The 57671-nt window shown below is 60.9% G+C and carries 52 protein-coding genes (2 of these 52 cut by a window edge); 14 read left to right on the top strand and 38 right to left on the bottom strand.

The genetic code is table 11. From position 1 onward, the window contains the following. The 5 genes from I2C21_RS03165 to I2C21_RS03185 all read right to left on the bottom strand — a co-directional run. Nucleotides 1–599, bottom strand: the 5' end (the start) of a protein-coding gene (locus I2C21_RS03165; RefSeq protein ID WP_235964156.1) for a murein hydrolase activator EnvC family protein. Its footprint begins 670 nt before the window's first position; 599 of the gene's 1269 nt are visible here — the first part of the coding sequence; the start codon lies at nt 597–599; the stop codon falls past the left edge of the window. A 19-nt stretch (nt 600–618) separates the two neighbouring features. Then, on the bottom strand, nt 619–1506 hold the full coding sequence (gene ftsX / locus I2C21_RS03170) for a permease-like cell division protein FtsX (protein WP_193536212.1): 888 nt from the start codon (nt 1504–1506) through the stop codon (nt 619–621). After that, nucleotides 1493–2182, bottom strand: a complete 690-nt coding sequence (ftsE, locus tag I2C21_RS03175; protein ID WP_101693859.1) for a cell division ATP-binding protein FtsE — start codon at nt 2180–2182, stop codon at nt 1493–1495. The genes ftsX and ftsE overlap by 14 nt, the downstream gene beginning before the upstream one ends. A 157-nt stretch (nt 2183–2339) precedes the next feature. Continuing rightward, nucleotides 2340–3431: a PucR family transcriptional regulator gene (locus I2C21_RS03180; protein WP_101693860.1), complete on the bottom strand. Its 1092-nt coding sequence runs from the start codon at nt 3429–3431 to the stop codon at nt 2340–2342. A 152-nt stretch (nt 3432–3583) separates the two neighbouring features. Then, complete coding sequence (locus I2C21_RS03185; RefSeq protein WP_186962919.1) at nt 3584–4321, bottom strand: pseudouridine synthase; 738 nt, start codon at nt 4319–4321, stop codon at nt 3584–3586. 120 nt (nt 4322–4441) lie between these two features. Here I2C21_RS03185 and I2C21_RS03190 point away from each other — a divergent pair, with 120 nt between their 5' ends. After that, a complete protein-coding gene (locus tag I2C21_RS03190; RefSeq protein WP_195278462.1) occupies nt 4442–4918 on the top strand; it encodes a DUF4830 domain-containing protein in 477 nt (158 codons plus the stop codon). A 46-nt stretch (nt 4919–4964) separates the two neighbouring features. Here I2C21_RS03190 and I2C21_RS03195 read toward each other — a convergent pair whose 3' ends face one another. From I2C21_RS03195 to rpoB, 9 genes are all read right to left on the bottom strand, one after another. After that, the gene (locus tag I2C21_RS03195; protein WP_195278463.1) at nt 4965–5567 is read right to left on the bottom strand and encodes a hypothetical protein; all 603 of its coding nucleotides are present in this window, start codon (nt 5565–5567) and stop codon (nt 4965–4967) included. A gap of 4 nt (nt 5568–5571) precedes the next feature. Next, nucleotides 5572–6510 carry a mechanosensitive ion channel family protein gene (locus tag I2C21_RS03200; protein WP_195278464.1) on the bottom strand — a complete coding sequence of 313 codons (939 nt, stop codon included), beginning with the start codon at nt 6508–6510 and terminating at the stop codon, nt 5572–5574. A 162-nt stretch (nt 6511–6672) separates the two neighbouring features. After that, complete coding sequence (gene tuf, locus I2C21_RS03205) at nt 6673–7872, bottom strand: elongation factor Tu (protein WP_101693865.1); 1200 nt, start codon at nt 7870–7872, stop codon at nt 6673–6675. 106 nt (nt 7873–7978) lie between these two features. Next, on the bottom strand, nt 7979–10087 hold the full coding sequence (gene fusA / locus I2C21_RS03210; protein WP_101693866.1) for an elongation factor G: 2109 nt from the start codon (nt 10085–10087) through the stop codon (nt 7979–7981). A gap of 15 nt (nt 10088–10102) precedes the next feature. Beyond that, nucleotides 10103–10573: a 30S ribosomal protein S7 gene (rpsG, locus tag I2C21_RS03215; RefSeq protein WP_180956904.1), complete on the bottom strand. Its 471-nt coding sequence runs from the start codon at nt 10571–10573 to the stop codon at nt 10103–10105. Between the two features lie 209 nt (nt 10574–10782). Continuing rightward, nucleotides 10783–11217, bottom strand: coding sequence for a 30S ribosomal protein S12 (gene rpsL, locus I2C21_RS03220; protein ID WP_101693868.1), 435 nt, complete (start codon nt 11215–11217; stop codon nt 10783–10785). A gap of 66 nt (nt 11218–11283) precedes the next feature. After that, a complete protein-coding gene (locus tag I2C21_RS03225; protein ID WP_101694023.1) occupies nt 11284–11532 on the bottom strand; it encodes a ribosomal L7Ae/L30e/S12e/Gadd45 family protein in 249 nt (82 codons plus the stop codon). A 286-nt stretch (nt 11533–11818) separates the two neighbouring features. Continuing rightward, on the bottom strand, nt 11819–15640 hold the full coding sequence (rpoC, locus tag I2C21_RS03230; RefSeq protein WP_235964155.1) for a DNA-directed RNA polymerase subunit beta': 3822 nt from the start codon (nt 15638–15640) through the stop codon (nt 11819–11821). Between the two features lie 25 nt (nt 15641–15665). After that, complete coding sequence (gene rpoB, locus I2C21_RS03235; protein ID WP_101693869.1) at nt 15666–19376, bottom strand: DNA-directed RNA polymerase subunit beta; 3711 nt, start codon at nt 19374–19376, stop codon at nt 15666–15668. A gap of 388 nt (nt 19377–19764) precedes the next feature. Between rpoB and I2C21_RS03240 the strand changes: the two genes are divergently transcribed. From I2C21_RS03240 to I2C21_RS03250, 3 genes are all read left to right on the top strand, one after another. After that, nucleotides 19765–21120, top strand: a complete 1356-nt coding sequence (locus I2C21_RS03240; protein ID WP_286167187.1) for a putative hexosyltransferase — start codon at nt 19765–19767, stop codon at nt 21118–21120. Between the two features lie 224 nt (nt 21121–21344). Continuing rightward, on the top strand, nt 21345–21635 hold the full coding sequence (locus I2C21_RS03245; protein ID WP_101693870.1) for a hypothetical protein: 291 nt from the start codon (nt 21345–21347) through the stop codon (nt 21633–21635). 84 nt (nt 21636–21719) lie between these two features. Next, nucleotides 21720–22625: a C40 family peptidase gene (locus tag I2C21_RS03250; RefSeq protein ID WP_195278465.1), complete on the top strand. Its 906-nt coding sequence runs from the start codon at nt 21720–21722 to the stop codon at nt 22623–22625. A gap of 101 nt (nt 22626–22726) precedes the next feature. On the opposite strand, the gene I2C21_RS03255 is transcribed toward I2C21_RS03250, so the two are convergent. Beyond that, complete coding sequence (locus I2C21_RS03255; protein ID WP_101693872.1) at nt 22727–23101, bottom strand: serine proteinase; 375 nt, start codon at nt 23099–23101, stop codon at nt 22727–22729. Between the two features lie 292 nt (nt 23102–23393). Between I2C21_RS03255 and I2C21_RS03260 the strand changes: the two genes are divergently transcribed. After that, complete coding sequence (locus I2C21_RS03260) at nt 23394–23885, top strand: BclA C-terminal domain-containing protein (RefSeq protein WP_195278466.1); 492 nt, start codon at nt 23394–23396, stop codon at nt 23883–23885. Nucleotides 23886–23947: 62 nt separating this feature from the next. Here the strand turns inward: I2C21_RS03260 and I2C21_RS03265 are convergent, their stop codons facing one another. The 10 genes from I2C21_RS03265 to I2C21_RS03310 form a co-directional block, all read right to left on the bottom strand. Beyond that, a complete protein-coding gene (locus tag I2C21_RS03265; RefSeq protein WP_186962926.1) occupies nt 23948–25390 on the bottom strand; it encodes an aspartate ammonia-lyase in 1443 nt (480 codons plus the stop codon). 178 nt (nt 25391–25568) lie between these two features. Continuing rightward, nucleotides 25569–26747: an iron-containing alcohol dehydrogenase gene (locus tag I2C21_RS03270; protein WP_193536202.1), complete on the bottom strand. Its 1179-nt coding sequence runs from the start codon at nt 26745–26747 to the stop codon at nt 25569–25571. Nucleotides 26748–26835: 88 nt separating this feature from the next. Next, a complete protein-coding gene (locus I2C21_RS03275) occupies nt 26836–27858 on the bottom strand; it encodes a rod shape-determining protein (protein WP_101693875.1) in 1023 nt (340 codons plus the stop codon). A 158-nt stretch (nt 27859–28016) separates the two neighbouring features. Next, a complete protein-coding gene (locus I2C21_RS03280) occupies nt 28017–28670 on the bottom strand; it encodes a ComF family protein (RefSeq protein ID WP_195278467.1) in 654 nt (217 codons plus the stop codon). Further along, on the bottom strand, nt 28667–28849 hold the full coding sequence (locus tag I2C21_RS03285; RefSeq protein WP_193536198.1) for a type II toxin-antitoxin system antitoxin: 183 nt from the start codon (nt 28847–28849) through the stop codon (nt 28667–28669). The genes I2C21_RS03280 and I2C21_RS03285 overlap by 4 nt, the downstream gene beginning before the upstream one ends. 124 nt (nt 28850–28973) lie before the next feature. Then, complete coding sequence (recD2, locus tag I2C21_RS03290; RefSeq protein WP_195278468.1) at nt 28974–31190, bottom strand: SF1B family DNA helicase RecD2; 2217 nt, start codon at nt 31188–31190, stop codon at nt 28974–28976. A 35-nt stretch (nt 31191–31225) separates the two neighbouring features. Continuing rightward, a complete protein-coding gene (locus I2C21_RS03295) occupies nt 31226–31570 on the bottom strand; it encodes a hypothetical protein (RefSeq protein ID WP_195278469.1) in 345 nt (114 codons plus the stop codon). Between the two features lie 45 nt (nt 31571–31615). Then, a complete protein-coding gene (locus tag I2C21_RS03300; protein ID WP_101694026.1) occupies nt 31616–32095 on the bottom strand; it encodes a COG2426 family protein in 480 nt (159 codons plus the stop codon). Nucleotides 32096–32282: 187 nt separating this feature from the next. Continuing rightward, complete coding sequence (locus I2C21_RS03305; RefSeq protein ID WP_195278470.1) at nt 32283–33689, bottom strand: copper amine oxidase N-terminal domain-containing protein; 1407 nt, start codon at nt 33687–33689, stop codon at nt 32283–32285. Nucleotides 33690–33802: 113 nt separating this feature from the next. Continuing rightward, nucleotides 33803–34024, bottom strand: coding sequence for a hypothetical protein (locus tag I2C21_RS03310; RefSeq protein WP_186962931.1), 222 nt, complete (start codon nt 34022–34024; stop codon nt 33803–33805). 103 nt (nt 34025–34127) lie between these two features. Here I2C21_RS03310 and I2C21_RS03315 point away from each other — a divergent pair, with 103 nt between their 5' ends. Beyond that, complete coding sequence (locus I2C21_RS03315; RefSeq protein ID WP_101693881.1) at nt 34128–34358, top strand: hypothetical protein; 231 nt, start codon at nt 34128–34130, stop codon at nt 34356–34358. On the opposite strand, the gene uvrA is transcribed toward I2C21_RS03315, so the two are convergent. From uvrA to pyrE, 6 genes are all read right to left on the bottom strand, one after another. Next, the gene (uvrA, locus tag I2C21_RS03320; RefSeq protein ID WP_195278471.1) at nt 34355–37183 is read right to left on the bottom strand and encodes an excinuclease ABC subunit UvrA; all 2829 of its coding nucleotides are present in this window, start codon (nt 37181–37183) and stop codon (nt 34355–34357) included. The genes I2C21_RS03315 and uvrA overlap by 4 nt on opposite strands. Before the next feature lie 38 nt (nt 37184–37221). Further along, nucleotides 37222–37986 (bottom strand): hypothetical protein, encoded by a 765-nt coding sequence (locus I2C21_RS03325; protein WP_195278472.1) that lies wholly within the window; start codon nt 37984–37986, stop codon nt 37222–37224. A 15-nt stretch (nt 37987–38001) separates the two neighbouring features. Continuing rightward, nucleotides 38002–38274: a hypothetical protein gene (locus I2C21_RS03330; protein WP_101693884.1), complete on the bottom strand. Its 273-nt coding sequence runs from the start codon at nt 38272–38274 to the stop codon at nt 38002–38004. A 39-nt stretch (nt 38275–38313) separates the two neighbouring features. Next, nucleotides 38314–40281 (bottom strand): excinuclease ABC subunit UvrB, encoded by a 1968-nt coding sequence (gene uvrB / locus I2C21_RS03335; RefSeq protein ID WP_193536186.1) that lies wholly within the window; start codon nt 40279–40281, stop codon nt 38314–38316. A 132-nt stretch (nt 40282–40413) separates the two neighbouring features. Next, on the bottom strand, nt 40414–41091 hold the full coding sequence (locus tag I2C21_RS03340) for a JAB domain-containing protein (RefSeq protein WP_101693886.1): 678 nt from the start codon (nt 41089–41091) through the stop codon (nt 40414–40416). A gap of 3 nt (nt 41092–41094) precedes the next feature. Beyond that, on the bottom strand, nt 41095–41769 hold the full coding sequence (gene pyrE, locus I2C21_RS03345) for an orotate phosphoribosyltransferase (protein ID WP_101693887.1): 675 nt from the start codon (nt 41767–41769) through the stop codon (nt 41095–41097). Between the two features lie 169 nt (nt 41770–41938). Here pyrE and I2C21_RS03350 point away from each other — a divergent pair, with 169 nt between their 5' ends. Beyond that, nucleotides 41939–42244, top strand: a complete 306-nt coding sequence (locus I2C21_RS03350) for a hypothetical protein (protein ID WP_193536180.1) — start codon at nt 41939–41941, stop codon at nt 42242–42244. A gap of 73 nt (nt 42245–42317) precedes the next feature. On the opposite strand, the gene I2C21_RS03355 is transcribed toward I2C21_RS03350, so the two are convergent. Further along, nucleotides 42318–43574 carry a diaminopimelate decarboxylase gene (locus I2C21_RS03355; protein ID WP_195278473.1) on the bottom strand — a complete coding sequence of 419 codons (1257 nt, stop codon included), beginning with the start codon at nt 43572–43574 and terminating at the stop codon, nt 42318–42320. Nucleotides 43575–43800: 226 nt separating this feature from the next. On the opposite strand from I2C21_RS03355, the gene I2C21_RS03360 reads away from it, so the two are divergent. Continuing rightward, a complete protein-coding gene (locus I2C21_RS03360; RefSeq protein WP_101693890.1) occupies nt 43801–44373 on the top strand; it encodes an ECF transporter S component in 573 nt (190 codons plus the stop codon). A gap of 49 nt (nt 44374–44422) precedes the next feature. On the opposite strand, the gene I2C21_RS03365 is transcribed toward I2C21_RS03360, so the two are convergent. Further along, complete coding sequence (locus I2C21_RS03365; protein ID WP_101693891.1) at nt 44423–45799, bottom strand: MATE family efflux transporter; 1377 nt, start codon at nt 45797–45799, stop codon at nt 44423–44425. A gap of 298 nt (nt 45800–46097) precedes the next feature. On the opposite strand from I2C21_RS03365, the gene I2C21_RS03370 reads away from it, so the two are divergent. Continuing rightward, nucleotides 46098–47408: an MATE family efflux transporter gene (locus I2C21_RS03370; RefSeq protein WP_195278474.1), complete on the top strand. Its 1311-nt coding sequence runs from the start codon at nt 46098–46100 to the stop codon at nt 47406–47408. Between the two features lie 236 nt (nt 47409–47644). Next, nucleotides 47645–48073 carry an Hsp20/alpha crystallin family protein gene (locus I2C21_RS03375; protein ID WP_101693893.1) on the top strand — a complete coding sequence of 143 codons (429 nt, stop codon included), beginning with the start codon at nt 47645–47647 and terminating at the stop codon, nt 48071–48073. 21 nt (nt 48074–48094) lie between these two features. Here the strand turns inward: I2C21_RS03375 and I2C21_RS03380 are convergent, their stop codons facing one another. After that, nucleotides 48095–48310 (bottom strand): hypothetical protein, encoded by a 216-nt coding sequence (locus I2C21_RS03380; RefSeq protein ID WP_193536174.1) that lies wholly within the window; start codon nt 48308–48310, stop codon nt 48095–48097. Nucleotides 48311–48404: 94 nt separating this feature from the next. Here I2C21_RS03380 and I2C21_RS03385 point away from each other — a divergent pair, with 94 nt between their 5' ends. After that, nucleotides 48405–48599 carry a helix-turn-helix domain-containing protein gene (locus I2C21_RS03385; RefSeq protein ID WP_101693895.1) on the top strand — a complete coding sequence of 65 codons (195 nt, stop codon included), beginning with the start codon at nt 48405–48407 and terminating at the stop codon, nt 48597–48599. A gap of 44 nt (nt 48600–48643) precedes the next feature. Next, nucleotides 48644–51271, top strand: coding sequence for an ATP-dependent chaperone ClpB (gene clpB, locus I2C21_RS03390; protein WP_101693896.1), 2628 nt, complete (start codon nt 48644–48646; stop codon nt 51269–51271). 772 nt (nt 51272–52043) lie between these two features. On the opposite strand, the gene I2C21_RS03395 is transcribed toward clpB, so the two are convergent. Further along, a complete protein-coding gene (locus I2C21_RS03395; RefSeq protein ID WP_101693913.1) occupies nt 52044–52586 on the bottom strand; it encodes an NADH peroxidase in 543 nt (180 codons plus the stop codon). 237 nt (nt 52587–52823) lie between these two features. On the opposite strand from I2C21_RS03395, the gene I2C21_RS03400 reads away from it, so the two are divergent. After that, entirely contained in the window at nt 52824–53099 is a 276-nt protein-coding gene (locus I2C21_RS03400; protein WP_101693914.1) for a metal-sensing transcriptional repressor, read from the top strand. 142 nt (nt 53100–53241) lie between these two features. After that, complete coding sequence (locus I2C21_RS03405) at nt 53242–55116, top strand: heavy metal translocating P-type ATPase (protein ID WP_195278475.1); 1875 nt, start codon at nt 53242–53244, stop codon at nt 55114–55116. A gap of 52 nt (nt 55117–55168) precedes the next feature. Here I2C21_RS03405 and I2C21_RS03410 read toward each other — a convergent pair whose 3' ends face one another. The 3 genes in view from I2C21_RS03410 to I2C21_RS03420 are tightly spaced (at most 27 nt apart) and all read right to left on the bottom strand, a layout consistent with a single transcriptional unit that may run on beyond the window. Further along, nucleotides 55169–55798, bottom strand: a complete 630-nt coding sequence (locus I2C21_RS03410; RefSeq protein ID WP_101693916.1) for a ribonuclease M5 — start codon at nt 55796–55798, stop codon at nt 55169–55171. A 27-nt stretch (nt 55799–55825) separates the two neighbouring features. Then, the gene (gene holA / locus I2C21_RS03415; protein ID WP_186962941.1) at nt 55826–56869 is read right to left on the bottom strand and encodes a DNA polymerase III subunit delta; all 1044 of its coding nucleotides are present in this window, start codon (nt 56867–56869) and stop codon (nt 55826–55828) included. A gap of 18 nt (nt 56870–56887) precedes the next feature. Next, nucleotides 56888–57671, bottom strand: partial view of a DNA internalization-related competence protein ComEC/Rec2 gene (locus I2C21_RS03420; RefSeq protein ID WP_195278476.1) — the 3' end only. It continues 1502 nt past the right edge of the window; only the last 784 of its 2286 coding nucleotides appear in the window; its start codon lies beyond the right edge, outside the window; its stop codon occupies nt 56888–56890.

Here is a 57671-nt window from a genome sequence, read left to right on the forward strand (position 1 = left end):
AGATCGGCCTTGAGGATCTCGATCTGCTTACGGGTGGCCACCAGCTCGTCCATGACGGCCTGGTCATAGCTCATGATCTCATCGACCATGTTGATCCGGTCCAGCAGATCGGTAAAGTCCTCCGCCTGGAAGATGATGGACCAGTAGGAGACATTTCCGCCCTCCTCCATAGCCCGCACCCGCTGGCAGAAGAGCTCGTACTGGGCCTCTTCCCGGGCCACAGCCTCCACCCGCTCGGCTTCCTTCTGGGCGATCTCGCCGTCATAATAGGTGATCTGGTTCTGGATGTTGGTCAGCTCCGTGTTGATGGCCTCCAGCTGCTGCTGAAGGATGTTCCGCTTGGCCTGGGCATCCGCCTGATCGTTCTTAAGGTCGTTCAGCTCCTGCTTGAGCTCCTCCTGGCGGTCTTTGGAGGCCTGCTGCTCCTGCTTGAGCTTGTCGATCTCCGACTGGCTCACTGCGCCGGCCGTGCCGCTGACGATCATGCTGACCATGGGCAGGATCATCAGCGCCGCCATCAGCAGCGCAAGCCCTGCCACCACCACGCGGTGAACGCCCCACTTCTCCTTTTCCGGTTTCTTTCTTGTCTGCTTCGCCATAGACATATTACTCCTTGTATTAAACCTGAAGGAACTTACGGATCGCCATCAAGCTTCCTCCCACACCGATCACAAAACCGGTACCCAGGAAGACGCCCAGCACCATCATGGCCATCTGCTCAAAGGGCAGAATGGTGATGAGCTGCATGGTGTCCGACGCGTTGATGGCCTTTCCGATGAGGGTATACACGCCCCACTGGATGAGGTAGGCCAGCAGCGCGCCCACCAGTCCCAGGATCAATCCCTCAAACACAAAGGGCCAGCGTACAAATCCGTTGGTGGCGCCGCACATCTTCATGATGGCGATCTCCTCCCGGCGGTTGAAGGTGGCCAGCTTGATGGTGTTGGTGATGATGAAGAGAGAGACCAGCAGCAAAATGGCCACCAGAATCACCGCCACGCCGCTTGCCACGTTGCGCACCACGGTGAAGCCCTCCGCAACCTCATAGGCCGCGCTGGTCTCCGCCACGCCGGTGATCCCCTTCACCTGCTCCACCGTCTGTCGGAGCTGGTTGAGATCGTTCACATGGATCCGGAAGCGGTCCCGCAACACTGTATCAGGCAGGCTCTCAAAGAGTTCGGTCTCCTCCTGCTTGGCGGCAAATTCCTCTTTGGCCTGCCCCCGGCTCATAAATTCTGCCGACGCCACATTGGGTACCGCCAGAATCTGTTCCTCCAGGGCACGGGCCTGCTCCTCGGTGTAGGTCTCGTCGATGTAGGCCAGAAACTCATTCTGTTTCTCGAAGTCCCCCAGCATATTGTCCAGGTTGACCGCCACCAGAGAGAAGGAACCCATGATCAGCAGACAGCAGATGATCATACACACCGCCGCAAAGGACATCAGTCCATGGGTAAAGATGCTCTGAAAGCCCTCTACAAAAAAGTAACCAATATTAAATCGTCTCATTGTCGTAATACCCGCCCATTCCGTCGCTGATGATCCGTCCGTTTTCGATGGCGATCACCCGCTTGGCAAAGCGGTTGACCAGCTCCTTCTCATGGGTGACCACCAGCACGGTGGTGCCAAGCTCATTGATCTTCTCCAGCAGCATCATGATCTCCAGTGAGCGCTGGGGGTCCAGGTTTCCCGTGGGCTCGTCCGCGATGATCATGCTGGGATTGTTGACCAGCGCCCGGGCGATGGCCACGCGCTGCTGTTCGCCGCCCGAGAGCTCATCCGGCCGCCGGTCGGCTTTGGTGTCCAATCCCACCAGCTCCAGCACGTAGGCGATGCGCTTCTTGATCTCCCGGGGGGAGGCGCCCACGGCCCGCATGGCAAAGACCAGATTGTCGTAGATGCTCTTCTTCTCGATCAGGCGGAAGTCCTGAAAGATGACGCCCAGAGTCCGGCGCATATAGGGCACCTGTCTGGGCCGGATGGTGTTCAGGTTATAGCCGTTGACCATGAGACGTCCATCGGTGGGGGCCACCTCCGCCGTGATCAGCTTGATGATGGTGGACTTTCCCGAACCGGAGGGCCCGACCAGAAAGACAAATTCCCCGTCGTCAATGCGCATGGAAATGCCCTTCAATGCCTTGGTCCCATTGTCATAGGCCTTATAGATATCGATAAAACGAATCATAACTACCTCTTTTATGTAAAGGAACTGTATAAGAAGAATGCAGAATACAGAGTGCTCCTGTGTTTCTGTATTCTGCATCGTTCCATATCCGGCTCTGCCGGTATTGCCGCGGATCCCGGGCGCTGTCACGCCGCAGCGGTCCGCAGACTTCTCATGCTCAGTTGTCGATGCCGCGGGAGATGAGGTACTTCTTGACCATCAGGGCCACCTTGAAGGTGATGGCGTCGTCGAACTCCCGCAGGTCCAGACCGGTGAGCTTCTTGATCTTCTCCAGGCGGTAGACCAGGGTATTCCGGTGGACGAAGAGCTTCCGGGCGGTCTCGGACACGTTCAGGTTGTTCTCAAAGAACTTGTTGATGGTAAAGAGGGTCTCCTGATCCAGCGCGTCAATGGGATTCTTCTTAAAGACCTCCTGCAGGAACATCTCACACAGGGTGGTGGGCAGCTGATAAATCAGGCGGCCGATACCCAGGTTCTCGTAGTTGATGATGGACTTCTCAGTGTCAAAGACCTTGCCCACCTCGATGGCCACCTGGGCCTCCTTGTAGGCGCGGGCCAGATCCCGGATGTGCCCCACGATGGTGCCGATACCGATGACTACCTTGATGTTGAGCTCCTCGGTGATGGCCTCTTCCACCTGCTTGGCGATCTTGTAGAGGTCCTTGCCCTCGGTCCCCTCGTTGAGCTGCTTGATGAGAGCCACATCGGTCTCGCTGATGGAGAGCACAAAGTCGGTCTGCTTGTCGGGGAAGAGATTCTGCACCACGTCGATGGCGGCCACATCATTGCTCTCCACCTGACGGATCAGGAATACGGCCCGGGGCAGCTCGGAGACAAAATGAAGCTCCTTGGCCCGGACATAGATATCGCCCAGAAGAATGTTGTCCGAAATAATATTCTTGATAAAAGTCGCCTTGTCGTGCTTTTCCTCATAATAGGTCTTGGCGCCATTGAGGGCCACCACCGCCATGGAGCACACCAGCTTTGCCTCGGCGTCATCTCCACGGACAAAGGCGGCATAGTCAAACTGGGAGCCCCAGCCGGTCAGGGTCTTGAAGGTGCGGCCCTCATAGGCCACGGCGTTGCCCTCACCACTGTTGACCGCCTCTACCACACCAGGCCAACGCTCGCCAATGCAGGTAAGCTCGTTGCAGGCGACCACCGTTCCCTCGGAGTCGATCACGCCGATGGCCCGGTCCGTGCTGTCCTTCATTTGGAGAACGACGCTTTGAAAAATCCTGCTAGACATTTACAATGCCCCCCTAAACTTTGTACTTGCGTTGGGAACCCTTCTCAAAAATTCACACGCATTTCTACCATTTCACTCATATGGAACTATTATAGCGGCTTTTTTTTCTCTTTTCAATAGGTTGTGTAAAGTTTTTTGTGGAAAATGCCGAACTACAGCGTTTCCTTTCTGCCCGCGCGGGGCCCATGCTCCCGCAGTGCCTGTACTTCCTCCGCTGACAGAGGGCGCCATTGTCCCTTCTCCAGCGACGGGTCCAGCACCAGAGGACCCATGGTCAGACGCTTGAGATAGACCACCGGCTTCCCCCGATCCTCCAGCATCCGCTTGATCTGGTGGTACTTTCCCTCCCGCAGGGTGACGATCCCCTCATCCGGGCGCTCCAGGCGCTCCAGACCGGCGGGCAGGCATTCCAGTCCATCCTCCAGCTTCATCCCGGCGGCAAAGGCGGCGCAGTCCTCCTGATTCAGGACCCCGTCAACCCGCACAAAGTAGGTCTTGTCCACATGCTTGCGCGGGGAGAGCAGATCGTGGGCCAGCGCCCCGTCATTGGTCAGCAGCAGCAGTCCCTCCGTATCCCGGTCCAGCCGCCCGGCCGGAAAGAGCCCGATCCGCTTCAGGTGGGGCGGCAGCAGATCCAGCACGGTCTTCTGCCGTGGGTCCTCGGTGGCAGAGACCACCCCTCCCGGCTTGTGCAGCATGAGATAGGTGTACTTCTCCCCGGAGACCGGGAGGCCGTCCACCTCCAGCACCAGCCCCTCCCGGTCGTATTTTTCCTCCGCAGAGCGCGCCTTGCTTCCATTCACCGTCACCCGGCCGGCGCGCACCAGCTCTTTGACCTCCCGCCGGGACCAGCGTCCCGTGCCAGAGAGGATCTTATCCAGTCGTTCCATGTTCCTTGCTCCGTTTCTTCCATCGCCTTCCGGCGCGAGATCCAATCGGTGCTATTGTATCATATTTTTTTCCGGGTGCACATATCCATAGAGACAAAGAATGGAAAGGAGCGTTGCGCTGTGTTTATTTGGACGACTCGGCTCAGCCGGGGGCGCATCGTCGCCGGCGTTGCGGCCGCCGTGCTGATCTGCGGCTGTGTGCTGACAGGTGTGGCGGCTTTGCAGACACAGGATGCGGAGGCCTCCGCCACGGTCAGCAGCAAGGGGATCAAAACCAACGAGGATCGGATCGCCTATCTGGCCTCCTATGGCTGGGAGGTCTCACCCGAGCCCATCTCGGTGGAGGAACTGCAGATCCCGGACGAATTTGACGACACATACACCCAATATCTGGATCTTCAGGCACAACAGGGCTTTGACCTGACCAAATACCGCGGAAAGCGGGTCAAACGCTATACGTATGCCGTCACCAACTATCCAACGGGAGAGAGCGGTGTTCAGGCCGGTCTGCTCCTCTATCGAAACACCGTGATCGGCGGGGACGTATTGTCCAACGCACTGGGCGGCTTTATTCACGGCCTGACCATGCCTACCTGAAAATTCCATAAAAAATGTTCCAGGAACGAGTTCCTGGAACATTTTTCTATTCCACCGCAAGGGTCTTCATGCTCAAAAAGAGGAATTTGACGTACATTCCCATGGCCGTCAGCAGCAGCACATTGGCCAGGATGGTCACAAAGCGCATGACGCCGACCGGCGTGGGCAGCAGGCTCAGCACATAGCTGAAGACCGCCACAGCGGTTACGATGATATAGAGCAGCGCCGCCTGCTCTCCCTGCGCCGCCAGGCCGTCCGCTCTCCGCTCCATCAGCTGTCCGCACGTGGCCCGGCAGCAGAAGCGGACCACCAGACAGACCAGGATCTGTGCGATGCAGCTGAGGAGGAGCACCAGTACCGGAAGGATCTCAAGGGTGATCATCACTCCCAGAATGGAGGCCGCGATCGAACCGGCAAAGACCACAACCACATTGGCAATGGAAAAGTGGAAGGCCAGCTGATAGGATCCGTCAACACTGCGCAGGGTGTACAGCCCCGCCAGTGTCATCGCCATGCATCCCAGGCTCAAAAATCCGGAGAAGAACAGCTGGGTCAATCCCACCAGATTGGCCAGGCCCAGCAGGAGCTGAAGCCCTTCCGCCGCCAGCAGCAGCTGCAATCCCTGGTTCAGGGCGCGATTTTTTGTCATGTGATTATGAACTCCTTTCCGATCCGCTCTTCCCCTCCAGCACGTGGAGGTTGAGATGCGGATAGGTCAAATCAATCCCCGCGCGGTCAAAGGCCGCACGTACCTGCTCCAGCAGGTCAAAATAGAGAGACCAGTAATCCTCCGTCCGGCACCACACCCGCACCGTATATTCCACCGAGCTGTCCCGGAAGGCCGACAGGCGCACAAAGGGCTCCGGATCGGAGAGCGCCATCGGATGGGCGTCGATCACACCCCGAATGGCCCCGATCACCGCCTCCGTGGTGTCATCATAGGAGGTATTGAAGGTCAGATCCACCCGGCGGTTCTCCTGAGCGTTATAATTGACGATCTTGGCCGCCGAGATCTCACTGTTGGGCACAAAAATGATCTTGTTATCCACCGTCACCAGCTTGGTGTGGGACATGCTGATCTCCGCCACCGTTCCGCTGACGCTGTTGGTCTCGATGTAGTCCCCCACTTTAAAGGGCTTGGACAGCAGGACCTGGATCCCTCCCGCCAGATTGGACAAGCTCCCCTGTACGGCCAGGGAAATGGCAAGGCCGACCACGCTCAACACGGCCACCAGAGAGGTCACGTCGATGTTCAGGGCGCTGGCCACAATCAGCGCAAACAGGAACCAGAGCAGGATGTTCACACTGGTCCGCAAAAAGGTATGCAGGCTCTTTTCGATCTTCCCGCGCTCCAAAATCCGATTCAAAAAGTGCTGGATCACTTTGATCACGGCAAGACAGCATACGATCAGGAGTGCCAATGAGATCAGTCTTGCAGGGGTCAGTCCGGTAAAATCCTTCAGGATGGGGGCCAGTCCGGTGGAATCAACCACTTCATTGATCACATCGGTGACGGAACTTCCCGCGGTATCCAAAATCTCATCCACCGGTCCAGCGGTTGCACTGGGCGATGGAATGGGTGTAGCAGACATCTGATTCGACTCCTTTCCAAAGACTCATAATCTGATTTCCAGGAAACACAGTGTATCATAATTTGATGGAAAGGGCAAGTTTCTGTCAAAGTCTGTCCACCCAGCCATTCGGTAAAAAAAGAGCGGCGGTCCCTAAGGACCGCCGCTCTGAAAGAGCTTAAATTACTCCTCGATGTCGATGACGACGCCGGAACCAACGGTACGGCCGCCCTCGCGGATAGCGAAGCGCAGGCCCTTCTCGATGGCGATGGGGGTGATCAGCTCGACCTTCATGTCGACGTTATCGCCGGGCATGCACATCTCGGTGCCCTCGGGCAGGGTGATGACGCCGGTCACGTCGGTGGTACGGAAGTAGAACTGAGGACGATAGTTGTTGAAGAAGGGGGTGTGACGGCCGCCCTCGTCCTTGCTCAGGACGTACACCTGGCCCACGAACTTGGTGTGGGGGTGAATGGAGCCGGGCTTGCACAGAACCTGACCGCGCTCGATGTCGGTCTTGGCAATGCCGCGCAGCAGGGTGCCGATGTTGTCGCCAGCCTCAGCGTAGTCCAGCAGCTTGCGGAACATCTCGATGCCGGTAACGGTGGTCTTCTTCTTCTCGTCGGACAGACCCACGATCTCGACTTCCTCGCCCATCTTGATCTGGCCACGCTCAACACGGCCAGTGGCCACGGTGCCGCGGCCGGTGATGGTGAAGACGTCCTCGACGGGCATCAGGAAGGGCAGGTCAGCCTTGCGGTCAGGAGTGGGGATGTAGCTGTCGACAGCGTCCATCAGCTCCTTGATGCAGGCGTAGTCGGGATCGTCCACGCCGCCCTCGCAGGTCAGAGCGTTCAGAGCGGAACCCTTGATGACGGGGATGTCATCGCCGGGGAACTCATAGCTGGACAGGGTCTCGCGGACCTCCATCTCAACCAGCTCCAGCAGCTCCTCGTCGTCGACCTGGTCGCACTTGTTCAGGAACACGACCATGGCGGGCACGCCGACCTGACGGGCCAGCAGGATGTGCTCCTTGGTCTGAGCCATGGGGCCGTCGGTAGCAGCGATAACCAGGATAGCGCCGTCCATCTGGGCAGCACCGGTGATCATGTTCTTGATATAGTCGGCGTGGCCCGGGCAGTCAACGTGAGCATAGTGACGAGCGTCAGTCTCGTACTCAACGTGAGCGGTGTTGATGGTGATGCCGCGCTCGCGCTCCTCGGGAGCCTTATCGATGCTGGAGTAGTCCTCGTACTGAGCCTGACCCTTCAGAGCCAGGTACTTGGTGATGGCGGCGGTCAGGGTGGTCTTGCCGTGGTCAACGTGGCCGATGGTGCCGATGTTGACATGGGGCTTAGTGCGCTCAAACTTCTGCTTAGCCATGTTTGATATCCTCCTTAAATTCAAATCAAATACATTGAAAAAGATGGGATGATGATGCTATTTTATCCTAGGAATGGATAAAATGCAACCTCATTTTTAGACCTGCTTACTCAGCGTCCTTGCGGCCGCGCTCAGCAATGATCTTCTCAGCAATGCTCTTGGGAATCTCCACATAGCTGTGAGGCTCCATGGAGTACTGGCCGCGGCCCTGAGTGGAAGAACGCAGGTCCGTAGCGTAGCCGAACATGCTGGCCAGAGGCACCAGGGCATCCACCTGGGTGGCGCCGGGACGGCTCTCCTGACCCTGGATCATGCCGCGGCGGCTGGTCAGGTCGCCGATCACGTTGCCCAGATACTCGTCGGGCACGATGACGGAAACCTTCATCACAGGCTCCAGCAGCACGGCGTCAGCCTTGCGGCAGGCCTCCTTGAAGGCCATGGAACCGGCGATCTTAAACGCCATTTCAGAGGAGTCGACCTCGTGGTAGGAGCCGAAGGTCAGGTGGACCTTCACGTCCACGACGGGGTAACCGGCCAGGATACCCGCCTGCATGGCGCCCTGGATACCGGCGTCGACCGCGGGGATATACTCCTTGGGGATGACGCCGCCGGTGATCTCGTTGAGGAACTCGTAACCCTTGCCGGGCTCGTTGGGCTCGATCTTGATGCGGACGTGACCGTACTGGCCCTTACCGCCGGACTGACGGGCATACTTGGTATCCTGCTCGACAGACTTCTTGATGGTCTCCTTGTAGGCAACCTGGGGCGCGCCCACGTTGGCCTCGACCTTGAACTCGCGGAGCAGACGGTCGACGATGATCTCCAGGTGGAGCTCGCCCATGCCGGCGATGATGGTCTGACCGGTCTCCTCATCGGTGTAGGTCTTAAAGGTGGGGTCCTCTTCGGCCAGCTTCACCAGCGCCAGGCCCATCTTCTCCTGACCAGCCTTGGTCTTGGGCTCGATGGCGACGCGGATAACGGGCTCGGGGAACTCCATGGACTCCAGAATGATGGGAGCCTTCTCATCGCAGAGGGTATCACCGGTGGTGGTGTTCTTCAGACCCACGGCGGCGGCAATGTCGCCGGAGTACACAACCTCGATGTCCTCGCGGTGGTTGGCGTGCATCTGCAGGATGCGGCCGATGCGCTCCTTCTGCTTCTTGGTGGAGTTGAGCACGGAAGAACCGGTGCTCAGAGTACCGGAGTACACACGGAAGAAGGACAGACGGCCCACATAGGGGTCAGTCATGATCTTGAAGGCCAGCGCGGAGAAGGGGGCGGAGTCGTCGGCGGGACGCTCGTCCTCTTCCTCGGTGTCGGGATCCACGCCCTTGATGGCGGGGATGTCCAGGGGGGAGGGCATGAAGTCGACGATGGCGTCGAGCAGCTTCTGCACACCCTTGTTCTTGTAAGAAGTACCACAGGTCACGGGAACCAGCAGGTTCTCGATGGTGCCGTGGCGCAGGGCAGCGCGGATCTTCTCCACGGGGACGGGCTGCTCCTCCAGGGCCAGCTCCATGATCTCGTCGTCGATGTCAGCGACAGCGTCGATGAGCTTGGTGCGGTACTCCTGAGCCAGCTCCAGCATGTCAGCGGGGATCTCCTCCACGCGCATATCCTTGCCCAGATCATCGTAGTAGATGTCGGCGTTCATCTCCACCAGGTCGATGATGCCCTTGAAGGTATCCTCGGAGCCAATGGGGAGCTGAATGGGCACGGCGTTACACTTGAGGCGGTCGTGGATCATGTTCAGCACGTTGTAGAAGTCAGCGCCCATGATGTCCATCTTATTGACGTAGATCATGCGGGGGACCTTGTAGTGGTCGGCCTGACGCCACACAGTCTCAGACTGGGGCTCAACGCCGCCCTTGGCGCACATAACGGTCACAGAGCCGTCCAGCACGCGCAGGGAGCGCTCCACCTCGACGGTGAAGTCCACGTGACCCGGGGTATCAATGATGTTGATACGGGTCTGGGGGAACTGATCCTTGGAACCCTTCCAGTAGCAGGTGGTAGCAGCGGAGGTGATGGTGATGCCGCGCTCCTGCTCCTGAGCCATCCAGTCCATGGTGGCGGTACCATCATGGGTCTCACCGATCTTGTAGTTAACACCGGTGTAGAACAGGATGCGCTCGGTGGTAGTGGTCTTACCGGCATCGATGTGAGCCATGATGCCGATGTTGCGGGTATTTTCCAGGGTAACCTTTCTAGCCATATGCTGTTACCCTCCTTACCAGCGGTAGTGAGCGAAGGCCTTGTTGGACTCGGCCATCTTGTGGGTGTCCTCGCGCTTCTTGACAGCGGAACCCAGGTTGTTGGCGGCGTCCATGATCTCGCCAGCCAGACGCTCCTTCATGGTCTTCTCGCTGCGGGCGCGGGAGTAATTGGTCAGCCAGCGCAGACCAAGGGTCTGACGGCGCTCGGGACGAACCTCGATGGGCACCTGATAGGTGGCGCCGCCGACACGACGGGCCTTGACCTCCAGGGACGGCATGATGTTCTCCAGAGCGGCAGTGAAGACCTCCAGAGGATCCTTCTCGGTCTTCTCCTTGATGATATCGAAAGCGCTGTAGACCACCTTCTGGGCCACGCCCTTCTTGCCATCCAGCATGATGCTGTTGACGAGCTTGGTCACCAGGACGGAGTTATAAAGCGGATCAGGCAGAACCTCCCGCTTGGGTACATTACCTCTTCTGGGCACTTTGCTTCCCTCCTTCATAGTATGATTTCATAGGTACTCGAACCGCTCATGCGGCCCGTGTAAAGACAAGTGCCTGCTTGTCCAGTGCCTGTCCGAGGTCTACCCTATATGGTAAACGCTCGGCAAGGCGATTTGCCTTGCGCGTAAGCGCACAATGCAATTCAAATGTGGCGCATTCCGCGCCGGTGTGCATGCATCCCTGCGGAAGATTACTTCTTCGCGCCGCCCTTGCCGGCCTTGGGACGCTTGGCGCCGTACTTGGAACGGGCCTGCATACGACCATTGACGCCCTGGGTATCCAGAGTGCCGCGGATGATGTGGTAACGAACGCCGGGCAGGTCCTTAACACGGCCGCCGCGGATCATGACCACGGAGTGCTCCTGCAGGTTGTGGCCGACACCGGGAATGTAGGCGGTGACCTCGTAGCCGTTGGTCAGACGCACACGAGCGATCTTACGCAGAGCGGAGTTAGGCTTCTTAGGAGTAGCCGTACGGACCGCGGTGCAGACACCTCGCTTCTGGGGAGAGGGCAGATCGGTCTCACGATTCTTCAGGGTGTTCAGGCCGTACTGCATGGCGGGAGAGTTGGACTTGTAGGTCGCAGCCTGACGTCCCTTGCGCACGAGCTGATTAAAAGTAGGCATGAGTAGTTCCTCCTTTCTTAATGGGTTGATTGTATTATTTTAACCGAATCTCCGAAGATGATTCCGTTAAAACCCAGTTAATAGTGCGGCCACGGCGGAACCCACCGCAATGCCGCAGGCCGTGCCCAGTTCCTTCATATGGGGCACGCGCTCCACAGGTACACCGCGCTCCCGGCAGAGGGTCTCTACCGGTTCAATGACACGGGGATCGGCGTCTTCTGCCAGAAAAACTCTGGCCGCTCTGCCGTCGCCCAGCGCGCGTTTGGTCTGCTTCACACCCACGACCTTGGGGCCTGTTTTCAGTTGAGTCAGCACCATGCACGCCTCCTGTCGTTGCACTTGGAAACACCGCATAACGGGGTATTTCCTGTCTGCGGCAGGTACACCTGCGCGATTTTGAATTATAGCATAGGAAACCCCATCCGTCAAGCAAAAAAGCTCTGTTTTTTTCTCCTTTTTCCACGCTTTTCCCCGTCAAATCGCCGGATGGAGTGTTCTTTCTCTCTTTGGGCGACCCATGCGTCTTTTCAAGACGGACAAAAGGCCCCGGAGCATGGCTCCGGAGCCTTTTGATAAACAGTCAGATCAATGGGCTGTGCGATCAGTCCTCCGCGCCCTCATCCATGGTGATGGAGAGGATCTCCTCCTCCATGGGGGCGATGCCGACGATCTCATCGGCCTGCTCGGGGACGCTCTCCTCGTGGCTGTGCTCATGCTCGCAGCCGCAGGTGCACTCGTCCTCGATCTTGTCATACTTGCGGTAGACCGACAGACCGGAGCCGGCCGGGATGAGCTTACCGATGATGACGTTCTCCTTCAGGCCCAGCAGGTGGTCCACCTTGCCCTTGATGGCGGCCTCGGTGAGGACCTTGGTGGTCTCCTGGAAGGAGGCGGCGGACAGGAAGGACTCGGTGGCCAGAGAGGCCTTGGTGATACCCATCAGCAGGCGGGTGGCGGTGGGGAGACGCAGCTCCATGCCGTCGTTGGTCTCGCCGGCGTCGATGCGCTTCTGGACCGCCTCCTTGGCGTCCTCAAACTCGATGAGCTCCACGGTGGAGCCGGAGAGCAGGTTGGAATCGCCGGCGTCCTCGACCCGCACCTTGCGCATCATCTGACGGCAGATGACCTCGATGTGCTTGTCGTTGATGTCAACGCCCTGCTGACGGTAGGGCTTCTGGACCTCGCGGATCAGGTAGTCGTACACCGCGTGGACGCCCCGGATGCGGATGACGTCCTGGGGATAGAGGGCGCCCTCGGTGAGCGCGAAGCCCTTCTCCACGGTCTCGCCGTCCTTCACGCGGATGCCCGCACTGTAGGGCAGCGGATAGGTGACCACCTCGCCGTCGGGGGCGGTGATGCTCAGGTTGCACATGGAATTGCGCTTGGTCTCCTCGATGGATACCCGGCCGCCGATCTCGGCCAGCTGGGCCATCTTCTTGGGCCGACGGGACTCGAAGAGTTCCTCGACGCGGGGAAGACCCTGGGTGATATCGCCGCCGGCGACGCCGCCGGTGTGGAAAGTACGCATGGTCAGCTGGGTACCGGGCTCACCGATGGACTGAGCGGCGATGATACCGACGGCCTCGCCCTCGCCCACCGGCTCGCCGATGGCCAGGTTGATGCCGTAGCACTTGGAACATACTCCGCTGCGGGCGCGGCAGGTCAGCACGGAGCGGATCTTCACGGCGTGGATGCCGTGCTCCTCCAGCATGGCGGCGTCGTCGGGCACCATCATGCGGTCCTTGGAGATGAGGACTTCGCCGGTCTTGGGATCGCAGATGTCCTCCACGGGATAGCGGCCCTTGAGTCGCTCGCCGAAGGTCTCGATGACCTGGCCGTTCTCGCTGATCTCGGAGACCATGATGCCGTCGTCGGTACCACAGTCGTGCTCGCGGATGATCACTTCCTGGGACACGTCCACCAGACGGCGGGTCAGGTAACCCGAGTCGGCGGTACGCAGAGCGGTATCGGCCATACCCTTACGGGCGCCTCGAGCGGAGATGAAGTACTCCAGCACGGACAGACCTTCACGGAAGTTGGACTTGATGGGGATCTCGATGGTACGGCCGGAGGTATCGGCCATCAGGCCGCGCATACCGGCCAGCTGACGGATCTGAGCGGAGCTACCACGGGCGCCGGAGTCGGCCATCATCCAGATGGGGTTGTAGCGGTCCAGGCCCTCCATCAGGGCGTTAGACACGTCGGCAGTGGTCTTCTCCCAGGCGGACACCACCAGGCGGTAGCGCTCCTCGTTGGTCAGGAAGCCGCGCTTGTACTGGCGCTCGATCTTGACGATCTCCTTCTCGGTATCGGCGATCATGCCGTACTTCTTCTCGGGGATGGTCATGTCGTAGATGGAGACGGTCAGGGAGCCGCGGGTGGAGAACTTGTAGCCCTTGGCCTTGATGGTATCCAGCACGCCGGCGGAAACGGTGAAGCCGTGCTTGGTGATGCACTTGTCGATGATCTTGCCCAGCTGCTTCTTGCCGGTGATGAAGTTGATCTCGGGCTCGAACATGGTCTCGGGGTTGGTGCGGTCCACAAAGCCCAGATCCTGGGGGATGCCCTCGTTGAAGATCAGGCGGCCCACGGTGGTGCGCACCATCTTGTGCTGCTCCACGCCGTCGACCTCCATGCTGCGGCGGACCATGATGGGCACGTGCAGCTCCAGCTCGCCCTCGTCATAGGCCAGGCGGGCCTCATTGTCGCTGCCGTACACCGGCAGGCACTCCCGGGGGAGCTCCCCGTCGGGGGTGTTGGCGGCGATGTCGGCCACGGTGGGGATGTCGTCCAGAGAGCCGGGATTCTTCACCCACACCATATCGGCCACGGTGATCTTCCCCTCGGCCAGGGCAGCGCGGACAGCCGCGCAGTCCTCATAGACCTCCTCGCTGTCGTGGGCGGGATAGCGCTCAAAGGTCAGGTAGTAGGAACCCAGCACCATGTCCTGGGTGGGCACGGTGACGGGGCCGCCGTCCTGGGGCCGCAGCAGGTTGTTGGCCGAGAGCATGAGCACCCGGGCCTCGGTCTGGGCCTCGGCGGACAGGGGGACGTGAACGGCCATCTGGTCGCCGTCGAAGTCGGCGTTAAAGGCGGTACACACCAGGGGGTGGAGCTTGATGGCGCGGCCCTCGACCAGCACGGGCTCAAAGGCCTGGATGCCCAGGCGGTGCAGCGTGGGGGCGCGGTTGAGCATGACGGGATGCTCCTTGATGACAAACTCCAGGGCGTCCCACACCTCGGCCTTGCCCTTGTCCACCATCTTCTTGGCGGACTTGATGTTGTTGGCCACGCCGTCCTCCACCAGCTTCTTCATGACGAAGGGACGGAAGAGCTCAATGGCCATCTCCTTGGGCAGGCCGCACTGGTAGATCTTCATCTCGGGGCCGACCACGATAACGGAACGGCCGGAGTAGTCCACGCGCTTGCCCAGCAGGTTCTGGCGGAAGCGGCCCTGCTTACCCTTGAGCATGTCGCTCAGGGACTTGAGGGCGCGGTTGTTGGCGCCGGTGACGGCACGGCCGCGGCGGCCGTTGTCGATGAGGGCGTCCACCGCCTCCTGGAGCATCCGCTTCTCGTTGCGCACGATGATGTCGGGCGCGTTGAGCTGGATGAGGCGCTTGAGGCGGTTGTTGCGGTTGATGACCCGGCGATACAGGTCGTTCAGGTCAGAGGTGGCGAAGCGGCCGCCGTCCAGCTGCACCATGGGGCGCAGCTCCGGGGGAATGACGGGCAGCACGTCAATGATCATCCACTCGGGCTTGTTGCCGGAGATCCGGAAGGCATCCACCACTTCCAGGCGCTTGACAATGCGCATCTTCTTCTGGCCGGAGGCGTCCTTCAGCTCGGCCCGGAGCTGCTCGGAGAGCTGCTCCAGATCGATGTCCTGCAGGAGCTTCTTCACGGCCTCGGCGCCCATGCCGGCCTCGAAGTCGTCCTCGTACTTCTCCCGCATGTCGCGGTACTCCTTCTCGGAGAGGATCTGGTTCTTGGCCAGAGGAGAGAAGCCGGGATCGGTGACGATATAGCTGGCAAAGTAGAGCACCTTCTCCAGAATACGGGGGGAGATGTCCAGCAGCAGGCCCATCCGGGAGGGGATGCCCTTGAAGTACCAGATGTGGGACACAGGGGCGGCCAGCTCGATGTGGCCCATGCGCTCACGGCGGACCTTGGCGCGGGTCACCTCGACGCCGCAGCGGTCACAGATCTTGCCCTTATAGCGGATCTTCTTATATTTACCGCAGTGACACTCCCAGTCCTTGGTGGGGCCAAAGATGCGCTCGCAGAACAGGCCGTCGCGCTCGGGCTTGAGGGTGCGGTAGTTGATGGTCTCCGGCTTCTTGACCTCGCCGTAAGACCACTCACGGATCTTCTCCGGGGAGGCAATGCCGATTTGGATGGCGTCAAACTCAGCGTAACTCATAGAATAGATCGTTCCTCCCTCTCTCTTACATGTCCTGGTCGTCCAGGAACGCGTCGTCGTCAGACGCGACGCTCTCGTCGTCGCTCACAGCCAGGTCGTCGTCGTCGCTCTCGGCCTTCAGGGTGAAGCCGGCGGCCGCGAACTCGGACTCAGCGTCGCCCTCGCGGTAGCTGTAGAAGTCGTCGTCGTCCCGGATGCGATCAGGCTGGTAGTTGTCCTCTTCGTCATCCTTGAGCTCGATCTCAGCGCCGTTCTCGTCCAGCACCTTCATATCCAGGCACAGGGACTGCAGCTCCTTGACCAGAACCTTGAAGGACTCGGGCACGCCGGGCTTGGGCACGTTGTGGCCCTTGACAATGGCCTCGTAGGTGCGCACACGGCCGGTGACGTCGTCCGACTTGACGGTGAGGATCTCCTGCAGGGTGTAGGCCGCGCCGTACGCCTCCAGAGCCCACACCTCCATTTCGCCGAAGCGCTGGCCGCCGAACTGGGCCTTGCCGCCCAGAGGCTGCTGGGTGACCAGGGAGTAGGGGCCGGTGGAACGGGCGTGGATCTTATCGTCCACCAGGTGGTGGAGCTTGAGGAAGTACACATAGCCCACGGTGACGCGGTTGTCAAACCGCTCGCCGGTACGGCCGTCGTACAGCCAGCTCTTGCCGTCGGGGGACAGGCCGGCCATGGTCAGGACCTCGGCGATGTCCTTCTCGTCGGCGCCGTTGAAGATGGGGGTGGCCACCTTCCAGCCCAGGGTCTTGGCGGCGTAGCCCAGATGGACCTCCAGCACCTGACCGATGTTCATACGGGAAGGCACGCCCAGGGGGTTCAGAACGATGTCCAGCGGGGTGCCGTCGGGCAGGAAGGGCATATCCTCCTGGGGCATGATGCGGGAGACAACACCCTTGTTACCGTGGCGGCCGGCCATCTTGTCGCCCACACTGATCTTACGCTTCTGGGCGATGTAGACGCGGACCACCTCGTTGACGCCGGGAGAGAGCTCATCGCCGGCCTCGCGGGTGAAGACCTTCACGTCCACGATGATGCCGCTCTCGCCGTGGGGCACCTTCAGGGAGGTGTCACGGACCTCGCGGGCCTTCTCACCGAAGATGGCGCGCAGCAGGCGCTCCTCGGCGGTGAGGTCGGTCTCGCCCTTGGGGGTGACCTTACCCACCAGGATGTCGCCGGAGCGGACCTCGGCGCCCACGCGGATGATGCCGCGCTCGTCCAGGTCCTTCAGGGCATCCTCGCCCACGTTGGGGATGTCCCGGGTGATCTCCTCGGGGCCCAGCTTGGTGTCGCGGGACTCGGTCTCATACTCCTCGATGTGGATGGAGGTAAAGACGTCCTCCTTGACCATGCGCTCGTTGAGCAGGATGGCGTCCTCGTAGTTGTAACCTTCCCAGGTCATGAAGCCCATGAGGATGTTCTTGCCCAGGCCGATCTCGCCGTTGCAGGTGGAGGGGCCGTCCACGATGACCTCGCCCTTGCTGACCTTCTGGCCGGCCTTGACGATGGGACGCTGGTTGATGCAGGTGCCGTGGTTGGAGCGCAGGAACTTGATGAGCTTATACTCCTTGAGGCCCAGGTTCTGATAGCGCACGGAGACATACTGGGCGGAGACCTTCACGACCTCGCCGTCCTCCTCGGCCAGGATGGCGACCTCGGAGTCCACACAGTTCTTGTGCTCCTGACCGGTGGCCACGATGGGGGCCTGGGTGGTCAGCAGAGGCACGGCCTGACGCTGCATGTTGGCGCCCATCAGAGCACGGTTGGCGTCGTCGTTCTGGAGGAAGGGGATCATGGCGGTTGCCACGGAGAACATCATCTGGGGGGACACGTCCACGTAGTCCACCTGGTTGGCGGCCACCGAGACGATCTCGTTGCGGTGACGGCAGGTGATACGCTCGTTGACGAAGCAGTTGTTCTCGTCCATGGGCTCGGTGGCCTGGGCGATGGTGAACTCGTCCTCCACATCGGCGGTCATATAGTGGATCTCGTCGGTGACCCGGCCGGTCTCCTTGTCCACCTTGCGGTAGGGAGCCTCGATGAAGCCGAAGCGGTTGACCCGGGCATAGGCGGAGAGGTAGGAAATCAGGCCGATGTTGGGACCTTCGGGGGTCTCAACGGGGCACAGACGGCCATAGTGAGAGTAGTGGATGTCTCGCACATCGAAGGAGGCGCGGTCACGGCTCAGACCGCCGGGGCCCAGGGCGGACAGACGGCGCTTGTGGGTCAGCTCGGCCAGGGGGTTGGTCTGGTCCATGAACTGGCTCAGGGGGGAGGAACCGAAGAACTCCTTGATGGAGGCGGTGACAGGACGGATGTTGATGAGGGACTGGGGGGTGACGATGTCCAGATCCTGGATGGTCATGCGCTCACGGATGACGCGCTCCATGCGGCTGAAGCCGATGCGGAACTGGTTCTGGAGCAGCTCGCCCACGCAGCGCAGGCGGCGGTTGCCCAGGTGGTCAATGTCGTCGGGGGTGCCCACGCCGAAGGCCAGGGCGTTGAGGTAGTTGATAGACGCCATGATGTCGTCCACGATGATGTGCTTGGGGATCAGGTCGTCCAGGTGATCCTTGATGGCGTCCTTCAGCTCCTCGCCGGAGAACTGATTCATCAGCTCCATGAGCACGGTGTAGCGCACCCGCTCGGTGACGCCACACTCCTCGGGGTCAAAGTCCACGAACTTGGACATGTCCACCATGTGGTTGCCGAACACGCGCACCATGGTGCCGTCCACATCCACCACGGCCTCGTTGACACCCTTGTCCTCCAGCTCATGGGCCCGCTCACGGGTGAGGACCTCGCCGGGCTCGGCGATGATCTCGCCGGTGGTGGGATCCACCACGGGGAGGGCCAGCTTCTGGTTGGTCAGACGGGGACCCATGGACATCTTCTTGTTGAACTTGTAGCGGCCCACGGCGGACACGTCGTAGCGGCGGGGGTCAAAGAAGAGGGCGTTGAGCAGGCTCTCGGCGGAGTCCACCGTGGGGGGCTCGCCGGGACGGAGCTTGCGGTAGATCTCCAGCAGGGCCTCCTCATAGGTCTTGCAGGTGTCCTTCTCCAGAGTGGCCAGGATGCGGGGATCCTCGCCGAACATCTCGATGATCTCGGCGTCGGTCTTGGGACCCACGGCACGGATCAGGCAGGTGATGGGGAGCTTGCGGTTCTTGTCGATGCGGACATAGAACACGTCGGACAGGTCGGTCTCATACTCCAGCCAGGCGCCCCGGTAGGGGATGACGGTGGTGGCGTAGGTGACGTTGTCGGCCTTGTCGGCGGTGCGGGAGTAGTACATGCCGGGGGAGCGGACGATCTGGGAGACGATGACGCGCTCGGCGCCGTTGATGACGAAGGTGCCCCCCTGGGTCATGATGGGGAAGTCACCCATGAAGATCTCCTGCTCCTTGATCTCCTCGGTCTCCTTGTTGCGCAGGCGCACACGGACCTTGATGGGAGCGGCGTACGTGGCGTCCCGGGCCTTGCACTCCTCCACGTTGTACTTGGGGGGTTCGTCCATGGAGTAGTCGATAAAGGACAGCTCCAGATTACCGGCGTAGTCGGTAATGCAGGAGACATCCTTGAAGACCTCCCGCAGTCCCTTGTCCAGGAACCACTGGTAGGACTTCTTCTGGATCTCCAGCAGATTCGGCATCTCCAGGATTTCCTTGTGGCGGGCAAAGCTCTTGCGGAGGGTCTTGCCATAGTAGACGTCTTTGATCCTGTCTGTGACCATTCTGAATGACCATTCCTTTCCCTTAGCATCTGGCGGTCGTTCGGACAGCCGTCCAAACTTTTCGTACCTGCTCCCCGCCCCAGAGGACCGGAGAGCCCTGTTTCTGCGTCAGGTTCCGATTTTTCTCGTCCTCACTCCGTCATTTCCGCCAAAGCGGAGGTCCTGCCTCCAAAATGACACACACGGAGTTGTTGGCGAATTGTGTTCCACCGCCCCTTGCGGAGCACCGTGGAAACTGTTATACTCACTATAACATGGGATGGTATCGAAATCGGATGCTCTATTTGTAATAGCGCTCTATTATACCACGGATGTACAAAAGAGTCAATTTTTATATCTGTAAAGTTCGGAGAAATTCCGGACTTTTTTCTGTTTTTGAGGTGATATTATGCCGAAAATCCCCTCTCCCGCGCCCCGGGCACAGCTTCTTTTCCCCTGGCTCCCGGGTGCGCTCCTGCTGGCCGGAGTCCTCTGGCGCTGCTCTTCCCTGGCACTGGGCGGACCGGCCGTCGGATGGATCACCGGTCTCTGTCTGCTCCTGTGGACCGGGCTGGCCCTTCTCCCCCTCCGCCGGGCGGGATATGGGGGGAATAAATTGGCCCTGGCCTTTCTGGTCCTGGCGCTGGCGGCGCTGCTGCGGGCGGTGTGTCTGGATCATATCACCTACGACTACCGGGACTTTCTCTCCCAGTGGGCCGCCTTTTTCCGGGAGAACGGCGGCTTTGCCGCGATCAAAGAGCCCGTGGGCGACTACAACGCGCCCTATCTCTACTTCATGGCCGCCATCTCCTATCTCCCCTTCCCGGATCTCTATGCCATCAAGCTTTTTTCCATCCTGTTTGACGGGATTCTGGCCTGGGGCGGTCTGCGGCTGGTCGGGGCTCTGTCCGGCCGGAAAGATGGTCCCGCCCCCCTGACGGCCTATCTGCTCCTTTTGCTCCTCCCCACGGTGGTCCTCAACGGCTCCTTCTGGGGACAGTGCGACGCCCTGTACGGTGCGCTGGTCCTCCACGCCATGGCCTCCGCCTGGGAGGGCCATCCAAAGACCTCGGTGGCACTGCTGGCCGTGGCCTTCTCCTTCAAGCTCCAGACCATTTTCCTCATCCCCCTCTGGGGCGGGCTGTGGCTGGTGCGGAAGCTCCGCTTCTCCCACTTGCTGGTCTTTCCGGCCGCCTATGCGGTGGCTGTCCTCCCGGCCCTGCTGCTGGGCAAGCCGCTGGCCGACATCCTGGGGGTCTATTTCAAGCAGGCGGGACAGTACAGCTATGCTCTGGTGTTCAACGCCCCTTCCCTCTTCGCCCTGATCCCCTACGGGGTGGATGTGGCGCAGCAGCCCCTGGCCCGGTCCGGGATTCTGGCCGCCTTTGCCCTGTGTCTCTTTGTGCTGGGATGGCTCCTTTTCCACCGCAGCCGCTTCTCCGGTGCACAATTTCTGGCGGCTGCCGCCGTTTTGGCACTGGGGGTCCCCTTTCTTCTCCCCTATATGCACGAGCGCTATTTTTTCCTGGCCGACGTGGTCACCCTGGTCTGGGCGGTGTGGGACCGCCGGCGTATTCCCATCGCCCTGCTGACCCAACTGGCCTCCCTCAGCTCCTACTGCGTGTATCTGCGCCTGCAATACACAATGCCCGTCCACCTCTTCGGACAGACCTGGACCATGGCGCTGGAAGCGCTGTGTATCCTCGCCGCCCTGCTCCTGTCGCTGGGCGCTCTGCTTCGCCGGAGGGACGATTTCAGGCGCTGACTTTGCCCCAAAAAGAACGTGGCTCCGCCCAATTGGGAAGAGGCCGCGTTCTTTTTTTATTGACATAATATTTCGCCTTTTTTCCCGCTTCTGCTGGGTTTTGAAATAATGTCTGTTCTCCTACCGGTATGCTTGACATAAAATAAGAATTTGACAACTCGGAAACAATGTGTTACAATTCGGTTACAGTTTTTAATTTTTAATTTATTTTCAGGAGGCACAGAATGGCAGACGAAAAGTTTCCTCTGGTCTACAAGGGCCATCCCCTTCGCCGGAAAGATAATCTGATCTATTACGGAAGCATGGCCGATAAATATATCATCATGATGCAGGTCATGAGCACCAAAAAGGTCAAGGATCTGGATGTGGCCAACAAGGTCGTGGTCCAGCTCCAGCTCACCGATCCCGATCTGAAGAGCCGGGACCGCGTCGTCAAGAAGAGCGAGAAGGACAGCCTCTACGCCGCCATGGATGTGGCCGCCGTCTGGCTGGAGCGTGCCCTCTCCAACAAATAACCCCCACCCACCCAAATGCCAAACGAATGAGAAGATAAACGGACTGCCTTCGGGCAGCATTTGACTGAATGGAGGATTATACCGATGATACAGCCTGTGAAGTTCCTGCGCGTTATGGCCGTCACCGTGGCGGTTTCTTGTGCCTGTCTGGTCAGCGCTGCCGCCGCCAGCATGGGCGTCGGCACCGTTCAGGCCGACGCACTCCGCCTGCGCTCCGCCGCCAGCACCGACTCCGCGATCCTGGCCACCGCCTCCAAGGGTGACGCCGTCATCGTGCTGGAAGACGCCGGGAACAACTGGTACAAGGTCGATTATGAATCTGTGCAGGGCTATATGTCCGGCGAATACCTCACCATTTCCCAGAAGGCGGACGCCGCCATCGGTTACGGCAAGGTGAGCGCCGGCGGCTCTACCCTGAATATGCGCAGCGCCCCCTCCACCTCTGCTTCCAAGGTCGCCTCTCTGGCTGATGGCACCGTCGTCAAGATCATCGGTGTGGATGGCAGCTGGTATAAGGTCGACTATAACGGCAAGACCGCCTATGTCAGCAGCGAGTATATGATCACCACCAAGGAGACCACCTCCCGCGGCAATGAGACCACGGCGACCTCCTCCTCCAGCATGGGAGAGCAGGTGGTGGCCTATGCCAAGCAGTTCCTGGGCACCCCCTATGTGTACGGCGGAAACGGCCCCAACTGCTTTGACTGCTCCGGCTTCACCAAGTATGTCTATGCCCACTTCGGCGTGACCCTCAACCGCACCGCCACCGATCAGCTGGCCAACGGCACCGCCGTTTCCAAGAGCCAGCTTCAGCCCGGCGATCTGGTCTTCTTCAAGGCCAACACCACCAAGCCGGTCTCCCACGTGGGCATCTACATTGGCGGCGGCCAGTTCATCCACGCCTCCACCAATACATACACGGTCAAGATCGACAACCTGAATTCCGGCTATTACAGCCGCGTCTATGTCTACGGCCGCCACATCCTGTAATATCCTCTTCTTCCATTCCGTCTGAATCTGTTTAAAAAGCGCCTGATGGTACTCCATCAGGCGCTTTTTCTATGAATTCTTCTTAGCTGTTGGAAGGGTGCTTACTCCTCTTCCTTCTCGGGCTCTGCCGTCATGACAGGCTCCTCCGCGGGAATCTCGGTCTCCACCACGGCGGCGACCTCGCTGTCCTTGATGCTCCCCTCTTCCTTCAGCTGGGCGATCCGGGCCTTGTTTTCCTCAATGTTGATCTTGGCCGCGGTGATCTTCTCACACAGCGACGTGTAAGCGGCCTCCGGCGCCATTCCCCGCTCTGCATAGTAAAGTTTTCCGATCTCAATATAAGCCTTGCGGATATTGTCCTCCTCGCCGGTGTTGGCCAGGCTCAGCCGGGCGATCTCCGCCAGCTGCTTGGACTTGGCCATGCCAACCTGGGTCAATTCCACCGCTTTTACCTTCAAATCATCCAAAAGCGCCATATATCATGACCTCCTGTTCCCTTAAACTGGCTCCATTTTATACCTTTTGCCCTATCTGCGCAAGTAGCTCCCTCTGGATTTAAGGAATATTTAAGCCTCCTCCCGGACCGGTCATACCGCCCCCCTTTCCCGGCTGGCACCTCTCTGCACACCGGAGCATAGGATACTGCGGAGGTTATGCCCAATGAATGTATACCAGAACAAAGACTTCCGTTTCGGATGTCCTCCCCCTGTCTGTCCGCCCGCGTGCTGTCCTCCGCCCTGTCCCTGTCCCGGGCCGGAGCCGTGCACGGTGAGCATCGTTCCGGTTCCCGGTCCTACCGGCGCCACGGGCCCCACCGGCCCCATCGGTCCTACCGGTCCCACCGGAACCGCGCCAGCGCCTCAGGCCCTCTATGCCGTCGCGCCGGCGGCTCAGACGCCGGCCTCCGCCGGGTCGGCCCTCACTTTCCCCACCAACCAGATGGTTCTGGGGACCGAGATCACCCATACGGCCGGCTCCGGTGACTTCATCCTCACCCAGCCTGGCAGCTATGAGGTGCACTACACGGTCAACGCGGCTTCTTCGGACGCCCCCACACTGGCCAGCGTACAGCTCAATGCCAACGGCACCCTTGTCCCGGGCTCCCTGGCGACCAACTCCATTGCCACCAGCGGAAAACCGGTACTGCTCGCCAATACCACGGCCCTGACCATCCCCGGCACTACTACGCTGACTCTGGTCACCAACACGGCCAACACCACCTTTACTAACGGCTCCATCCTGATTCACAAGCTGAGCTGAGCCAAGACACAAAAGCGCCTCCCCGGCCGGGGAGGCGCTTCGTTTGTTCCAATGAGAGACGCTTAGTCCAGCAGCTCCTTGGCGGGGATGCCGGGCTCGGTCATGGCGTAGGGATCCAGGATCTTGTTCAGGGTCTCCTCGTCCAGCAGGCCCTCTTCAATGGTGATGGTCCGGACGCTGCGGCCGGTCTGGATGGCCTTCTTGGCCACATTGGCGGCCGCCTCATAGCCCACATGGGGGCAGATGGCGGTGATGATGCCCACCGAGTTCTCCACCATCTCCCGGCACCGATCCCGGTTGGCGGTGATGCCCTGGATGCAGTTGTCCACCAGCGTGCTCACCGCATAGGTCAGGAACTCCACCGCGTGGGTCAGGTTCCAGAAGATGATGGGCTCAAAGGCGTTGAGCTCCAGCTGGCCGGCCTCGGCGGCCATGGTGATGGTCAGGTCGTTGCCCATGATGTTGAAGGCCACCTGATTGACCACCTCGGGGATGACCGGATTGACCTTGCCGGGCATGATGGAGGAGCCGTTCTGGCGGGGCGGCAGGTTGATCTCCCCGAATCCGCAGCGGGGACCGGAGGACATGAGCCGCAGGTCGTTGGACATCTTGGAGAGGTTCACAGCGCAGGTCTTGACCGCGCCGGAGACCGCCACAAACTCGTCCAGGTTCTGGGTGGCGTCAATCAGGTTGAATGCCTGGACCAGCCGCAGACCGGACACCTTGGAGAGGTTGGGCACGATGCGGCGGAGATACTGCTCGTCGGCGTTCAGGCCGGTACCGATGGCGGTGCCGCCCATATTCAGGCAGCGCATCTCGTCCATGGCCCGCTCGAAGCGGGCGATGTCCCGGCGGATGGCCTCGCTGTACGCCCGGAACTCCTGGCCCAGGCGGATGGGCACGGCATCCTGCATCTGGGTGCGGCCCATCTTGATCACGTCGTCAAACTCCTCCGCCTTCTGCAGAAGAGCGGTGTACAGACGCTCTAGCTGGATCTGAGCCCGGACCAGCAGCTTGAGCACTGCCAGCTTTCCGGCGGAGGGGAACACGTCGTTGGTGGACTGGCCGCAGTTTACGTGGTCGTTGGGGTTGACCAGGGTGTAGTCACCCTTCTCCCCGCCCAGCAGCTCAATGGCCCGGTTGGCGATGACCTCGTTGGCGTTCATGTTCAGACTGGTGCCCGCGCCGCCCTGGATGGGGTCCACGATGAACTCCTCATGGAGCTTTCCCTCCACGATCTCCTCACAGGCCCGGACGATGGCGTCGGCCACCTTCTTGTCCAGCAGGCCGATCTCATAGTTGGTGATGGCGGAGGCCTTCTTGATCTCGGCAATGGAGTTGATGATCTCCCGGTGCATGGTCAGTCCGGTGATGGGGAAGTTTTCCACTGCCCGCAGGGACTGCACGCCGTAGTACACATCCCGGGGGACCGCACGCTCGCCAATGGAGTCATGCTCCGAACGGTAGGGCCCATGCTCGAACTCCACACGCTGCTTATCTGTCATGGAATACTCGCTCCTCTTCCTGTTTTCCTGCGCTTCAGATGCAGGTTTTCTTTCGTTGCCTCTAATCTAGCACGTTCACTTGCAAAATGCAAGCTATTTTTGCAAGTTTTCCACCATACGCAAGAAAAAAATCGTTTCCCCGGAAAAACTCCAGGGAAACGATGGTATTGTAACCGATTTATCCGCGGGCCATGCGGAAAATCTGGATCATATCGTCCTGACTCAGGGTCTTGAAGCCACCCAGATTGGGGTTGCGGCGGGCGCACTTCTCGGCCAGCAGCTGGATCTCGCTCTCATTGAGGTCGTGTCCCAGCTCCCGCACCGAGGTTGGCATACCGATCTCCCGGTAATACTGCTCCATGGCCTCGATGCCGGCCAGGGCGGTCTTCTCCGGGTCACGGAAGTCATTGGGACAGCCCATTACCTTGACCGCGAACTGGGCGAAGCGCTCGGGCTCCTCCCGGTATACATACCGGGCCCAGCTCCCCCAGATGGCGGCCAGTCCCGCGCCGTGGGCCACGTCGAACAGGGCGCTGAGCTCGTGCTCCATGCGGTGGCTGGCCCAGTCCCCCACGGTGCCGCAGCCGGTCAGGCCATTGTGGGAGAGGCTGCCCGCCCACATGATCTGGGCCCGGGCATTGTAGTCCTTCGGGTCCCGGAGGGCCTTGCGCCCACAGTCCATCACAGTGCGCATCAGACCCTCGGCCAGCTCGTCGGTAAGGGCAGTATCCTTCTCATGGGTGAAGTAGCGCTCCATGGTGTGCATGAGGATGTCCACCACGCCGCAAGCCGTCTGATAGGGCGGCAGGGTATAGGTGAGCTCCGGGTCCATCACCGCGAAGCGGCAGCGGCAGATGTCGTTGTTGAGCCCCCACTTGAGCCCATTCTCCTCGTCCGAGATGACGGAGGAATTGCTCATCTCGCTTCCGGCGGCCGAGAGGGTGAGCACCGCACCCACCGGGCAGACCCGCTCCGGCTGAGCCGTGCCGCTGTAAAAGTCCCACACGTCCCCCTCGTAGGGAATGCCGTAGCCGATGGCCTTGGCCGAGTCGATGACGCTGCCGCCGCCCACAGCCAGGATGAAGTCCACGCCCTCCGCCCGGGCCAGGGTGATGCCCTCCCGCACCTTGGAGAGCCGGGGATTGGGCACCACGCCGCCCAGAGAGACAAAGTCGATCCCCTGATCCTTCACAGCACGCTCCACGCGCTCCAGCAGACCGGAGCGGCGGGCGCTCTCCCCGCCATAGTGGATGAGGACCTTGCGGGCCCCTTCGGCGCGCAGCAGCTCCCCGACTCGCTCCACTTCTCCCTTGCCAAAGACCACTCGGGTGGGGGTGTAGTACGTAAAGTTTTGCATGATGGCGTTCCTCCTTTGATCTGGACGGTATGTGTTGAAAGGGCAAAAAGGACGCCATACCCCTGTACGGCGCCCTTTCTGGTCAGTTTTAGTTCATCTGCTTGCGGCGGGACAGGTTGATGGTGCCGTCCTGCATGTCGCCGATGGTCTCCAGGCTCTTGCCGGTGCCGTAGGCCACGCAGGAGATGGCGTCGTCCGCCACATAGGTCTCGATGCCGGTGTGGGACTCGATCAGCTTGTCAAAGCCCCACAGCAGGCTTCCGCCGCCGGTCATGACGATGCCGTTGGTGGCGATGTCGGCCACCAGCTCGGGGGGCGTGCGCTCCAGCACACCGTGGATGGCCTCCAGAATGCGGGTGGCGGGCTCCTCAAAGGCCTCGATCATCTCGCTGGAGGTGACGGTGAACACTCTCGGCAGGCCGGTCATCAGGCAGCGGCCCTTGATCTCGATAGACTGCTCCTCGGGACGGGGGAACACACAGCCGATCTTCATCTTCAGCTCCTCCGCGGTGCGCTCGCCGATGAGGACGTTGTGCTTGCGGCGGATATACTTGATGATGGCCTCGTCAAACTGATCGCCGGCGATCTTGATGGAGGTGGACTCCACGATGCCGCTCAGGGAGATGACGGCGATATCAGAGGTACCGCCGCCGATGTCCACGATCATATGGCCGTCGGGACGGGTGATGTCGATGCCCGCGCCAATGGCGGCAGCCACCGGCTCCTCAATGAGGTAGACCCGGCGGGCGCCGGCCTGGATGCCCGCGTCGATGACGGCGCGCTCCTCCACCTCGGTGATGCCGGAGGGTACGCAGATGACGATACGGGGCTTGAAGAGCCGGAAGGAGGTCACCTTACGGATAAACTCCTTGAGCATCCGCTCGGTCATATCATAGTCGGAGATGACGCCCTCCCGCAGGGGACGGATGGCAACAATGTTGCCAGGGGTCTTGCCCAGCATCTGCTGAGCCTCGGTGCCCACCTTGAGCAGCTTGCCGGTGTCCTTGTGCAGGGCCACCACAGAGGGCTCGCGGAGCACAACGCCCTTGCCGGCCACATACACCAGAATAGACGCAGTACCCAAATCAATGCCGATATCCTTGCTGAACATACCCACACCTCGAAGTCTCTTGAACTTTTCTTTTAAGTTTGCCCAAAATTCCATTCCTAAATCACCTATTTAAAGTCTGTCTAACATTATAAAGACATTTCCCCCGTATTTCAACAGGATTTTTCATAAGTTTTTCGGATATTTCAACCACTCTTCCGTCAATGGGCACGGGCCGCCGTGACGCAGACCACATCGGCCGCACCCGCCTGGCGCAATACCGCCGCGCAGGCGGCCAGTGTGGAGCCGGTGGTGATCACGTCGTCCACCAGCAGAAAACGCCGCCCGGCCACCCGTTCGGGCCGGATGCACCGGTAGGCATCCCGCACATTCGCCCGCCGCTCCTCCCCATCGGAGAGGCCGGACTGGGCCTGGGTGTGGCGTACCTTGCACAGGACTTCCTCCGGCTCCATCCCCAGGTGTTCCCCCACGGCCTGGGCCAGGAGGAGGGCCTGGTCGTAGCCCCGTTCCTTCCGGCGGCGCTGGGACAGGGGCACCCAGGTCAGCGCGTCAAAGCGCCCGTCCAGATGCTCCCGGACGCACGCGGCCATCAGCCCGCCATAGGTCCGGGCATACCATCTGCGTCCCTCGAACTTGTAGCGGCGGATGGACTGGCGCACCTCCCCCTCGTACCGGAGGGGCGAGACCGCCAGGGTGATCCCCTCGCCCCGCTGCTCCGCCCCCGTCCCGTGGGTATAGGGCAGCGCCCGGACGCACTGGGGACAGATGCCCTCCCCTTCTTCCAGCAGCCTGCCGCAGAAGACGCAGCGGGGCGGAAAGAGGAGATCCAGAAGGACCTGCCTCCACCGGCTCAATCCAGGTCCTCCGGCCGGATGGGGCCGTGCTCCTTTTCAAACTCGCGAATACATTTCTGAATTAGGTAGTGGGCCTGTCCATTGATGGTACGGCCCTCATAATTGGCGATATAGCGCAGCTTCTGATGTGTCTCCAGACCAACTCGCAGACCAATGTGCTTGATTTCTTTTTCCTGCATACTCAAATAAAGACTCCATTCCGTGCATACTGCACGCATTCTATCTTTATAGTATGCAAATGAACGCAAATTATTTTATAATGCGTGCAATTGCACGCACAAAATAGTTTTGGGTATCCGTTTCCTATCCATTATTCTGGGCCAGACGCCAGCGCAGGCCGGAATAGCGCCGCTGCTGACGGTTGTTGGCGGTCATCTGGGCCACCGCCTCCTCGTCCCCCACCAGCACCAGCAGCTCTCTGGCCCGGGTGATGGCGGTGTAGAGCACCCCCCGGGTGAGCAGGAGCGGCGTGGCCTTGCTCACCGCCAGGATCACCGCCCGGTACTCGCTGCCCTGGGCCTTGTGGACGGTGACGGCATAGGCGGGCTCCAGCTCCCCCAGCATATCGGGGGAATACTCCACGATGCGGCCTTCAAAATCCACCGTGATGAGCTCGTTGCGGTTGTCCACCTCCAGAATCTGTCCGATGTCCCCGTTGAACACCCCCATGCCGGAGGTGAGGGAATCCCGGTCCTTCCACATCAGGTCGTAATTGTTGCGCACCTGCATGACCCGGTCTCCCTCCCGGAAGATATACTCCCCGAAGCGCCGCTCGCCCTTGCCGGGGACAGCCGGGTTGATGGCCTCCTGAATGGCCCGGTTGAGGGAGGCCGTCCCCGCCACCGTCTTGCGGGTGGGACAGAGCACCTGGATCTGCTCGGGCGGGATACCCATGTTCTCGGGCAGACGGTGGGAGATCAGCTCCACCACCGTGTCGGCCAGCCGGGCAGGCTCCTTCCGGCGCAGAAAGAAAAAGTCGGAGCTCCGGTTGCGCAGGTCGGGGAGCTCCCCCCGGTTGACCCCGTGGGCGTTCATGACGATGCCGCTCTGGGCGGCCTGCCGGAAGATCTCGGTGAGGCGCACCGTGGGGATGGCCCCGCTGCGGATGAGGTCGGAGAAGAGGTTTCCCGGCCCCACGCTGGGCAGCTGGTCCGGGTCTCCCACCAGCACCAGGCGGCAGTCGCTCCGCAGGGCGGAGAGCAGCGCCCGCATAAGGGCGATGTCCACCATGGAGGTCTCATCCACGATGACGGCGTCAGCCCGCAGGGGTTCGCTCTCGTCGTGGGCAAAGACCAGCCGCCCGGTGCCGGGATCGAACTGGGTCTCCAGCAGGCGGTGGATGGTGGCCGCCTCCACCCCGCACAGGTCCCCCAGGCGCTTGGCCGCCCGGCCGGTGGGGGCGGCCAGGGCGGTCTCCAGCCCCAGGGCGTCAAAGAGGGCCAGCACTCCCCGCAGGGAGGTGGTCTTTCCGGTGCCCGGGCCGCCGGTGAGGAGCATCACCTGCCGCCGGGCCGCCAGAAGCACCGCCTCCCGCTGCTGGGGGGCATATGTAATGCCCTGTTCCCGCTGGATCTGCTCCAAAATCTCCTCCAGACCGTCGGGGGGCAGCAGCTCCTGCCAGGCCATCTCGGTCATCCGGGCCGAGACATACTCCTCCGCCTCCTGGAGCTCGGCGAGGTAGCAGGCGGTCTCCCCGGCCACCTCCTCCTGCACCACCTCACCCCGCTCGAGGAGGGCCTCCAGCCCGTCCTCCAGGCTCTCGGCCTCCACCCCGATGAGCTGGGCAGTGGCCAGGAGCAGCTTTTTCCGGGGCAGAAAGGTGTGCCCGTTCATCAGATTGTGGGAGAGCTCGAAGAGGAGCCCGGCCTCGATGCGCTGGGGGTCCTCCCCGTCCATGCCCATCTCCAGGGCCAGCTGGTCGGCCACGGCAAACTCCACCCCCAGCTCCTCGTCCACCAGCAGGTAGGGGTTGCCCCGGATGACCTCCAGGGCCCGGTCCCCGTACCGCCGGTAGAGGGGCATGGCCAGCTGGAGGGCCACGCCGTGCTCCCCCAGGAAGTCCAGCAGGCGGCGCATCCCCATCTGGAGCCGGAAGGCCTCCCCCATGGCGAGTGCCCGCTTGCGGGTGATCCCCTTGATCTGGGTCAGGCGCTCGGGCTGCTCCTCCAGGACCGTGAGGGCGTCCTCTCCGAACTCCTCCACCATGCGCCGGGCGGTGGCTGCGCCGATGCCCTTGACCGCGCCGGAGGCCAGATACTCGAAGATGGCCTTCTCCCCGGCGGGCAGGCGGCGCTGGATGACCTCGGCCTTGAACTGCTCGCCGTAGGAGGCGTGGCGCATCCACCGGCCCTGGACCGAGAGACTCTCTCCCGGGGCGATGGCGGGCATACAGCCCACCACGGTGATGCCGCCCTGCTCTCCGGCGTCGACCCGGAGGACCGTATATCCATTTTCTTCATTCTGGTAGATGACCGCATCCACCGTCCCCTCGATCAGGAGCTGTTCTTCCACCTGTTCCACCGGAATCACCCTTTTGTCTCAATCTCATCGGCCGCTCACGGCTGGCGGAGGTATTCCCCCAGCCGCTCCAGCGGACAGAGCACCATTCCTCCCTGCTCTCCCATCAGAGCAAGGGCCACCGCGCGGCCCTGGGGCGTGAGTCCCGCGTCGGCGATGATGATGGTAAACCGGGCGGCCTGCCCACCCCGGAGCCAGCACAGGCCCCGCACATCGTGCTCCAGCGTCTCGGCCTCTCCCTGGACGGGCAGCACCGCGTAGACTGCCCCGCCCCCTGCTCCGCCGCTCACCGGCAGGAGCAGCTTGCCGAAGCACAGCCATGCCAGAGCCAAAAGTCCCGTGGCGGCCAGAAGGGCCACCATCGCCTGCAGAAAAGATTCCATTCCCGCTCACCTCCAGAGCATCCTATGCGGAAATGGAAAAATGGTTCAGATCATGGTCATCTTCACCACATACGTGAGGAAGGTCACCAAAAATCCCGCGATGAACACCCCGGCGGTCATGGCGGGCATGGCCTTGCGCAGGGGCATGTTCAGGAAAGCGGCGGCCAGCGCGCCGGTCCACCCGCCGGTCCCCGGCAGGGGAATGGCCACAAAGATCATCAAACCCAGATATTTGTACCGGGTCACCTTCCGGCCCTTCAGGTGGGCCTTTTTCTCCATTTTGTCCACCAGGGCGTTGAGCCGCGGCATATGACGGCGCATCCACTGAAAGATCCGCCGGATATAGACCACGATAAAGGGGAGCGGGAGCAGATTGCCCACCACACTGGCCACAAAGGCCACCCAGGGATTCAGTCCCAGGGCCACGCCGAAGGGGATGCCGCCCCGCAGTTCGATGATGGGCAGCATGGACACCAGCATGGTAAAGACCACCTCACCCGCCTGGTTCCCGGTAAGCCACGACATAAGATCCAATCTTAAAATCCTCCGATTCATTCGTTTGAAACCGGATCTGTCCGGTTTCTATCTCTATGATTGTAACATATTCGGTCAAAAGAAAACAGAACTGTTTTCCCACCGCATGTGCAAAAGGCCCCCCGCCGAAGCGGGGGGCCGCAGCGTATTGAAACAGGTCAGAGTCGCTCCGATCCCGTTAGGGCATGACCGTCATTCCCATATCCAGGTGCGTGGCGGTGACGCCGGCGGGCAGACCGGTCTCAGGCTCCTTGTCGGTGGGCTTGTAGCCCAGGTCCATCTGGAGGGTCAGGTTCATCATACCGGGCAGATCCATCTTCATGTCGATGGTGCTCTTGGTGCTGTCGGCATAGATCTTAGCGGTGGTGGACAGATTCACGCCCTCGGCGCTGGCCGCGACCGCCATGTCCACCTGCATGGAGACGATCTCCCCATCCCGCTCGGTAAGCACGGTGGTGTAGGTGATGTTTTCCACGCCGCCCTCATTCAGGGTGTAGGTGGCCTTGTAGGTATCGCCGTCCTTTTTGAGGGCGCCGTCGCTGAAGAGCTTCACATAGCTGTCCGCGCTCATGGTCAGCATGGAATAGGCGGTGTCACGGTCGCTGAGAGGCATGGACGCCAGGGTGGAGCGCAGGGTGTCCTCCAGGCTGAAGTCCTTGTACAGGCCCATCAGCTGGGACAGGTCCATGCCGCTCATCTGGAAGAGGTTGTTCAGATCCATGGAGTACCAGCCGCTGCCGCCGTTCTGCTGCGCCAGGATGGGGGCGTAGATGTAGTACATGCCGGTCTCCAGATCCATGCGCAGTTCCAGCTCGGTCTTGGCCAGGGAATTTTTCAGCTCGGCCAGCTGCTCCGCAGCCATGGCGGCGGGGTCAGAGGCGATCAGGGTAGCCAGGTCGGAGAGGTCCATCTCCATGGCCAGCTGGGCGGCGGTCATGCTGCTCACGCCGGTGACGGTGCCGTCCACCTTCATTTCCACGTCCTTCTCGGTCCCGGTGAGGCTGGAATCCATGGTCAGCCCCATGGAGAAGGTGCCGTCGGTGGCCTGGTTCTGCTCCGCCTGCTTCTCATAGAGATTGGAGATATACTGGTCCATCTTGGTAAAGGTGGCATCCCCCAGGAGCTTATCCACATCCACGATCAGGATGGTCTGGTCGTCCTGATCCCAGCCCACGTTGCAGCCGAAGGCCTCGGCGGCAAAGCGGACGGGCACATAGGTCCGCCAGGTGGCGCTGTCCACATAGGGCGCCACATCCATGGAAATGGTGGAGGTCTTATCCCCCTGCGTGAGGGTGGCGGTGGAAGAACCGATGGTCATATGCAGGGTGGTGTCCCCCCGGACGGCGGTGATCTCCTTTCCCTCACTGGTCACCTGAACGCCCATGGCCTCAAAGACGGCCCGGAAAGGCAGGAAGGTGCGTCCGCTCTTGGCCACAGGGGCGGCGTCGGTGAAGGCCACATTCTGGCCGTCCAGCTGGACGGCGATGCCGGCGGTGTTCTCCGCGGCGAGGGCGGGGACGGCCAGGGTGGCCGCAAGAGCCGCAGCGCTGCCCACCGCGCCCAGACGTTTACAGATTCGATTCATACAGAAACCTCCTTTTCCAGCGCCGGTGGGAATCCCGGCACTTTTCCATAGCACCATGTTACACCATCCACCCGGTGAAATGTCAATGCAAAAGATACCTTTTTAAGGAAAGTTTAAGAATTCTCTTTCGTTTTTCCGCCGGGAAAAATGCCGTCCAGCGTCAGGTCCAGCCCCAGCTCCTTCCCCAGCAGATCGCACACCAGCCGGGACACCGATACCCCCCGGGCCGCGGCGGCGGCTTTGATGGTCTCCCGGTACTGTGCAGGCACAGAAACAGAGAAGGTATAGTAATTCTTCTGGCGATATTTATTTACTGCATTTTGAGAAGTTGCCACACCTTCGTCCTCCAGTCAAAAAATCAATCGCAATATTTTGTCTCAAATTATCCATATTGACATTATCGTTGAATATGCTAAAATATTTTTCGAGGTGATTTCAATGGAAGAATTTCTGCCCTGGCTCTACACCCGCTACATCTACCCCTACCAGGAGGAGCACGTTCTGGGGAGCGGCTATGAGATGGAGCTCTCCCTTCTGGAGTCCAACCTGGTCCCGGAGGACCGGAGGAACTATGCCAAGAGCCGGGAGTTTTTCTCCCTTCAGGCCTTTTTGCTGGGTCTGCGCACCGGCCTGGGTCTGGCCGAGAGTTTCCGATCGGACCCGGATTAACCCTCTAGCATCCGTTTCAGGTACCGTCCCGTGTAGGAGGCCGGGCAGTCCGCCACCTCCTCCGGGGTGCCGGTCACAACGACAGTTCCGCCGCCGTCGCCGCCCTCGGGCCCCAGGTCGATCACATGGTCGGCCGTCTTGATCACGTCCAGGTTGTGCTCGATGACCACCACCGTGTTGCCCACATCCACCAGCTTCTGGAGCACCTCGATGAGCTTGTGCACATCGGCGGTGTGGAGGCCCGTGGTGGGCTCGTCCAGGATATAGATGGTCTTCCCGGTGGAACGTTTGGCAAGCTCGGTGGCCAGCTTCACCCGCTGGGCCTCGCCGCCCGAGAGGGTGGTGGAGGGCTGGCCCAGCTTCACGTAGCCCAGTCCCACCTCGTAGAGGGTCTGGATCTTGTTGTAGAGGCGGGGCAGGTTCTCAAAGAAACCCAGCGCTTCCTCCACCGTCATCTCCAGCACCTCGTGGATGTTCTTGCCCTTGTACTTCACTTCCAGGGTCTCCCGGTTGTACCGCTTGCCCTTGCAGACCTCGCAGGGCACATAGATGTCGGGGAGGAAGTGCATCTCGATCTTGATGAGGCCGTCTCCGGAGCAGGCCTCGCACCGGCCGCCCCGCACGTTGAAGGAGAACCGCCCCGGGCCATAGCCCCGGGCCTTGGCGTCCTGGGTGGAGGCAAAGAGCTCCCGGATATCGTTGAAGAGTCCGGTATAGGTGGCCGGGTTGGAGCGGGGCGTGCGCCCGATGGGGGACTGGTCGATGTCGATGACCTTGTCCAAAAACTCCTCCCCCTCGATGCCCGCGTGCTTGCCCGGCCGGGTCTTGGCCCGGTTCAGGTCGGCCGCCAGGCGCTTGTAGAGGATCTCATTGACCAGGGAGGATTTGCCCGAGCCGGACACACCGGTGACACAGGTAAAGGTACCCAGGGGGATGGAGACATCCACATTTTGCAGGTTGTTCTCGGCCGCCCCCCGGACGGTGAGGAACTGTCCGCTGCCCGCTCGCCGCTGGGCGGGGACCGGGATCTTCTTCCGGCCCGAGAGGTAGTCTCCGGTGATGGAGCCGGGGGTGTTCATGACCTCTTCCGCGGTGCCCGCCGCCACCACCTGTCCGCCGTGGACCCCGGCCCCGGGGCCGATGTCCACGATGTAGTCGGCCGCGCGCATGGTGTCCTCGTCGTGCTCCACCACCAAAAGGGTGTTGCCCAGGTCCCGCAGGCGCTTCATGGTGGCCAGCAGCATGTCGTTGTCCCGCTGGTGCAATCCGATGGAGGGCTCGTCCAGAATGTAGAGCACCCCCATCAGGGAGGAGCCGATCTGGGTGGCCAGGCGGATGCGCTGGCTCTCGCCGCCCGAAAGGGTGGCCGCCGAGCGGGAGAGGGTCAGGTACTGGAGGCCCACACTCTGGAGGAAGCCCAGGCGGGACTTGATCTCCTTCAGAATCCGCGCGGCAATGCGCATTTTCTGCTCGCTCAGCTCCAGGTGCTCCACAAAGTCCAGGGCGTCGGTCACCGACTTGCGGCAGAAGGTGTCGATGTCGATGCCCCCCACCGTGACAGCCAGTGCCTCCTTCCGCAGGCGGCGTCCGCCGCAGTCGGGACAGGGCCGGTCGCTCATGCACTCCTCCAGATCCCGCCGGGCCGCGTCCGACTGGGTCTCCTGATAGCGCCGCTCCAGATTGTTGCAGATGCCCTCAAAGGCCTGCATGAGGGTGCCCTTACCGTTCTCCCGCTCATAGGTGAGCTTGAGCTTCTCCCCCTTCGTGCCGTAGAGGATGACGTCCAGCACCTCGGGGGGCAGATCCTTCACCGGGGTGGAGAGTTTGAATTTGTACTGCTTGGCCAGGGCGTCAAAGTACATCCGGGAGATGCCGTCCCCCTTGATGTTGTTCCAGCCGCTGGCCGTGATGGCCCCCTCCAGGATGGAGAGGTCCTTGTTGGGGATGATGAGGTCCGGGTCCACCTTCCGCTGAGAGCCCAGGCCCGTACAGGTGGGACAGGCCCCGTAGGGGTTGTTGAAGGAGAACATCCGGGGCGAGAGCTCCTCGATGGAGATGCCGCAGTCCTCACAGGCGTAGTTCTGGGAGAAGAGGATGTCCCGGTCCTCCCCCACCACGTTGATGACCACCAGTCCCCCCGCCAGATTGGAGGCCACCTCCACACTGTCGGTGAGGCGGCGGGCGATGTCGCTCTTGATGACCAGGCGGTCCACCACGATCTCGATGGAGTGCTTCTTGTTCTTGTCCAGCTCGATGGTCTCGCTCAGATCATAGAGGGAACCGTCCACCCGGCAGCGGACATAGCCCGACTTGCGGGCGTCCTCCAGCAGCTTCTGGTGGGTGCCCTTCTTCCCCCGCACCACAGGGGCCATGACCTGGATGCGGGTGGCCTCGGGCAGCGTGAGGACCTGGTCGATGATCTGGTCGATGGTCTGCTGCATGATCTCCTTGCCGCACTTGGGGCAGTGGGGCGTGCCCACCCGGGCCCACAGGAGGCGCAGGTAGTCGTAGATCTCGGTCACCGTGCCCACCGTGGAGCGGGGGTTTTTCGAGGTGGTCTTCTGGTCGATGGAGATGGCGGGGGAGAGTCCGTCGATGTAGTCCACATCGGGCTTCTCCATCTGCCCCAAAAACATCCGGGCATAGGAGGAGAGGGACTCCACATACCGCCGCTGTCCCTCGGCGTAGATGGTGTCAAAGGCCAGGGAGGACTTGCCGCTGCCCGAGAGGCCGGTGAGCACCACCAGCTTGTCCCGGGGGATGTCCACGTCGATGTTTTTCAGGTTGTTTTCCCGTGCGCCTTTGACAAAAATATGGTCGAGCATAGTGTTTGCTTCTCCTTTGTTCGTTGCGAAAAATAGTGCTACGCTGAGCCGGACAGTCCCATCATATATCCAATCAGAGCTACAATGGTCAGCACCACCCAGCTGAAGCCCCGGCTGAACAGCTCCCACTCGGAGGGCTCCGCCCGTTCCGGGTGGCGGATGGACCACCGCAGATTCCAGCGGAAGAGCTCATCGGCAAAGAGGATGGCGACGGCATTGATGACCACCACCAGGGTCCCCAGGAAATATCCCTCTCCATGCACCCGGCTGCGGACCGAGGGCCCCTCCAGCAGCAGGCTGATGGCCCGGGTGATGGACAGGCCATCTTCATAGGTCTGCCGGCTTCCAACTAAGCCGTAGGCCGTCCCATTAGCAATTATTTCCAGTCTATTCGGCTTGGTGCCGTCCTCATTCACCAGATAGAATCCGTCCAAGCCGTAGCCGCCTCGGAATAGGATCTCCCCATCCAGGCGGAGCTCCACCCCGGTCACACGCCCCATGGTCTCCGACGGGGGAATGGCGGTAGGGTCCTCGGTCAAGGTATAGGGGCCGTACTCCACATCTCCCCAGCGGTAGAAGAGGGCACCCGATGGAGTGAAGGTGAGCTCCACCGTTTTTCCGTCCAGCGTGCCGGTATAAACGGTGTCCTCTCCCCGCTCCGCCTGGCGGAGGAATTCCCCCTGGAAGTCAATCCCCCGCTGCATCCCCAGAACCGGATAGAGAATGGTGAAGAGCACCAGCAGCCCGGCCTGAATGCACAGCATGATCCGCGGGAATGGGGTAAGGGCTCTCCAACGGTTCATCCCCGCTCCCCCCTCTCAGGACCGCCCGGTTCCCCGGGGACGGCGGCGCTGCCGGGGCTGGCGGCCCATCCACAGCCGCAGGCCCAGACCCACGGCAAAGAGAATCGCTCCCACCACGGCATTGACCTGTCCGGCCCGCATCCAGCCCAGTGCGGCGGCCTGTTCTTCCACCGAGGCGCCCGCGCCCGGGTCCCCTGAGAGCACCGCCGCAAACAGGATGCCCAACAGCAGGAGAAGAATACCAGAGAAGATCGCGGTGGTACAGAGGAATTCCATTCTCTTTTTCATACAAACACGCCCTTTCTCGTTCGGTCGGTGTGATCGGTGTCAGGACTGCCCCCGCAGTTCGATGATCCGGTCCCGCAGGACGGCAGCGTACTCGAATTCCAGCCGCTGAGAGGCCTCCTTCATCTCCTTTTCCAGCTTCTTGATGGCGGCCTCCCGCTCGCTTCGGGTCATCTTGCCCGCGTGCTTGGCCTCCCGGTCCTTCTTCTCCTCCTCCGAGAGGCGGATGAGCTCCCGCACCGACTTGATGACGGTCTTGGGCACGATGCCGTGTGCCTGATTGAAGGCGTCCTGCTTGGCCCGTCTCCGCTCGGTCTCGTCGATGGCCCGGCGCATGGAGGGGGTAATCGTGTCGGCATACATGACCACCAGGCCATCGGCGTTGCGGGCCGCCCGGCCAATGGTCTGGATGAGGGAGGTCTCGGAGCGTAGGAAGCCCTCCTTGTCCGCGTCCAGGATGGCCACCAGACTCACCTCGGGCAGGTCCAGCCCCTCCCGCAGCAGGTTGATGCCCACCAGCACGTCGAAGGTCCCCAGGCGCAGGTCCCGGATGATCTCCATGCGCTCCATGGTGTCGATGTCGTGGTGCATATAGCGCACCTTGATGCCCGCTCCCTGGAGATAGGTGGTCAGATCCTCCGCCATCTTCTTGGTGAGGGTGGTGACCAGCACCCGCTCCTTTCGCTCGGTGCGCTCGTTGATCTCGCCGATGAGGTCGTCGATCTGTCCCTCCACCGGCCGGACCTCGATCCGGGGATCCAGAAGTCCCGTGGGCCGGATGACCTGCTCCACGATCTGGCCGGAGCGGGTGCGCTCATACTCCCCGGGCGTGGCCGAGACATAGATGACTTGGTTTACTCTCTGTTCAAATTCCTCAAATTTCAACGGGCGGTTATCAAATGCACAGGGCAGGCGGAAACCGTAGTCCACCAGCGTGGTCTTACGGGCCCGGTCTCCGTTGTACATGGCCCGCACCTGGGGGAGGGTCACATGGCTCTCGTCGATGAAGAGGACAAAGTCCTTGGGAAAATAGTCCAGCAGGGTATGGGGCGGGGACCCCACCGGCCGCCCCTCGATGACCCGGGAGTAGTTCTCGATACCGGAGCAGTATCCCAGCTCCTGCATCATCTCGATGTCATAGAGCACCCGCTGCTTGAGGCGCTGGGCCTCCACCAGCTGCTCGTTGTCCTGGAAGAACTTGAGCCGCTCCTCCAGCTCCCGGTAGATCTCCCCGATGGCGGCATCCATCTTCTCCTTCGGGGTGACATAGTGGGTGGCGGGCCAGATGGGGATGTGATTCAGGTTCCGGATGACGGCCCCGGTGACCACATTGATCTCGCTGATGCGGTCGATCTCGTCCCCAAAGAACTCCACCCGGATGGCGGTGTCCTTCCAGTAGGCCGGGAAGATCTCCACGGTATCCCCCCGCACCCGGAACATATTGCGCTCAAAGGCGATGTCGTTGCGCTCATATCGGATCTCCACCAGACGCCGGAGGAGCTCGTCCCGCTCCAGGGTGCTGCCCACCCGTAGGGAGACCATCATCTTGGCGAAATCCTCCGGCTCGCCCAGGCCGTAGATGCAGGAAACCGAGGAGACCACGATCACGTCCCGCCGCTCCAGCAGGGCGCAGGTGGCCGAGAGGCGCAGGCGGTCAATCTCATCATTGGTGGCGGCATCCTTCTCAATATAGGTGTCGGTATGGGGGATATAGGCCTCCGGCTGGTAGTAGTCGTAGTAGGAGACAAAATACTCCACCGCGTTGTGGGGAAAAAACTCCCGGAACTCGGCGCAGAGCTGGGCGGCCAGGGTCTTGTTGTGGGCCAGGACCAGGGTGGGGCGCTGGATGCGCTCAATGGTCTTGGCCATGGTGAAGGTCTTGCCCGAGCCCGTGACTCCCAGCAGGGTCTGCTCCTGCAAGCCCATCTCCACGCCCCGGGCCAGGGCCTCGATGGCCTCCGGCTGATCGCCCGCGGGCCGGTATTCCGATACCACCTGAAAATCAGGCATGTCTCCTCCTCCTTGCTCTTGTGATCTGCCGGGTGTTCTCCCCCGGAAAAAGGGCGCGGGGCGACGTGCATCCACATCCCCCCGCGGTCGCCGCACGTCCATTGTATCAGAACGCACGTTCTAATTCAAGTGTCAGATGACGGCAAAAAAGCCGCTGTCCCGCAGGGATACTGCGTCATCATCGGTAAAGATGATGTGGTCCACCAGCTCCACCCCCAGCCGGGCCAGCAGTTCCGCCAGCTGCCGGGTGGTGAGCTTGTCCTCCGTCGAGGGAAAGGCCAGGCCGGAGACATGGTTGTGGGCCAGAATCAGCCCCGTGGCATTGAGGGCCAGCGCGGCCTCTGCAATGCGGCGGCTGGTGACCTCCACAGCGTTCACATTGCCCTCCCCCACCGGCCGCACACCCAGCGCCTTGCGCTTGCCGTCCATGCACAGCACGCACACGCGCTCATTCCTGGCCCCGAAGAAGTAGGGCCGCAGCAGAGCGCAGGCCGTCCGCGTGTCCTCCACGATCCCGTCCAGACTGGCCCGGGAGGTGAGATAGCGGCCGGAAAGCTCCTTGACGCATTTGAGGAGCACAGCGGCGTGCTCTCCCACTCCTTTGACCTTCTCCAACTCCTCCGGCGCGGCGTCCAGTACCCCCGAGAGGGAACCGAAACGCTCGATCAGGTCGTGGGCCAGCGGATTGGTGTCGCTCCGGGGATTGGCATAGAAGAGGAGCAGTTCCAGCGCCTTGTGGTCGGGGAAGGACTCCGGCCGTGCCAGAAATTCGCGTTTCAGCCGCTGCCGGTGTCCGTCGTGGATCCCCATGGATTACGCCCGGGGGCCGTACTCCGCCAGATAGGCCTCCATGCGGGCCTTCATGGCGTCGTCAATGTAGACCTTGCCGTCGATCTCCCGGTTGTGCAGGAAGGCAATGATCTCCCGCACGGTGACGATGGGATAGACCGCGATGCCATGGTCCTGGCGCAGCTCATCCAGAGTAGAGCAGTCCTTGGTGCCCCGCTCCATGCGGTCCACCGAGACGATGAGGGCCTTCATGTTCACCTTGGCCACGTGCTTGAAAAGCTCGATGGACTCCCGCACGGCGGTACCGGCGGTGACCACGTCCTCCACGATGACTACGTCGTCCCCGTCCTGGGGCTTGTAGCCCACCATGGAGCCGCCCTCGCCGTGGTCCTTGACCTCCTTGCGGTTGAAGCAGTAGGGCAGATCCCGGTCATAATTGCGGTACAGGGAGGAAGCGGCGGCTACGGCCAGCGGGATACCCTTGTAGGCGGGCCCGAAGAGGCAGGTCACGCCCTCGGGCAGGTTCTCCTGGATGCAGGCGGCGTAGTAGTCGCCCAGCTTGGCGGCCTGAGCGCCGGTCTTGTAGTTGCCGGTGTTGATGAAATAGGGGGTCTTGCGGCCGGACTTGGTGGTGAAGTCGCCGAAGGTCAGCACGCCGGAGCGCACCATGAAGGTGATAAATTCTTCCTTGTAAGTCATAACTCTCTTCTCTCCTTCAATCGGTTGCTGTAAAGTCGTATTATTATACCATTTTCGGGCCATTCTTACAAGTCCGGGCCCCCTCTTTCCCGCTCCAAGGGTAGACAATTCCCTGTTTCCGGCATTATAATATCTCCAATCCAGTTTTTATGTGAAAAGGAGTGTCTCCATGCTGCCCTTTGTCCTGGGTTTTGTCCTGCTGGCGGCTTGCTTTGCCGCCCTGTGTGCCCTTCAAAGCGTCCTGTCCGCGCTCCCCAGCCGGTGGCCGGGGCTCATCCTGCCCGTCCTCTCCCTCCTCTTTTCTCTGGGCGTGGCCGGGGTACTGATCGCCCAGTCCTCCGCCGGCGGTGAGGCAGGAGCCCAGCTTCTCCTCATGGGCCTGCTGGGCTTCTGCTCGGTCAACATCATCACCGTGATCTTCCTGGCGGTTTACTTCGGAAAGCGGCAGGAGCGCAAAGACTCCCGCCGTTCCTGAGTTCTCTTTCCGGAATGGGAAAAGCCGCCCTCCGTCCTCTGCCGGTGCAGCAGGGACGGAGGGCGGCTTTTGCTCACCACACCACGGTGGCGAAATAGTCCTCCGGCGTCTCAGCCCGGCGGATCAGCTCCGTAGAGCCGTCCTCCCGCAGGAGGATCTCCGCCGAGCGCAGGCGGCCGTTGTAGTTGTAGCCCATCGCGTGTCCGTGGGCGCCGGTGTCGTGGATGACCAGCAGGTCCCCCATGTCGATCCGGGGCAGAGCGCGGTCCACAGCAAACTTGTCGTTGTTCTCGCACAGGCAGCCGGTCACATCATAGATATGGTCGCAGGGGGCGTCCTCCTTCCCCATGACGGTGATGTGGTGATAGGCCCCGTACATGGCCGGGCGCATCAGATCAGCGGCGCAGGCGTCCACCCCGATGTACTCCTTGTAGGTGTGCTTTTCGTGGATGGCCCGGGTCACCAGGCAGCCGTAGGGGGCCAGCATGAATCGGCCCAGCTCGGTGAAGATGGCCACATCCCCCATCCCGGCCGGCACCAGAATGGACTCATACTGTCTGCGCACCCCCTCGCCGATGGCAAAGATGTCGTTGGCGGTCTGCTCCGGGCGGTAGGGCACGCCCACGCCGCCCGAGAGGTTGATGAAGCGGATGTGGCATCCGGTCTCCCGCTTCAGGTCGGCGGCCAGCTGGAAGAGGATACCTGCCAGGGTGGGATAGTACTCGTTGGACAGGGTGTTGGAGGCCAGGAAAGAGTGGATACCGAAGTACTTCACCCCCAGCTCCTTCAGCCGGCGGAAGCCCTCGAAGAGCTGCTCCCGGGTAAAGCCGTACTTGGCGTCACCCGGGTTATCCATGACCTGGAACCCCTCCTTGGAGGCCCCGATGGAGAACACGCCCCCCGGATTGAACCGGCAGCTGACCGTCTCGGGCAGGGTGCCCAGGGTCTCCTTCAGGCAGTCGATATGGGTAATATCGTCCAGATTGATGGTGGCTCCCAGGCGGTAAGCCATGGAAAACTCCTCCGGCGGAGTATCGTTGGAGGAGAACATGATCTCCTCTCCCCCAAAGCCGCAGCGCTCGGACATCATCAGCTCGGTCAGAGAGGAGCAATCCACACCGCACCCCTCCTCCCGCAGGAGCTTGAGAATGGCGGGCGTCGGCGTGGCCTTGACGGCAAAATACTCCCGGAATCCGGGATTCCAGGAAAAAGCCGCCTTCAGCCGGCGGGCATTTTCTCGGATGCCCCGCTCATCATAGAGATGAAAGGGCGTGGGATACTGCGCGGCAATGTTCTGGAGCTGCTCCTGGGTGACAAAGGGCTTCTTCATTGTGGACTCACCTGATTTCTTTGGAATAAAAAATTCTGTCGCTTTATCTTACTAAATCGACAGGCCTGTGTCAATGGAGTCCGCCTGTTTCAGCATTTTTTCTTTTCATCCTTCCCTCGTCAAGCATCGCCGGAGAACCTCTCCACGACTCTGGGCTGCTTGCATCCCGGAGCCCGGCGCGCTATAATGAGGGACATGTCTGTTATCTTGATTGGAGTGTCTGCTTATGAAGATCTCTACCCGCTCCCGCTTTACCACCCATAAAATCGTGCTGATCGGCCTCATGTCCGCCCTGGTGCTCATCTTCTCCGGCTTCCGCATCCTGATCCCCATCTCGGTGGACAACGCCGCCATCCAGCTGGGCAACATCATGTGCGTCCTCTCCGGCCTGCTGCTGGGCCCCGTGGGCGGCCTCTCCTGCGCCATCGGTTCCGCCCTCTACGACCTGACCAACCCGATGTACGCCCCCGAGGCCTGGATCACCTTTATCAACAAATTTTTCATCGGCTTTTTCACCGGTCTGATCGCCCATTGGCATGGACGCAAAAGCCTCTCTTTCCGCTGGAACCTGTCCGGCGCCATTGTGGGCTCCCTGGTCTATGTGGTCCTCTATTTCTGCAAGAGCTGGCTCATGGGCGCCTTTGTGTTCAGCCTCTCCCCCGGCTCGCCCATGCTGATCTTCCTGGCTACCAAGTGTCTGACCTCTACCATCAACGCCATTCTGGCCGTGGCGGTAGCCGTCCCCCTGTGGGAGATGATCCGCCCTCCGCTTCTTCGTGCCGGCGTGATGATGCCCTGAACGTGCAACAGCCCGGAGCGTCTTTGAAAGACTCTCCGGGCTGTTTGATTTATATGACACGCCGCTCTCCGCCATGGGTGCACTCCAGGAGCACCTGGGGGAAGCCCCGCACAAAGAGGATCGTGGTCACAGTGGCCGCCACCAGATCGGCAATGGGCTCCGAGAAGAAGGTGGCCTCCGCCCCAAAGAAATAGGGCAGCAGCAGGAGGCCCGCCAAAAAGACGCTCTTGCGGAACAGGGAGCAGAACAGCGCCCGCCGCACCCGGCCCAGGGCCGTGGTCTCGTCCACCAGCGGATACTGTACCGCCAGAGGGATGATCATACAGGTGAACATCTTGATGTAGCGCACCGACCGGGCGGCGATCTCTCCGTCTGAGGTAAAGAGGCGCACAAAGAGCGGAGAGACCGTATAGGTGACCACCATCATCACACCGCAGAAGATCAGGCACAGGATCACGATGGTCTGAATGGCCTTTTTGATCCGCTCGGGGGCACCCGCCCCGAAGTTGAAGCTGACCACCGGCTGGGTCCCCAGGGTCATTCCGCCCATGGGCATGGTGATGAGGAGCAGATAGCTCTGCACAATGGTGGCGCAGGTCACCAGCGTATCACCCAGCCCCGGCCCGCCATAGCGCTGGAGGACCGTGTTGAGGATGATGAGCAGCACACTGTCGGTGGCGATGATCAGGAAGGGGGACAGTCCAAAGACCAGCACCCGCCGCATGATGGCCCCGTCAAAGCCGCCCCACCCCAGGCGTACCGGCATGCGTTTGCGCAGCAGAGCCCCCAGCACAAAGGCACAGGAGGCCATCTGGGAGATCACGGTGGCCAGTGCCGCACCGGCCACATCCATTTTCAGGCCAAAGATAAAGATGGGGTCCAGAATGATGTTGAGCACCGCGCCCAGCATCACGGTGGCCATGCCCAGCCCGGAAAATCCCTGGCAGATGAGGAAGTTGTTCATGCCGTTGGCCATCAGGGCAAAAAAGGTTCCCGCCGTATAGATGGTCATATAGGTGTTGGCATAGGGGAAGGTGATCTCACTGGCGCCAAACCACATGAGCAGATGGTCCTTGGCCAGCAGGAAGCTCACCGTCAGCACCAGGGACAGAACCAGCAGCATGAGAAAGCAGTTGTTCAGGATGCGCCGGGCCTCTTCTTTCCGGCCCTCTCCCATGCGCATGGCCATGATGGGGCTGCCTCCCAGTCCTACCAGACTGGCAAAAGAACTGAGCAGGGTCACGATGGGTCCGCATACACCCACCCCTGCCAGTGCCAGTCCCCCGATGTCGGGGATATTTCCGATATACATCCGGTCCACGATGCTGTAAAGCACGTTGACCAGCTGGGCCAGCATCGTGGGAATGGCCAGGCGAAGCACCAGCTTCCCTACCGGGTCACGTCCCAAGTCGTTGGTCCGTCTCATACTCTCCTTCTCCTTTCTCTAAATGTGGTACATATGGGGAATAGTATAGTCTTTTTTCCGGAGAGCGTAAAGAGTCAAACCCAACGCAAATACCACAAAAAAGTCTTGACGTTTGGGATTCCATCTGGTATCTTGGACAGCGTCAAGTCAATCCTCGCTCCAGCGCATCACCGGATGTCTGGAGACCGAGTGCCTGTACATATCCCGTAGGTCTTTGAAGGGATATGCCGCAGGCGCTTTTTTTGTGTCCGGGATACTCCCTCCCGGTCCGATTCCTCTGAACAAAGGATGTGCCGCCATGAGACAATCTGCTCTGTACCGAGAATTCACCACCTATGTGACCCTCAATATTCTGGGTTCCCTGAGCCTCTCATGTTATATTCTGGCCGATACCTTTTTTGTGGCCAGCCGTCTGGGGGCCGACGGACTCACCGCCCTCAATCTGGCCATCTCTGTCTTCGGGCTTCTCAACGGTCTGGGCATGATGCTGGGGATCGGCGGCGGCGCGCGCTACTCCATCTTTCAGGCCCAGGGCATGGAGCGGGAGGCCAACCGCACCTTTACCATCGCCTTTCTGACCGGCGCGGGTCTTGGACTGTTCTTTGCCCTGTGCGGACTGTTCTTTGCCCGCCCGCTGGCCGCGCTGCTGGGGGCCGAGGGACATATTCTGCCCATGTGCGCCACCTATCTGCGCACCGCGCTCTCCTTTGCGCCCTTCTTCATCCTCAACCAGGTCATGACCGCCTTTGTGCGCAACGACGGCAACCCCAAGCTGGCCATGGCGGCCATGCTCACCGGCAGCCTGACCAACATCGTGCTGGACTATGTGTTCCTCTATCCCCTGGATATGGGGATCTTCGGTGCGGCCTTTGCCACCGGCGTGGCCCCGGTGGTGGGTCTGCTCCTCTCCTCCCTCCACATTCTCACCGGGCGCAGCCGCTTCCGCCTGGTCCGTGAGCCCATGCGCCCCCGCCATCTTTTCTCCCTCTCCGCGCTGGGCGGCGCGGCCTTCCTCAACGAGTGCTCCACCAGTGTGGTGCTCGTGGTCTTTAATCTCCTGATCCTCCACCTGGCCGGAAACCTGGGGGTGGCCGCGTACAGCATCGTGGCCAATCTGGCCTTCGTCATGCTGGGTATCTTCAACGGTATCTCCAACGGAACCCAGCCCCTGGTCAGCCAGGCCTGCGGCCGGGGGGACCTGCCCCGGCAGCGCACCCTCTACCGCATGGCCCTGATCCTGGCCACCGTGTTCGGCGTGGGAATCACCGCGCTGGGTCTCTTTGCCGCCCCGCCCCTGGTGGCCCTCTTCAACTCCGCCGGGGACCCGGCCCTCCAGTCCCTGGCCGAGGGCGGGATGCACCTGTACTTCCTCGGATTCCTCTTTGTGGGCTTCAACCTTATCACCGCATCCTATCTGGGCGCCACGGAGCGGCCCCTCCCCTCCTCCCTTCTCTCCTTTTTCCGGGGCTTTGTGGGGATCGTGGTGCTGGCCCTCTGCTTCGGCCTGCTCTTCGGACTGACCGGCGTATGGCTGGCCTTCCCCGCCGCCGAGCTGCTGACCGCCCTGGCCGGTGCGGCCGTCAAGCGCCGGGAATTCCTTCGGATCTAGAATTAGCACTCTTAACGCCAGAGTGCTAAGTTTACAATTTAGACATAATTTATTGTATATTTGTTCATAAACTCGCTCTATACTAGAGGCAACAAAACGAGGTGAGAAGGCAAACCGGTGTTCTCCGGACCTCCTCACAGCGGCTCAGACCAGAGAGAAAACCGCTGAAATAGCAGTCCTTTTCTTTCATTGCTAATCTCTGTTCTCCGCCGTAAATCTGAAAGGAGACCTTCATTATGTTTGGTATGCTTCCGTTTGAGCGCACAAATGACAACTTTTTCGACACCTTTGATAATTTCCAGCGCAAATTCTTCGGGGAGAGCGGCGCCAATATGCCCGCCTTCCGCACCGACATTCGGGACGCCGGCGAGCACTTTATTTTAGAATGCGAGCTGCCCGGCTTCCGCAAAGAGGACATCCGACTGGATCTGAAGGATGGCATCCTCACCATCGCTGCCCAGCGCAGCGAGAGTGAGGAGGACAAGGCGCAGAAGGGCCAGTACATCCGGCGGGAGCGCCGCTACGGCACCTTCTCCCGCAGCTTTGACGTGACCGGCATCGACGAGAGCGGCATCACCGCCGCCTATAAGGACGGCATCTTGGAGCTCCGGCTCCCCAAGGCCCGCCCCGTTGTGCCCGAGGCCAAGCGCATCGCCATCGACTAAACCTCGCAGACGGGGAGCCGGTCAGTCCACACTGGCCGGCTCCTCTTCCGTTTTCAGCGCGGGGGTCCAGTGGGGGCAGACCTCGCCCGGCTGGGGATGGGGCATTCCCCGTCGGCCGCAGTGCCCATACCAGAGGGGGTGAAAGCGTTCGCCCCGTCCCAGCACGAAGTGCTGGTGGTAATATTTGCACGTCCCACATACCTCCGCCTCCACCATGTAGTAACGCGTGGTTTTCATATTTATCACCTCATTTATTATTCTACTATTTTTTGATAGTAGAATCAACCCTATCAAATGATAGTAGCATATAATGCAGATGAGGTGACGCTTCATGTATCTACCACGTCTGCGAGAATTGCGCGAAGATTTTGATTTGACCCAACGCCAGGTAGCCGAAGTGCTCGGGATTGACCAACGGGTGTATAGCACATACGAAACCGGAAAGCGGGAATTGCCCCTGCGCCATCTGGCTGTACTGGCTGACTACTATCATGTTACCACCGATTATCTATTGGGGCGGGAATGACCCCAATGGAACACCGTTTCTTTTGAAAGGATGTGAACTGCGTTATGAACGCTCAGAAATATACCCAGAAATCCCTGGAGGCCATCCAGAACGCCCAGGCCATCTGCACCGAATACGCCAATCAGCAGATCGAGCAGCCCCATATCCTGCTCGCCCTTCTGCTGGCCGAAAACGGTCTGATCCCCCAGCTGCTCACCCACATGGGCCTGACTGTCCCCTCTCTCACCGCCGCGGTCAAGGCCGAGGTGGAAAAGCTGCCCCGTGTCACCGGCTCCGGCCGGGAGCAGGGCAAGGTCTATGTGGCCCAGGACGTGGACCAGGCTCTCAATAGCGCCGAGTCCATCGCCGCCTCCATGAAAGATGAATATGTCTCGGTGGAGCATCTGCTCCTGGCGCTGGCGGAGCACCCCAACGCCGCTCTGAAGGAGCTTTTCCGCATTTACAACGTGACCAAGGAGGGGATCCTGCAGGCCCTCTCGGCCGTCCGCGGCAACCAGCGCGTCACCTCGGACAACCCGGAGGAGACCTACGACGCCCTGAAGAAATACGGCTCCGACCTGGTGGAGCGGGCCCGGCAGAACAAGCTGGACCCGGTCATCGGCCGGGATGACGAGATCCGCAACGTGATCCGCATCCTCTCCCGCAAGAGCAAGAACAACCCCGTCCTCATCGGCGAGCCCGGCGTAGGCAAAACTGCCATCGCCGAGGGGCTGGCCCAGCGGATCGTAAAGGGCGATGTGCCCACCTCTCTGAAGGATAAGACCATCTTCGCTCTGGACATGGGCTCCCTCATCGCCGGCGCCAAGTACCGCGGCGAGTTTGAGGAGCGGCTCAAGGCCGTCCTCAACGAGGTCAAGAAGAGCGAGGGACGCATCATCCTCTTCATCGATGAGCTCCACACCATCGTGGGCGCCGGCAAGACCGAGGGCGCCATGGACGCGGGCAACCTGCTCAAGCCCCTGCTGGCCCGGGGTGAGCTCCACTGCATCGGCGCAACCACCCTCAACGAGTACCGCCAGTATATCGAGAAGGACGCCGCTCTGGAGCGCCGCTTCCAGCCCGTACTGGTCAACGAGCCCACGGTGGAGGACACCATCGCCATCCTCCGCGGCCTGAAGGAGCGCTACGAGGTCTTCCACGGCGTGAAGATCCAGGACGGCGCCATCATCGCCGCCGCCACCCTCTCCAACCGCTATATCACCGACCGCTTCCTCCCCGACAAGGCCATCGACCTCATCGACGAGGCCTGCGCCATGATCCGCACCGAGATCGACTCCATGCCCACCGAGCTGGATGTGATCCAGCGCAAGATCATCCAGCACGAGATCGAGGAGGCCGCCCTCAAGAAGGAGGATGACGCTCTCTCCCGGGAACATCTGGAGGAGATCCAGAAGGAACTGGCCGAGATGCGGGACGAGTTCAATGCGAAAAAGGCCCAGTGGGAGAACGAAAAGAACGCCATCGGTAAGGTCCAGCAGCTCCGGGCCGAGCTGGAGGAGGCCAACGCCCAGCTGGAGAAGGCCCAGCGGGAGTATGACCTGGAGAAGGCCGCTCAGCTCCAGTACGGCCGCATCCCCGAGCTCCGCCGTGCCCTCGAGGCCGAGGAGGCCGTGGCTCAGCAGGGCCGGGAGGCCTCCCTTCTGCGGGACAAGGTCACAGAGGAAGAGATCGCCCGCATCATCGAGCGCTGGACCGGTATCCCGGTCAGCAAGCTCATGGAGGGCGAGCGGGAGAAGCTCCTCCACCTGGAGGACATCCTCCACCAGCGGGTGGTGGGACAGGACGAGGCCGTGCGTCTGGTCTCCGAGTCCATCCTGAGAAGCCGGGCCGGCATCGCCGATCCCAACCGTCCCATTGGCTCCTTCCTCTTCCTGGGCCCCACCGGCGTGGGTAAAACCGAGCTGGCCAAGACCCTGGCCGAGGCCCTCTTTGACAGCGAGAAGAACATGGTACGCATCGACATGAGCGAGTATATGGAGAAGTTCTCGGTCTCCCGCCTCATCGGTGCCCCTCCGGGATATGTGGGCTATGAGGAGGGCGGTCAGCTCACCGAGGCGGTGCGGCGTAAGCCCTACTCCGTCATCCTCTTCGATGAGGTGGAGAAGGCCCATCCCGACGTCTTCAACGTCCTGCTCCAGGTCCTGGACGACGGTCGCATTACGGACAGCCAGGGCCGCACCGTGGATTTCAAAAATACCATCATCATCCTCACCTCGAACCTGGGCTCCCAGTACCTGCTGGACGGCATCGGCTCCGACGGCGAGATCAATGAGACCGCCAAAGAGCAGGTCAACGAGCTGCTCAAGCGCTCCTTCCGGCCGGAGTTCCTCAACCGTCTGGACGAGATCGTGTTCTATAAGCCCCTCACCAAGGACAACATCACCCACATCATCGACCTGATGGTCCACGAGCTCAACGACCGTCTGCACGAGAAGCAGCTCTCCTGCACCCTCACCGACGCGGCCAAGCAGTTCATCATTGACGCCGCCTACGATCCCATCTACGGCGCCCGTCCCCTGCGTCGCTATCTCCAGCATACGGTGGAGACCCTCATCAGCCGCAAGATCATCGCCGACCAGGTCCTGCCCGGCGACACCCTCACGGTGGATGTCCGGGACGGCGCGCTGGAAGTGGACAGCAAAACCATCCTCACTGGCGAGATCGTATCCTAATATTTTCCTATTTGAAGCAAATACCCTCTCTCGGGAGACCGCCTTGTGCGGTCTCCCGTTTTTTGCACTTGTCCACATTGTCCACCGTGTTTTCCACATGATATAGTATTGTAAATTGTCGCAGTCTCAAAATACGGTATTTTTCGCTTTGTTTTTACTTTTTTTACCATTCTAGGACAGGAATCCGTGCACCGCGGAACTCAGCAGATCCTCCACAAACACTATCCAGTCAGGATATTGTATTGACCACAGAAAACATCGGAGACTATATCACATTCAGCGGCGAATATACCCATTCTTATCGCATCGAGTGCGACCGAAATACCAACCGTTTAACAGGAAGCTGTGATTTTACCGTCGTCTCTGTGAGCACACATACATTTCAGATTAACAGCCTGACGCAAGTCTGGTAATTGCACCTGTGAATGTCAAAAAAGTGTGAAGAGCGGAAAAGTTGCACACCAAGTTGCACACTTCGGCATCACAAGCGCAAAAAGAGAAGGAACCGGTTTCCCGATTCCCTCTCGAAAAGTACCTATTTATCCGGTTTGGATTAGCCGAAGTAACGCTTCAGCAGGCCCTCGAAAGCCTTGCCGTGGCGGGCAATCCCCATGAGATAAGTCCCATGGGGACCCCAATGATTTCATCTGCTCGGGCGGAGTGAATCCGCCCGGCATCGAGGTTTTGGCTTCGCCAAAACGCTCGGTGACGAGGCCCGCCACGACAAAAAAGTTCCCCGGTCCATTGGACCGGGGAACCCTTGCTTCATAGATTAGCCGAAGTAACGCTTCAGCAGGCCCTCGAAAGCCTTGCCGTGGCGGGCCTCGTCGCGGGCCATCTCGTGGACGGTGTCATGGATGGCGTCCAGGTTGTGCTGCTTGGCCAGCTTAGCCAGGTCGGTCTTGCCCTGGGTAGCGCCGTTCTCGGCGTCCACACGCATCTCCAGGTTCTTCTTGGTGGAAGCGGTCACGACCTCGCCCAGCAGCTCAGCAAACTTAGCGGCGTGCTCAGCCTCCTCATAGGCGGCCTTCTCCCAGTACAGACCGATCTCGGGGTAACCCTCGCGATGAGCCACGCGGGCCATAGCCAGGTACATACCGACCTCGGTGCACTCGCCCTGGAAGTTCTCACGCAGGCCCTGCATGATCTCCTCGGGAGCGCCCTGAGCCACGCCCACCACGTGCTCGGAAGCCCAGCTCTTCTCGCCGGCCTGCTCAACGAACTTCTCCTTGGGGGCCTTGCAGATGGGGCAGATGTCGGGAGCGGACTCACCCTCGTGGACGTAACCGCAGACAGAGCAAACAAACTTCTTCATAAAATGTTCCTCCTAAATAAAATTCTATTTCTCCAAAACAGTTGTGGTTTATAATCAGTAATGATTATCATTTACAGTTATTAAGATACCACGCAATTGCCCATTCGTCAAGTGTTTTTTTCTTTTTTGCCAAAATATTTTTTATGCCCGCCTGTCCTTTGCCAGCCCGTCTCTTTACATCCTTCTTTTTTCTATGATAAAATGAATCATCTTCGCGGACAGAAAGCAGGTAAGCGCATGAAACAATGTATGGACTCCGCCAATTTACACCGCAGGCTGAAAAAAATCATCGGTCAGCTCCAGGCCATTGATAAAATGGTGGACGAGGATGTCCCCTGTGAGGATGTCCTGGTCCAGATCAATGCCGCCAAAAGTGCTCTGCACAAAGTCGGGCAGGTCGTATTGGAGGGACATCTGAACCACTGTGTGCGTGACGGCATCGAACATGGAGATGCCGATAAGACCATTGCGGAATTTGCCAAAGCCATCGAGCATTTCTCCCGTATGAGCTGATGCTCCCTTCTATTATACCCATTTTCACAAGAGACTGCCAGTCCAAACGGACTGGCTCTCTTCTTTTTTCTTGACTACCCATACCCCTATGGGTATAATAAGGGCATCCCGGGTCATTTCTTTTCAGAAAGGACGATTTTATATGCGTTCCTCTCCCCTTTCGATCCTCTTGGATGAGAGCAAGCGCGCCCTTCTCTTTCTCCTCCTGTCCGGCGCTGCTCTGTTGGTCAGCTTTCTGTTTCCTGGCGCACTCCCCATCGATCCCGCCTGGCTTTCCATCCTTCTGTGCGGTATTCCCATCCTCAAAGAGGCCGCCGAGGGGCTCTTTACCCGCTTTGACATTAAGGCTGACCTGCTGGTCTCCCTGGCTCTGATCGCCTCCGTCCTGATCGGCGAGATCTTTGCCGCAGGAGAAGTGGCCTTTATCATGCAGATCGGCTCTCTTTTGGAGGAGCGCACCGTAGCCAAAGCCCGGGCCGGAATCGAGAAGCTGGTCCATCTCACCCCCCGCACCGCCCGCCGAATCCTGGACGGTTCCGAGGAGATCCTCCCTGCGGAGGAGGTGCGCATCGGCGACCACCTCCGGGTCCTGCCCGGGGAAACCATCCCCGTGGACGGCACCATTCTCTCCGGCGCCTCGGCGGTCAATCAGGCGGTCATGACCGGAGAATCGCTCCCGGTAGACAAGGGACCGGGCGATCCGGTCTCCAGCGGCACCGTCAATCAATTCGGCTCCTTTGACATGGTTGCCACCCGGGTGGGCGAGGACAGCTCCATCCAGCGTATGGTCCGCCTGGTCCAGTCTGCCGACGCTGGAAAGGCCAAGATCGTTGGGCTGGCCGACCGCTGGGCCACCTGGATCGTGGTGATCGCCCTGACCGCAGCCGCCCTCACCTGGGCACTGACCGGTCAGGCCATCCGCGCCGTCACCATTCTGGTGGTCTTCTGCCCCTGCGCCCTGGTGCTGGCCACCCCCACTGCCATTATGGCTGCCATTGGCAACGCCACCCGGCACGGCTTTCTTGTGCGGGAGGGCGACGCGCTGGAACGCCTCTCCACCGTCACCCGGGTCGCCTTTGACAAGACGGGCACCCTGACCCGCGGCACCCTCTCTGTGGCGTCGGTCCGCCCGCTGGACGATGCCTGCTCGGAAGAGGCCCTCTATGCCCTTTGTGCCCGGGCGGAGTGCCGCTCCGAACACCCCCTTGGCAAGGCCGTCGTACAGGGGTGGATGGCCCGCGGCAATCCCCTCCCCACGCCTCCCGCCGCCTTTGAGATGGTCCTGGGCCAGGGAGTCCGCGCCACAGTAGACGGTCAGGAGATCCTGGCCGGTAACCAGCTCCTTCTGGAACGGGCCGGATGTGTCCTTCCGCCTCACCTTTTCTCCGAGGCCCATGCGATGCAGCAGACCGGCTGCACCGTCATCTATGTGGCCTCCGGACAGACGGTCCTGGGTTTCCTGGCCCTGTCCGACACCCTCCGCCCGGATGCGGCGGATACCATCTCCCGGCTCCGCCAGGCGGGCAGTACTCCTGTGCTCCTCACCGGCGACCACGCGGAGGCCGCCCACGCAATCGCAGCCCAGCTCGGCATCACGGAGGTCCACGCCGGCTGTCTTCCGGAGGATAAGCTCCGCCAGATCCGTGCCTACCAGTCCAGCGGGCAGCCGGTGTGCATGGTGGGAGACGGCATCAACGACGCCCCAGCCCTGAAAACCGCCCTGGTGGGCATTGCCATGGGCGGCGTGGGCAGCGATCTGGCCGTGGAGGCCGCCGACATCGCCCTGGTCAATGACGCCATCCATGAGCTCCCCCATCTGCTGCGCCTCTCCCGGCGCATGATGCGCACGATCCGGTGGAATCTGGTCCTCTCCATGACGCTGAACTTTGTTGCCATCGCCCTTGCCATCCACGGGGATCTCAGCCCGGTGGTGGGCGCTCTGGTCCACAACGCCGGCTCGGTGCTGGTGATCCTCAACTCCTCCCTGCTCCTCCCGTGGCACGGAACGGACCAATAATCTCCTCTTACAACAAATGAGGGACGCGTTTTGGTACGCGTCCCTCGTTCTTTTATATCTCGTTCGGAGGGTTCTCCTGCCCCTCCCGGTCCAGCGCCTCCACCGCCCGGCGGTAGGCCTCATAGCCGTACAGCCGGTTGAGCACTTCCACCAGCGCGTTGGCGGTGAGGTGCTCAGGCAGGTCTAACGCCCGCTGGAGGGCACGGCGCCGCTCGGCCGATCCGGCGCCCCCGGTGAGCCCGTCCCGCATCAGGTCGGCCTTTGTGACCGGCCGCCCGGCCGGGGCAGCCTCTCCCGTCCCGTCCAGAAAGGTGGCGCCCGCCCGGCGCAGGACCTCCTCCAGGACCTGGGGACGCATCCCCTCCACGCCCAGCTTCCCCTCTTTTCCCGGCTGGCGCTTGCGCCGCTCCTTGCCGTACCGGTCCGGGATATAGGCGTGCTTGACCTGATGGGGCGGAATGCTCCCCTTGAGGAAATTCCGGATGACAAATCCCGCGCCGTCCGAGTCGGTCAGGATGATGAGCCCCCGCTCCTCCGCCAGCTTCCGCAGGAAGGCCAGCTGTTCCCCGTCCTTGAAGATGCCAAAGCCCGAGGTCTCCACGATGAGCGCGTCCACCACCTGGGACAGGGTATGTTTGTCATAGCGGCCCTCCACCACGATTGCCTCCCGGATATGCAGCATAATTGGTTCTCCTCTCTGTGGGTTCTCCTATCGCCGGTCCCGGGCGGGCATAGCCAGCTCCATCAGAAGCCCGATGAGCAGCTCCTCTCCGTCCGCGCCGGTGGACTTCATGGCCAGATCCACCTCGCCGCACCGGATGACCGCCCGGCGGCACCAGGAGAGGGAGAATTTCCGCGCTGCGTTCATCAGCTTTTCCGCCGGATAGGAGTTGCGCATGCCCCACTGCTCCATGAGGTAAGCGGTCCCCTTCCGGTGCTCCAGGGCCAGCCGGGCCGAGTAGAGCTGCCGGATCTGCTTGCCCAGCACAGCCAGCAGCTTGATGGGGGCCTCCTGCATGTGGAAAAGGTCCCCCAGCACCGACGCCGCCCGGTCAAAATTTCCCGCGGCAATGGCGTCGGTCATCTGAAAGACTACCGCGTCCAACTGGGGGGTGGCCACCGCGTCGATGTCGGCCCGGGTGACCCGGTGCCCCTTGGCATAGGCCCCGATCTTGCCGATCTCCGAGATCAGGCCGTTCATCAGGTCCCCGCAGAGGAACATCAGATACTTGGCGTCCTCGGTACCGATGTCATGGTCCAGCGCCCGGAACCGGCGGGAGATCCAGTCCACCAGATCGTTTTGTCCCTGCCGGTTGAAGGGGACCACGCTCCCCCGGTTCTTGAGCAGTCCCGCCAGCTTGGTGCGGGCGTCGGCCTTGTACTCGATCAGGTCGTAGACAAAGACCAGGCACACATACTCCGGCAGGTCGGAGAGGACCCGGATCAGGCCCTCCTTGTCTCCCTTATAGATGTCGTAGTCGTTGACCACGATGAGGGTGCGCTCGCTCATCATGGGCAGGCAGTCCACCATCTCCTGGAGCTTTTTTACGTCAAATTCCTTCCCCGTCAGGGTGTGGAGGTTGAACTCCTCCATCCCCGCCGGCAGGAGCTTCTGGCGCATCTTTCCCAGATAGAAATCCCGCAGGTAGGACTCCTCCCCGTGGAACACGTAGAGGGAGCCGATGGTCCCGGCGGCGATATCCTTTTTCAGCTGTTTATAGGCGGTGTCATCCGCCTTTGCTTTGGGGGCCATGGGCCGCCCTCCTTTCTGTTATTCCCGTGCCCGGAAGGTGATGGTACCCATCCAGTCCGTGCGGTAAATGGCACATCCCGCCGCCTCCAGCCGGGCAAGGGTCTCGGGCGCGGGGTGTCCATAGGAGTTATATCCCACCGAGAGGACGGCGTACTCCGGCCGGACCGCCTCCAGCAGGCGTTCCGAAGAGGCGTATTTGGAGCCGTGGTGTCCTGCGATCAGCACATCCACATCGGGCAGCGCGCCGTACTTCACCAGCCGCTCCTCCAGGACCGTATTCATATCCCCGGTCAGAAGGGCGTCAAAGGTGTCCGTGGAGGCCAGCAGAGACAGCCCCTCCTCGTTGCCTCCCCCGTCTCCCATGGGACGGTAGATCTGTATGTCGGCCTGTCCCAGAGTGAGCTGCGCGTTCTCGTCCAGCAGCAGAACCTGGGTACCATGCGCTTCTACCTCGGAGAGCAGCGCCTGCCGCTCCGGGCTCTCCTCCTCTACATCGGGTGCAATCAGCAATTCCACTTCCATGCGCTCCAGCAGCTGCTCCACTCCGTTGGTGTGGTCGGCGTGAAAATGGGTCAGGATGAGTGCATCCAGCCGCGTCACGCCCCGGCTCTGGAAGTAGTCGGCAGCCACATCGCCGCTGTTGTCCCAGCCGCTGCCGCCGCAGTCCACCAGCGCGGCGCGCCCCTGGGAGAAGAGGGCCACACTCTGCCCCTGTCCCACATCCAGAACCGAGAGGGTCAGTCCGGCCAGTCGCAGCTCGGCCGCGCCGCACATCAGGGCAGCGCACAGGGAGAGGACTCCG

This window comes from Clostridium sp. J1101437_171009_A5 (genome assembly GCF_015547905.1).
Taxonomy (GTDB): Bacteria; Bacillota; Clostridia; order Oscillospirales; family Oscillospiraceae; genus Pseudoflavonifractor_A; species Pseudoflavonifractor_A gallinarum.

Bases quoted from the DNA above. Each gene is read 5' to 3' on its own strand.
- I2C21_RS03380 (WP_193536174.1), bottom strand. From the start codon at position 48,310: ATGAAAACCACGCGTTACTACATGGTGGAGGCGGAGGTATGTGGGACG.
- I2C21_RS03255 (WP_101693872.1), bottom strand. From the start codon at position 23,101: ATGGCGCTTTTGGATGATTTGAAGGTAAAAGCGGTGGAATTGACCCAG.
- I2C21_RS03305 (WP_195278470.1), bottom strand. From the start codon at position 33,689: ATGAATCGAATCTGTAAACGTCTGGGCGCGGTGGGCAGCGCTGCGGCT.
- clpB (WP_101693896.1), top strand. From the start codon at position 48,644: ATGAACGCTCAGAAATATACCCAGAAATCCCTGGAGGCCATCCAGAAC.
- I2C21_RS03385 (WP_101693895.1), top strand. From the start codon at position 48,405: ATGTATCTACCACGTCTGCGAGAATTGCGCGAAGATTTTGATTTGACC.
- I2C21_RS03285 (WP_193536198.1), bottom strand. From the start codon at position 28,849: ATGCAGGAAAAAGAAATCAAGCACATTGGTCTGCGAGTTGGTCTGGAG.
- I2C21_RS03295 (WP_195278469.1), bottom strand. From the start codon at position 31,570: ATGGAATCTTTTCTGCAGGCGATGGTGGCCCTTCTGGCCGCCACGGGA.
- I2C21_RS03350 (WP_193536180.1), top strand. From the start codon at position 41,939: ATGCTGCCCTTTGTCCTGGGTTTTGTCCTGCTGGCGGCTTGCTTTGCC.
- I2C21_RS03410 (WP_101693916.1), bottom strand. From the start codon at position 55,798: ATGCTGCATATCCGGGAGGCAATCGTGGTGGAGGGCCGCTATGACAAA.
- I2C21_RS03270 (WP_193536202.1), bottom strand. From the start codon at position 26,747: ATGCAAAACTTTACGTACTACACCCCCACCCGAGTGGTCTTTGGCAAG.
- ftsX (WP_193536212.1), bottom strand. From the start codon at position 1,506: ATGAGACGATTTAATATTGGTTACTTTTTTGTAGAGGGCTTTCAGAGC.
- I2C21_RS03195 (WP_195278463.1), bottom strand. From the start codon at position 5,567: ATGACAAAAAATCGCGCCCTGAACCAGGGATTGCAGCTGCTGCTGGCG.
- I2C21_RS03375 (WP_101693893.1), top strand. From the start codon at position 47,645: ATGTTTGGTATGCTTCCGTTTGAGCGCACAAATGACAACTTTTTCGAC.
- uvrB (WP_193536186.1), bottom strand. From the start codon at position 40,281: ATGCCTGATTTTCAGGTGGTATCGGAATACCGGCCCGCGGGCGATCAG.
- I2C21_RS03365 (WP_101693891.1), bottom strand. From the start codon at position 45,799: ATGAGACGGACCAACGACTTGGGACGTGACCCGGTAGGGAAGCTGGTG.
- rpoB (WP_101693869.1), bottom strand. From the start codon at position 19,376: ATGGTCACAGACAGGATCAAAGACGTCTACTATGGCAAGACCCTCCGC.
- holA (WP_186962941.1), bottom strand. From the start codon at position 56,869: ATGGCCCCCAAAGCAAAGGCGGATGACACCGCCTATAAACAGCTGAAA.
- I2C21_RS03405 (WP_195278475.1), top strand. From the start codon at position 53,242: ATGCGTTCCTCTCCCCTTTCGATCCTCTTGGATGAGAGCAAGCGCGCC.
- I2C21_RS03240 (WP_286167187.1), top strand. From the start codon at position 19,765: ATGCCGAAAATCCCCTCTCCCGCGCCCCGGGCACAGCTTCTTTTCCCC.
- I2C21_RS03245 (WP_101693870.1), top strand. From the start codon at position 21,345: ATGGCAGACGAAAAGTTTCCTCTGGTCTACAAGGGCCATCCCCTTCGC.
- rpsL (WP_101693868.1), bottom strand. From the start codon at position 11,217: ATGCCTACTTTTAATCAGCTCGTGCGCAAGGGACGTCAGGCTGCGACC.
- tuf (WP_101693865.1), bottom strand. From the start codon at position 7,872: ATGGCTAAGCAGAAGTTTGAGCGCACTAAGCCCCATGTCAACATCGGC.
- I2C21_RS03180 (WP_101693860.1), bottom strand. From the start codon at position 3,431: ATGTCTAGCAGGATTTTTCAAAGCGTCGTTCTCCAAATGAAGGACAGC.
- I2C21_RS03275 (WP_101693875.1), bottom strand. From the start codon at position 27,858: ATGTTCAGCAAGGATATCGGCATTGATTTGGGTACTGCGTCTATTCTG.
- I2C21_RS03370 (WP_195278474.1), top strand. From the start codon at position 46,098: ATGAGACAATCTGCTCTGTACCGAGAATTCACCACCTATGTGACCCTC.
- pyrE (WP_101693887.1), bottom strand. From the start codon at position 41,769: ATGACTTACAAGGAAGAATTTATCACCTTCATGGTGCGCTCCGGCGTG.
- I2C21_RS03185 (WP_186962919.1), bottom strand. From the start codon at position 4,321: ATGGAACGACTGGATAAGATCCTCTCTGGCACGGGACGCTGGTCCCGG.
- I2C21_RS03200 (WP_195278464.1), bottom strand. From the start codon at position 6,510: ATGTCTGCTACACCCATTCCATCGCCCAGTGCAACCGCTGGACCGGTG.
- I2C21_RS03250 (WP_195278465.1), top strand. From the start codon at position 21,720: ATGATACAGCCTGTGAAGTTCCTGCGCGTTATGGCCGTCACCGTGGCG.
- I2C21_RS03330 (WP_101693884.1), bottom strand. From the start codon at position 38,274: ATGAAAAAGAGAATGGAATTCCTCTGTACCACCGCGATCTTCTCTGGT.
- I2C21_RS03395 (WP_101693913.1), bottom strand. From the start codon at position 52,586: ATGAAGAAGTTTGTTTGCTCTGTCTGCGGTTACGTCCACGAGGGTGAG.
- I2C21_RS03315 (WP_101693881.1), top strand. From the start codon at position 34,128: ATGGAAGAATTTCTGCCCTGGCTCTACACCCGCTACATCTACCCCTAC.
- I2C21_RS03355 (WP_195278473.1), bottom strand. From the start codon at position 43,574: ATGAAGAAGCCCTTTGTCACCCAGGAGCAGCTCCAGAACATTGCCGCG.
- ftsE (WP_101693859.1), bottom strand. From the start codon at position 2,182: ATGATTCGTTTTATCGATATCTATAAGGCCTATGACAATGGGACCAAG.
- I2C21_RS03300 (WP_101694026.1), bottom strand. From the start codon at position 32,095: ATGTCGTGGCTTACCGGGAACCAGGCGGGTGAGGTGGTCTTTACCATG.
- rpoC (WP_235964155.1), bottom strand. From the start codon at position 15,640: ATGAGTTACGCTGAGTTTGACGCCATCCAAATCGGCATTGCCTCCCCG.
- I2C21_RS03340 (WP_101693886.1), bottom strand. From the start codon at position 41,091: ATGGGGATCCACGACGGACACCGGCAGCGGCTGAAACGCGAATTTCTG.
- I2C21_RS03400 (WP_101693914.1), top strand. From the start codon at position 52,824: ATGAAACAATGTATGGACTCCGCCAATTTACACCGCAGGCTGAAAAAA.
- I2C21_RS03325 (WP_195278472.1), bottom strand. From the start codon at position 37,986: ATGAACCGTTGGAGAGCCCTTACCCCATTCCCGCGGATCATGCTGTGC.
- I2C21_RS03265 (WP_186962926.1), bottom strand. From the start codon at position 25,390: ATGACAGATAAGCAGCGTGTGGAGTTCGAGCATGGGCCCTACCGTTCG.
- uvrA (WP_195278471.1), bottom strand. From the start codon at position 37,183: ATGCTCGACCATATTTTTGTCAAAGGCGCACGGGAAAACAACCTGAAA.
- fusA (WP_101693866.1), bottom strand. From the start codon at position 10,087: ATGGCTAGAAAGGTTACCCTGGAAAATACCCGCAACATCGGCATCATG.
- I2C21_RS03360 (WP_101693890.1), top strand. From the start codon at position 43,801: ATGAAGATCTCTACCCGCTCCCGCTTTACCACCCATAAAATCGTGCTG.